Annotated in this window: 52 protein-coding genes (2 of these 52 only partly in view); 34 read left to right on the top strand and 18 right to left on the bottom strand. The window is 67.5% G+C overall.

Annotated elements, in window-relative coordinates; translation table 11 throughout:
• A protein-coding gene (hrpB, locus tag AC5RUK_RS14945; RefSeq protein ID WP_494107858.1) for an ATP-dependent helicase HrpB crosses the window boundary here: on the bottom strand, positions 1–1,733 show its 5' portion. Its footprint begins 892 nt before the window's first position; the window shows 1,733 of its 2,625 coding nt (coding positions 1–1,733); its start codon is at positions 1,731–1,733; its stop codon lies off the left edge, out of view.
• Positions 1,734–1,977: 244 nt separating this feature from the next.
• On the opposite strand from hrpB, the gene AC5RUK_RS14940 reads away from it, so the two are divergent.
• The 9 genes from AC5RUK_RS14940 (at position 1,978) to AC5RUK_RS14900 (ending at position 11,130) form a co-directional block, all read left to right on the top strand.
• Positions 1,978–2,394, top strand: coding sequence for a ChaB family protein (locus AC5RUK_RS14940; protein WP_493989729.1), 417 nt, complete (start codon positions 1,978–1,980; stop codon positions 2,392–2,394).
• 77 nt (positions 2,395–2,471) lie between these two features.
• Positions 2,472–3,047 (top strand): NADPH-dependent F420 reductase, encoded by a 576-nt coding sequence (locus AC5RUK_RS14935; protein ID WP_493989730.1) that lies wholly within the window; start codon positions 2,472–2,474, stop codon positions 3,045–3,047.
• Positions 3,048–3,175: 128 nt separating this feature from the next.
• Entirely contained in the window at positions 3,176–4,111 is a 936-nt protein-coding gene (locus tag AC5RUK_RS14930) for a transposase (protein WP_494107400.1), read from the top strand.
• A gap of 105 nt (positions 4,112–4,216) precedes the next feature.
• The gene (locus AC5RUK_RS14925) at positions 4,217–4,822 is read left to right on the top strand and encodes an isochorismatase family protein (RefSeq protein WP_494107399.1); all 606 of its coding nucleotides are present in this window, start codon (positions 4,217–4,219) and stop codon (positions 4,820–4,822) included.
• Between the two features lie 231 nt (positions 4,823–5,053).
• On the top strand, positions 5,054–6,169 hold the full coding sequence (locus AC5RUK_RS14920) for an NAD(P)-dependent alcohol dehydrogenase (protein ID WP_494152651.1): 1,116 nt from the start codon (positions 5,054–5,056) through the stop codon (positions 6,167–6,169).
• Positions 6,170–6,238: 69 nt separating this feature from the next.
• On the top strand, positions 6,239–7,696 hold the full coding sequence (locus AC5RUK_RS14915) for a benzaldehyde dehydrogenase (protein WP_494152650.1): 1,458 nt from the start codon (positions 6,239–6,241) through the stop codon (positions 7,694–7,696).
• 284 nt (positions 7,697–7,980) lie between these two features.
• Positions 7,981–8,922 carry a S1C family serine protease gene (locus AC5RUK_RS14910; RefSeq protein ID WP_494152667.1) on the top strand — a complete coding sequence of 314 codons (942 nt, stop codon included), beginning with the start codon at positions 7,981–7,983 and terminating at the stop codon, positions 8,920–8,922.
• A 192-nt stretch (positions 8,923–9,114) separates the two neighbouring features.
• Entirely contained in the window at positions 9,115–10,368 is a 1,254-nt protein-coding gene (locus AC5RUK_RS14905) for a M20 family metallopeptidase (protein WP_493989735.1), read from the top strand.
• Between the two features lie 162 nt (positions 10,369–10,530).
• On the top strand, positions 10,531–11,130 hold the full coding sequence (locus AC5RUK_RS14900; RefSeq protein WP_493989736.1) for a protoglobin domain-containing protein: 600 nt from the start codon (positions 10,531–10,533) through the stop codon (positions 11,128–11,130).
• 18 nt (positions 11,131–11,148) lie between these two features.
• Here the strand turns inward: AC5RUK_RS14900 and AC5RUK_RS14895 are convergent, their stop codons facing one another.
• From AC5RUK_RS14895 to AC5RUK_RS14885, 3 genes are all read right to left on the bottom strand, one after another.
• Positions 11,149–11,619, bottom strand: coding sequence for a hypothetical protein (locus AC5RUK_RS14895; RefSeq protein ID WP_494152649.1), 471 nt, complete (start codon positions 11,617–11,619; stop codon positions 11,149–11,151).
• A gap of 168 nt (positions 11,620–11,787) precedes the next feature.
• Positions 11,788–13,182 (bottom strand): MFS transporter, encoded by a 1,395-nt coding sequence (locus AC5RUK_RS14890; protein WP_494152648.1) that lies wholly within the window; start codon positions 13,180–13,182, stop codon positions 11,788–11,790.
• 28 nt (positions 13,183–13,210) lie between these two features.
• Positions 13,211–13,825, bottom strand: coding sequence for a flavodoxin family protein (locus tag AC5RUK_RS14885; protein ID WP_493989739.1), 615 nt, complete (start codon positions 13,823–13,825; stop codon positions 13,211–13,213).
• 289 nt (positions 13,826–14,114) lie between these two features.
• Here AC5RUK_RS14885 and hpaH point away from each other — a divergent pair, with 289 nt between their 5' ends.
• From hpaH to AC5RUK_RS14860, 5 genes are all read left to right on the top strand, one after another.
• Positions 14,115–14,900: a 2-oxo-hept-4-ene-1,7-dioate hydratase gene (gene hpaH / locus AC5RUK_RS14880; RefSeq protein WP_494107391.1), complete on the top strand. Its 786-nt coding sequence runs from the start codon at positions 14,115–14,117 to the stop codon at positions 14,898–14,900.
• Positions 14,885–15,703 (top strand): HpcH/HpaI aldolase family protein, encoded by an 819-nt coding sequence (locus AC5RUK_RS14875; RefSeq protein ID WP_494152647.1) that lies wholly within the window; start codon positions 14,885–14,887, stop codon positions 15,701–15,703. Before hpaH ends, AC5RUK_RS14875 begins: the two co-directional genes overlap by 16 nt.
• Positions 15,704–15,831: 128 nt before the next feature.
• A complete protein-coding gene (locus AC5RUK_RS14870; protein WP_494107389.1) occupies positions 15,832–16,044 on the top strand; it encodes a hypervirulence associated TUDOR domain-containing protein in 213 nt (70 codons plus the stop codon).
• A gap of 83 nt (positions 16,045–16,127) precedes the next feature.
• Entirely contained in the window at positions 16,128–17,192 is a 1,065-nt protein-coding gene (locus AC5RUK_RS14865) for a zinc-dependent alcohol dehydrogenase (RefSeq protein WP_493989742.1), read from the top strand.
• A 45-nt stretch (positions 17,193–17,237) separates the two neighbouring features.
• Positions 17,238–17,990, top strand: coding sequence for an ArsR/SmtB family transcription factor (locus AC5RUK_RS14860; RefSeq protein WP_493989743.1), 753 nt, complete (start codon positions 17,238–17,240; stop codon positions 17,988–17,990).
• Between the two features lie 136 nt (positions 17,991–18,126).
• Here AC5RUK_RS14860 and gap read toward each other — a convergent pair whose 3' ends face one another.
• A complete protein-coding gene (gap, locus tag AC5RUK_RS14855; RefSeq protein WP_494152646.1) occupies positions 18,127–19,146 on the bottom strand; it encodes a type I glyceraldehyde-3-phosphate dehydrogenase in 1,020 nt (339 codons plus the stop codon).
• Between the two features lie 82 nt (positions 19,147–19,228).
• On the opposite strand from gap, the gene AC5RUK_RS14850 reads away from it, so the two are divergent.
• A complete protein-coding gene (locus AC5RUK_RS14850) occupies positions 19,229–20,440 on the top strand; it encodes an ROK family protein (protein WP_494152645.1) in 1,212 nt (403 codons plus the stop codon).
• A 65-nt stretch (positions 20,441–20,505) separates the two neighbouring features.
• Here AC5RUK_RS14850 and AC5RUK_RS14845 read toward each other — a convergent pair whose 3' ends face one another.
• A complete protein-coding gene (locus tag AC5RUK_RS14845; RefSeq protein WP_494152644.1) occupies positions 20,506–21,453 on the bottom strand; it encodes a D-2-hydroxyacid dehydrogenase family protein in 948 nt (315 codons plus the stop codon).
• Between the two features lie 77 nt (positions 21,454–21,530).
• Complete coding sequence (locus AC5RUK_RS14840) at positions 21,531–22,148, bottom strand: maleylpyruvate isomerase family mycothiol-dependent enzyme (protein WP_494152643.1); 618 nt, start codon at positions 22,146–22,148, stop codon at positions 21,531–21,533.
• Between the two features lie 152 nt (positions 22,149–22,300).
• On the opposite strand from AC5RUK_RS14840, the gene AC5RUK_RS14835 reads away from it, so the two are divergent.
• Positions 22,301–22,957: a maleylpyruvate isomerase family mycothiol-dependent enzyme gene (locus tag AC5RUK_RS14835; protein ID WP_494152642.1), complete on the top strand. Its 657-nt coding sequence runs from the start codon at positions 22,301–22,303 to the stop codon at positions 22,955–22,957.
• Between the two features lie 53 nt (positions 22,958–23,010).
• On the opposite strand, the gene AC5RUK_RS14830 is transcribed toward AC5RUK_RS14835, so the two are convergent.
• Positions 23,011–23,553, bottom strand: coding sequence for a YceI family protein (locus tag AC5RUK_RS14830; protein WP_493989749.1), 543 nt, complete (start codon positions 23,551–23,553; stop codon positions 23,011–23,013).
• 261 nt (positions 23,554–23,814) lie between these two features.
• On the opposite strand from AC5RUK_RS14830, the gene AC5RUK_RS14825 reads away from it, so the two are divergent.
• The 3 genes from AC5RUK_RS14825 to AC5RUK_RS14815 all read left to right on the top strand — a co-directional run bounded on the left by AC5RUK_RS14825 (position 23,815) and on the right by AC5RUK_RS14815 (position 26,974).
• On the top strand, positions 23,815–25,386 hold the full coding sequence (locus tag AC5RUK_RS14825) for a molybdopterin-dependent oxidoreductase (protein WP_494152641.1): 1,572 nt from the start codon (positions 23,815–23,817) through the stop codon (positions 25,384–25,386).
• Between the two features lie 213 nt (positions 25,387–25,599).
• Entirely contained in the window at positions 25,600–26,235 is a 636-nt protein-coding gene (locus AC5RUK_RS14820; protein WP_493989751.1) for a uracil-DNA glycosylase family protein, read from the top strand.
• 169 nt (positions 26,236–26,404) lie between these two features.
• Positions 26,405–26,974, top strand: coding sequence for a hypothetical protein (locus tag AC5RUK_RS14815; RefSeq protein ID WP_494152640.1), 570 nt, complete (start codon positions 26,405–26,407; stop codon positions 26,972–26,974).
• Here AC5RUK_RS14815 and AC5RUK_RS14810 read toward each other — a convergent pair.
• From AC5RUK_RS14810 to AC5RUK_RS14790, 5 genes are all read right to left on the bottom strand, one after another.
• Positions 26,879–28,456, bottom strand: coding sequence for a dynamin family protein (locus AC5RUK_RS14810; protein WP_494152639.1), 1,578 nt, complete (start codon positions 28,454–28,456; stop codon positions 26,879–26,881). The two genes, AC5RUK_RS14815 and AC5RUK_RS14810, sit on opposite strands and share 96 nt — an antisense overlap.
• Complete coding sequence (locus AC5RUK_RS14805; RefSeq protein ID WP_494152638.1) at positions 28,453–30,282, bottom strand: dynamin family protein; 1,830 nt, start codon at positions 30,280–30,282, stop codon at positions 28,453–28,455. The genes AC5RUK_RS14810 and AC5RUK_RS14805 overlap by 4 nt, the downstream gene beginning before the upstream one ends.
• A 111-nt stretch (positions 30,283–30,393) precedes the next feature.
• Entirely contained in the window at positions 30,394–31,521 is a 1,128-nt protein-coding gene (locus tag AC5RUK_RS14800; protein WP_494152637.1) for an IniB N-terminal domain-containing protein, read from the bottom strand.
• A 209-nt stretch (positions 31,522–31,730) separates the two neighbouring features.
• Positions 31,731–34,319 carry a LuxR C-terminal-related transcriptional regulator gene (locus tag AC5RUK_RS14795; RefSeq protein ID WP_494152636.1) on the bottom strand — a complete coding sequence of 863 codons (2,589 nt, stop codon included), beginning with the start codon at positions 34,317–34,319 and terminating at the stop codon, positions 31,731–31,733.
• Positions 34,316–36,184: an Hsp70 family protein gene (locus AC5RUK_RS14790; RefSeq protein ID WP_494152635.1), complete on the bottom strand. Its 1,869-nt coding sequence runs from the start codon at positions 36,182–36,184 to the stop codon at positions 34,316–34,318. Before AC5RUK_RS14790 ends, AC5RUK_RS14795 begins: the two co-directional genes overlap by 4 nt.
• 577 nt (positions 36,185–36,761) lie before the next feature.
• Here AC5RUK_RS14790 and AC5RUK_RS14785 point away from each other — a divergent pair.
• The 5 genes from AC5RUK_RS14785 to AC5RUK_RS14765 all read left to right on the top strand — a co-directional run bounded on the left by AC5RUK_RS14785 (position 36,762) and on the right by AC5RUK_RS14765 (position 40,858).
• The gene (locus AC5RUK_RS14785) at positions 36,762–37,340 is read left to right on the top strand and encodes a DUF1697 domain-containing protein (protein ID WP_494152634.1); all 579 of its coding nucleotides are present in this window, start codon (positions 36,762–36,764) and stop codon (positions 37,338–37,340) included.
• A gap of 153 nt (positions 37,341–37,493) precedes the next feature.
• Positions 37,494–37,757, top strand: a complete 264-nt coding sequence (locus tag AC5RUK_RS14780) for a PLD nuclease N-terminal domain-containing protein (RefSeq protein ID WP_493989759.1) — start codon at positions 37,494–37,496, stop codon at positions 37,755–37,757.
• Positions 37,758–37,876: 119 nt separating this feature from the next.
• Positions 37,877–38,863 (top strand): 2-hydroxyacid dehydrogenase, encoded by a 987-nt coding sequence (locus AC5RUK_RS14775; protein WP_494152633.1) that lies wholly within the window; start codon positions 37,877–37,879, stop codon positions 38,861–38,863.
• Between the two features lie 80 nt (positions 38,864–38,943).
• Positions 38,944–40,077, top strand: coding sequence for an L-talarate/galactarate dehydratase (locus AC5RUK_RS14770; RefSeq protein ID WP_494152632.1), 1,134 nt, complete (start codon positions 38,944–38,946; stop codon positions 40,075–40,077).
• An 85-nt stretch (positions 40,078–40,162) separates the two neighbouring features.
• A complete protein-coding gene (locus AC5RUK_RS14765) occupies positions 40,163–40,858 on the top strand; it encodes a FadR/GntR family transcriptional regulator (protein WP_493989762.1) in 696 nt (231 codons plus the stop codon).
• Positions 40,859–41,020: 162 nt separating this feature from the next.
• Here AC5RUK_RS14765 and AC5RUK_RS14760 read toward each other — a convergent pair whose 3' ends face one another.
• The 4 genes from AC5RUK_RS14760 to AC5RUK_RS14745 all read right to left on the bottom strand — a co-directional run bounded on the left by AC5RUK_RS14760 (position 41,021) and on the right by AC5RUK_RS14745 (position 44,646).
• Positions 41,021–41,416: a universal stress protein gene (locus tag AC5RUK_RS14760; protein WP_493989763.1), complete on the bottom strand. Its 396-nt coding sequence runs from the start codon at positions 41,414–41,416 to the stop codon at positions 41,021–41,023.
• Positions 41,413–42,939: a tripartite tricarboxylate transporter permease gene (locus AC5RUK_RS14755; RefSeq protein ID WP_494107372.1), complete on the bottom strand. Its 1,527-nt coding sequence runs from the start codon at positions 42,937–42,939 to the stop codon at positions 41,413–41,415. The genes AC5RUK_RS14760 and AC5RUK_RS14755 overlap by 4 nt, the downstream gene beginning before the upstream one ends.
• Positions 42,940–43,041: 102 nt before the next feature.
• Positions 43,042–43,593 (bottom strand): tripartite tricarboxylate transporter TctB family protein, encoded by a 552-nt coding sequence (locus tag AC5RUK_RS14750; protein WP_493989765.1) that lies wholly within the window; start codon positions 43,591–43,593, stop codon positions 43,042–43,044.
• A 51-nt stretch (positions 43,594–43,644) separates the two neighbouring features.
• Positions 43,645–44,646: a tripartite tricarboxylate transporter substrate binding protein gene (locus tag AC5RUK_RS14745; protein WP_494107371.1), complete on the bottom strand. Its 1,002-nt coding sequence runs from the start codon at positions 44,644–44,646 to the stop codon at positions 43,645–43,647.
• Positions 44,647–44,804: 158 nt separating this feature from the next.
• Between AC5RUK_RS14745 and AC5RUK_RS14740 the strand changes: the two genes are divergently transcribed.
• The 10 genes from AC5RUK_RS14740 (at position 44,805) to AC5RUK_RS14695 (ending at position 55,687) form a co-directional block, all read left to right on the top strand.
• Complete coding sequence (locus AC5RUK_RS14740; RefSeq protein WP_493989767.1) at positions 44,805–45,689, top strand: LysR family transcriptional regulator; 885 nt, start codon at positions 44,805–44,807, stop codon at positions 45,687–45,689.
• Between the two features lie 183 nt (positions 45,690–45,872).
• On the top strand, positions 45,873–46,817 hold the full coding sequence (kdgD, locus tag AC5RUK_RS14735) for a 5-dehydro-4-deoxyglucarate dehydratase (RefSeq protein WP_494152631.1): 945 nt from the start codon (positions 45,873–45,875) through the stop codon (positions 46,815–46,817).
• Positions 46,818–46,909: 92 nt separating this feature from the next.
• Positions 46,910–48,511, top strand: coding sequence for an aldehyde dehydrogenase (NADP(+)) (locus tag AC5RUK_RS14730; protein WP_494107369.1), 1,602 nt, complete (start codon positions 46,910–46,912; stop codon positions 48,509–48,511).
• 3 nt (positions 48,512–48,514) lie between these two features.
• Positions 48,515–49,843: an enolase C-terminal domain-like protein gene (locus tag AC5RUK_RS14725; protein WP_494107368.1), complete on the top strand. Its 1,329-nt coding sequence runs from the start codon at positions 48,515–48,517 to the stop codon at positions 49,841–49,843.
• Positions 49,844–49,943: 100 nt separating this feature from the next.
• Positions 49,944–50,930, top strand: a complete 987-nt coding sequence (locus AC5RUK_RS14720; protein WP_494152630.1) for an AEC family transporter — start codon at positions 49,944–49,946, stop codon at positions 50,928–50,930.
• 167 nt (positions 50,931–51,097) lie between these two features.
• On the top strand, positions 51,098–51,730 hold the full coding sequence (locus tag AC5RUK_RS14715) for a trimeric intracellular cation channel family protein (RefSeq protein WP_494152666.1): 633 nt from the start codon (positions 51,098–51,100) through the stop codon (positions 51,728–51,730).
• The gene (locus AC5RUK_RS14710) at positions 51,730–52,698 is read left to right on the top strand and encodes an Lrp/AsnC family transcriptional regulator (protein WP_494152629.1); all 969 of its coding nucleotides are present in this window, start codon (positions 51,730–51,732) and stop codon (positions 52,696–52,698) included. Before AC5RUK_RS14715 ends, AC5RUK_RS14710 begins: the two co-directional genes overlap by 1 nt.
• Before the next feature lie 172 nt (positions 52,699–52,870).
• Positions 52,871–53,635: a DUF5058 family protein gene (locus AC5RUK_RS14705; protein ID WP_494152628.1), complete on the top strand. Its 765-nt coding sequence runs from the start codon at positions 52,871–52,873 to the stop codon at positions 53,633–53,635.
• A 27-nt stretch (positions 53,636–53,662) separates the two neighbouring features.
• Positions 53,663–54,391 (top strand): hypothetical protein, encoded by a 729-nt coding sequence (locus AC5RUK_RS14700; protein ID WP_494152627.1) that lies wholly within the window; start codon positions 53,663–53,665, stop codon positions 54,389–54,391.
• Between the two features lie 117 nt (positions 54,392–54,508).
• Positions 54,509–55,687, top strand: a complete 1,179-nt coding sequence (locus tag AC5RUK_RS14695; RefSeq protein ID WP_494152665.1) for an amidohydrolase — start codon at positions 54,509–54,511, stop codon at positions 55,685–55,687.
• A gap of 54 nt (positions 55,688–55,741) precedes the next feature.
• Here the strand turns inward: AC5RUK_RS14695 and AC5RUK_RS14690 are convergent, their stop codons facing one another.
• A protein-coding gene (locus AC5RUK_RS14690; protein WP_494152626.1) for a Gfo/Idh/MocA family protein crosses the window boundary here: on the bottom strand, positions 55,742–56,550 show its 3' portion. 256 nt of this gene lie beyond the right edge of the window; the window shows 809 of its 1,065 coding nt (coding positions 257–1,065); its start codon lies beyond the right edge, outside the window; the stop codon is at positions 55,742–55,744.

The following is a 56,550-nucleotide window of genomic DNA, read 5'->3' as shown; positions in this document are numbered from 1 at the left end:
GTTCCGGACGCCAGCAGGTAGGTCTGCCCGGGACCGGGCACGCGGCGGGCGACCCGTTCGGGGAAGGCCAGCGCCACCACGAAGCCGGCACGTTCCGAACCGCCCATATCGCCGGTGGAAGGGACGACGGCGGTGCCCTCCTGCCGTGCGATGCCCTCCAGCCGATGCGCCTCCTCCCGCCAGCGCCGGGCGGCGGGGTCGCCGCGGCCTGCCGAACGCAGTCGGGACAGCAGCACCGTGAGGTCGGCACCGGGTGCCCGCTCCTCGCCGGAGACCATGGCGACTACTTCGGCGGCAACCTGCCGGCCCACTGCCGCCGCGCCATCTAGCAGCGCCCGGCCCAGCCGGGGGTCGGCCGGGACCCGGGAGAGGACACGCCCCAAATCGGTGGCACGGCCGCCGTCGTCAGTAGCGCCCAGCTCATGCAAAGTGCGCACGGCGTCCGCCATGGCCGTCGCCGGCGGCGCGTCCGGAAGTTGCAGCCCCTCGCCGCCCGGGGCACCCCAGCAGGCCAGCACCAAGGCGGCACTGGTGAGGTCGGCGACGGCGATCTCCGGGGTGGGATGGGCGGGCGCGGCGCCAAAGGTTTTCGGCTCGTAGCAGCGCACCACGGTGCCCGGACCCTGGCGGGCGGCGCGGCCGGCGCGCTGGTCGGCGGAAGCGCGGGAGGCTGACACCGTCACCAGCCCGGACATGCCGCGGGCCGCGTCCCGGCGGGGTTCGCGCGACAGCCCGGAGTCGACGACCAACCGCACGCCCGGCACGGTGAGCGAGGACTCGGCCAGAGAGGTGGAGACGATGATGCGCGGGGCACCGCCGGGCTCCCGGCCGGAAACGGCGCGGTCCTGCGTGGCCGTGTCGGCCTGGCCGTGCAGTTCCAGTACATCGGTGCCGGTGCCGCCGCGGACCCTGTCCCGGATCAGCGCGGCCACCTGCTGCACTTCCCAGGCTCCCGGCACGAAGACCAGGGCGTCCACCGAGGGGTCGTCCGCGAGCGCCGCGGCATGCGCGGCCGCGGCGGTGGAGGCAACGTGGTCCAAAAAACCGCGGGCAACTCCCCTCCCGTCCAGCCGTGGCACGGAGGCAGGAGCCCACCTCACCTCCAAGGGATGCAGCGCCGAAGGGCAGTCGACCACCGGGGCCGGCCCGGCGCCGTCGTCCCCGCCGATCAAGGCGGCGAAGCGCGGCGCGTCCAGGGTGGCCGACATCGCCACCAACGTGAGATCCCCGCGCAACTGGCGGACCTCGCCGAGCATGCCGACCAGCAGGTCGGTCTCCAGGCCGCGCTCATGCACTTCGTCCAGGATCACCGCGTCCGTCCCGTCCAGGCCGGGATCGGTGAGCAGCCGGCGCAGCAGGATTCCCGGCGTGACGAATTCGATCAGGGTCTGCGGACCCGCCCGGCGTTCGCCGCGCACCGTATAACCGACGCGGCCGCCAAGCTGGCTGCCATCCAGGGCTGCCAGGCGCCTGGCGGCTGAACGGGCCGCGACCCTGCGGGGCTGGGTGACCACGATGCGCGGCCGGCGGCCCGGTGCACTACCGGCCACCAGGTTGGCGACCAGCGGCGGGACCAGGGTCGTCTTGCCCGTGCCCGGCGGAGCCTGCACGACGGCGGTGCCGGCCCGGGTTCCGGTGGTTGCGGGCCCGCCGGCACCCGCCCCAACCGGGCTGCCCGTCAGGGCAGCGGCCAAGTCATCCAGGGAATCGGCGAAGACCAGCCCCGCACCCATCGCGGCCAGGTCGAAAAGGACGTGGCGGTGCGCGGGTTCCTGCGGGGCTGACTGGCTCACCCTTCCATTGTGCCGCTGCCCGTTGCGTCCTCCGGCATCGCGAAGGTGCGCCGACGGCAGGCGGCTGCTCCGCCGTGGTTGTTCCGATTTCCACAGGCGCCGCATCTCCCTTGGCAGGGCCGGCGAACTGTGCCACGTTGGAGGAGGAATGGCGAACAATCCTTTCTGAAGGGACGTGGTCCAGATGCCGAAGACGACGAAGAGCGGCAAGCCGAAGCAGAGCGAATTGCCCAGCACACTGCGGCGGTCGGGCCAGAAGGCCCAGGAAACTTTCGCGGAAGCCCACGATTCCGCCGCCGAAACGTACGGCGACGAGGAACGTGCCCACCGCGTGGCCTACAGCGCGCTCAAGCACACGCACGAGAAGGTGGGCGACCACTGGGAGCCGAAGGAAAAGAAGGGCCCCTCCGACCCGCAAGCCGAGGGCGGCGCCGGCACCTCGCGGGAAACCAAGGGCGGGGTGGACGCAAACGCCTCCAAGCAGCACCTCTACGATCTGGCCAAGAAGCTTGATGTCCCCGGCCGGTCGAAGATGGACAAGTCGGAGCTGGTGGATGCGCTGCGCAAGGCCAACGACAGGGAGACCAGGAAGTCCCGGTAGCCGTTGACTGCCCCTGCTTCTGCCGCTAGCGTCTTGGCTGCGTCTTCCAGTATCCATCCGTGATCGAGGAGCATTCCATGGCACACGTCAGCGTTATCGGTACCGGAAAGATGGGCCAGGCCATTTCCGGGGTCGTCACCAAGGGCGGCAACACCGTCGAGATGCTCGGCCACTCCGACGAGGACAAGCCGGTCACCGGTGACATCGTCGTCTTGGCCGTGCCCTATCCCGCCCTGGCCGACATCCTCGGTAAGCGCTCCGGGCAGCTGTCCGGCAAGGTGGTCGTGGACATCACCAACCCGCTGAACTTCGAGACCTTCGACTCCCTCACCGTGGCGGCGGACAGCTCCGCGGCCGCGGAACTAGCCGCCGCGCTGCCGGACTCGGCGGTGCTCAAGGCCTTTAACACCACCTTGGCCGCCACGCTGGTTGCCGGGACGGTCGGCGGGCTCACCACCACCGTGCTGGTGGCCGGCGACGACGCAGAGGCCAAAACCATGCTGGCCGAGGTGGTCGCCGCCGCCGGACTCCGGGTTATCGACGCCGGTGCCCTCTCCCGGGCACGGGAACTGGAAGCCATGGGCTTCCTGCAGATCACCTTGGCCGCCAGCGAGAAGATTGGCTGGAGCGGCGGCTTCGGCGTCGTGCCCTGACCTCAGCTGAATCCATTGCTGCGGGTGGCCAGCGGGACAGCTGCCGCCCGCACGGGCCCGGGACTGGCACTGCCTGCCAGCCGTGGCCCAAACAACCGCAGACGGCCGCTCCTATTAGGCTGGGGCACATGGACCTGGAGAGCGCGGCACGGGAGCTGTACGCGCTGTTGCCCGGTGAATTCACCGCGGCTCGCAACGCGAGGGCCAAGGAGGCAGCCCAGGACGGCCACAAGGAACTGGCCCGGCAGATCAAAGCGCTGGCGAAACCGTCGGCCGCGGCTTGGCTGGTCAATCTCCTGAGCCGGCACCGGAGCGCGGACATCGCCGGGATCGTGGAACTGGGCCACGCCATGAGCGAAGCCCAGGAGCAGCTCGATCCGCAACAGCTGCGCCGACTGGGCGACCAGCGCCGGGAACTGTTGGCCGCCGTGGCGGCAGAGGGCCGGAAGCTGGCCGATGAGCTCGGGCAAAGGGTGAGTGCCGCGGCCGTCGCGGAGGCGGAGCAGACACTGCATGCGGCGATGGCAGATGCCGCTGCCGCGGCGGCCGTAACCAGCGGCCTGCTGACCGAGTCGCTGTCGTCGAACGGGATTGACCCGGTGGACCTGGACGGCCGGGTGGCGCTGCCCGGGGCTGGCGCTCCCCCGGATGCGGGTGCCGAGCCGGCGCCACCGCGCCAGCCGAAGCGATCCTCGCGGGACGAACTCGCCGAGCGCCGGGCCGCGAAGGCCGAACGGGCCGCCAAGCAGGAAGCCGAAGAGGCCGAACGGCGGCGCCGACAGGCGCAGGCGGCGCTGGACAAGGCGGAGCAGCGCAAGGAAGACGCCGAAGCATCGGAACAGAAGGTGCTGGACAAGCTGGACCAACTGCAGAACCGGCGGGACGAACTGGTGGGCGAGCTCGCCGAACTGAAGAGGCGCATCGAGGACCTGGAACGTGAGGTCGCCTCGACGGACCGCAAGATGGAAGCTGCCGAGGAAGACCTGGTTTCCGCGGCCAAGACCGCCGATCGGACGCGCAAGGCTGCCGCCGCCGCCCGCCGCGAACTCGACGACCAAGACTAGCCGCCCGGTGGTCACCGTGGGGCCGGCATTGGCGTGAACATGTAGCCTAGGTCTCAGGGCCGGCGGGCAGAATGCCCGGACCGGCCGAGCCGACAGGGGGCCAACATGTGGCGCATTGATGCGGCCAGGACCGCATTGCTGATGATCGACATGCAGAACGATTTCGTGCTGGAAGGCGCGCCGATGGAAGTGCCGATGGCTCGCCACCGGCTGCCGGAAATGGTGACCGCCGCCGCGGCTTGTCGGCAGGCAGGCATCCCGGTCATCTACACCCGTCACGTCCTGCTGGATTCGTTCGACGTTTCGCCGTTGGAGACCACCTACAACCAGCGGCTGCGGACGGCCGGCATGCGCCGCGGAACCAGCGGAGTTGAGATCGTCGAGGAACTCAAGCCCGAAGCCGACGACTACGTGCTGGATAAGCACCGCTACGACGCCTTCCACAACACGCAACTGAAGAGCGTCCTGGCGACCATCCGCGGCCTGAACACCGTTGACACCGTGATCATCGCCGGCACGTTGACCGAGGTGTGCTGTGAATCGACCGCGCGCAGTGCCTACATGAACGACTACAAGGTGGCGTTCCTGTCGGACGCCACCGGCGGCCGGTCGGAGAAGGCCCAATCCGCCACCCTGGACGCCATCGGCACCTTCTTCGGCCGGGTGATGAGCACGGTCGAGATGGAACGGGAGATCGGCACCACGGCGTAGTCGGCGACCGTCGGAGGGGGATCTGGCATCCGGCTCTTTCCCCGTCGGCTACCGGCACAAGCCGCCATGGACCGCACCGCCCGCGCTGCGATAGACCGGTAGGGCGTCCGTTCCACAGCGGCGGTCCAGGCGGAACCGCTCCAAGTGCCTCCCAGGGACTTTTCCTCCGCAGTGAAACGTTGAACAAGTGAGACATCAACATAGCCGGGCGAAACTGTAAGGAGCATGGCAATGAAGATCAATGCATGGGTGGTCGAGAAAAAGGACGCCCCGTTCGTCCCCGAGCAGCTGGATCTGGACGAGCCAGGGCCAGGCGAAGTGCTGGTTAAGGTGGCCGCCGTCGGGCTCTGCCACACCGACCTGATCACCCAGGCCGGCGACATGCCCCTGCCGCTGCCCGGCGTGCTGGGCCATGAAGGCTCCGGCGTGGTGGAGGCCGTCGGGGACGGCGTGACGAATGTTGCCGTGGGCGACCACGTGATCATGGGCTGGGCGTACTGCGGCGAGTGCAAGAACTGCCTGCGCGGCGAGCACCGCTACTGCCTGCGGCTGGGCGAGGCGCTGGTGAGCGGCGCCCGATTCAAGGGGCCGGACGCGGGCAAGTCCGCCTACACCCGGGCCGACGGAGGCAAGGTCTCCGGCCACTTCTTCGGCCAGTCATCCTTCGCCGACTACTCGCTGGCACTGGCGTCGTCGCTGGTGAAGGTGGACAAGGACATCCCGCTGGAACTGCTCGGGCCGCTCGCCTGCGGCATTACGACGGGTGCCGGCGCGGTATTCAACACCGCCAAGCCCGAACCCGGCCAGTCGCTGGTGGTATACGGAGCCGGCGCCGTGGGCCTGGCCGCGATCATGGCCGCGAAGAACACGCCAGCGGCCACCATCATTGCCATCGACCTGCATGATTCGCGGCTGGAACTGGCGCGCGAACTGGGAGCCACCCACACGATCAACTCCGGCAACACCAACGCCCTCGAGGAGATCCAGCGCATCTGCGGCGGCCCGGCCGACTACGTGCTGGAATGCACCGGCAACATCAAGGTGGTTGAAGAAGCTGCGGACGCCGTGGGCATGCTGGGCACGCTGGTGCTGATCGGCGGGGCTCCGGCTCAGGCGCGGTTCTCGGTGGACCACCTGCGCACGCTCTGGGGCAAGCGGATCATCGGCACCCTCGGCGGTTCCAGCACCTCCGCCCAACTGATCCCCGGGCTAATCGCCCTGTACAAGGCCGGACGGTTCCCCTTCGACAAGCTGGTGAAGTACTACGGGTTCGACCAGATCGACACGGCCATCGCCGATTCCGCCGCCGGCGGGACCATCAAGGCCGTCTTGAAAACCGCCGGCTGAAACCCTGCTCCGCACGGCCGCACCCGCTACGGCCGGCACAACCATGCAACCAACCTGAAAGGACGGGATATGTCCCTGCTTGAAGCCTCCCTGTGGGAGGGCAAGATTTATGTCAACGGCTGGCGCGACGGCGGTGCCGGTACCGCCGCTTCGGTGGAGCCGGCCACCGGCGAGTCCCTGGGCCGCTACGGCCTGGCCTCGGTCGAGGACGTGCACGAGGCGGCAACCGTTGCCGCCGCCGCGCAGAAAGAATGGGCCGCCCGCAAGCCGGAAGAACGCGCCGCCGTGCTGCGCCGCGCCGGCGCGCTCTGGGAAGAACACGCCGAGGAAATCCAGTCCTGGATCGTCCGCGAATCCGGCGGCATCGGCCCCAAGGCCGGCCTGGAAACCCACATCGCCGCCAACGAATGCTACGAAGCCGCAGCGCTGCCCTCGCTGCCGGCCGGCGACGTGCTCACCTCCAACGAGGACCGCTGGTCCTTCGCCCGGCGCCGCCCGGTCGGCGTGGTCTCGGTCATCGCGCCGTTCAACTTCCCGCTGATCCTCTCCATCCGCTCCGTCGCCCCCGCCCTCGCGCTGGGCAACGCGGTGCTGCTCAAACCGGACCCGCGCACCGCGGTGTGCGGCGGCGTGACCCTGATGCGCGTCTTCGAAGAAGCAGGCCTGCCCGCCGGGCTGCTGTCCCTGCTGCCCGGCGGCGCGGACATCGGCGCCGCCGTGGTCGAAGCCCCCGAGGTCCGCGTCATCTCCTTCACCGGCTCCACCGCCGCCGGCCGCAAGATCGGCGAATCCGCCGCCCGAAACCTCAAGCGCGCGCACCTGGAACTCGGCGGCAACAACGCCATGATCGTGCTGCCCGGCGCGGACCTGGCCAAGGCCGCGTCCGCCGCAGCGTTCGGCTCGTTCATGCACCAGGGCCAGATCTGCATGACCACCGGCCGGCACATCGTCCACGAGGACATCTACGAGGACTACGTCGCCGCGCTGGCCGAAAAGGCCAGGAACCTGCCGGTCGGCGACCCCAAGACCGGCACCGTCGCGCTCGGCCCGATCATCGACGAGAACCAGCTCAAGCGCATCGACTCAATCGTGCAGGACGCCGTCGCCGCCGGCGCCCGGCTCGCCGCCGGCGGCACCAACGACGGCCCGTTCTACTCCCCCACCGTGCTGGCCGACCTCGACCCGGCCAACACCGCGTGGAAGGACGAGATCTTCGGCCCGGTCGCCCCGGTGATGAAGTTCTCCACCATCGACCAGGCCGTGGAACTGGCCAACGCCAACGAGTACGGACTCTCGCTGTCCATCCTGGGCGAGGTCGGCCTGGCCATGCAGATCGCGGACCGCGTCGATTCGGGCAAGGTCCACATCAACGAACAAACCGTCTCCGACGAAGCCAACTCCCCGTTCGGCGGCACCAAGAACTCCGGCAACGGCTCCCGCATCGGCGGCCACCAAGCCAACATGGACTCCTTCACCGAGACCCAGTGGCTCACCGTCCGCCCGGACATCGCACAGTACCCGTTCTAAACCCCGCGGGTACCACGCGACGGCGAGCGGCTGGCAGCCAGCCAGCCGCTCGCCGTCGCGTGGATGCAACTCCCGGACCAGGCTGCAATGTGCCGCCCGTCGGCGTAGGGAAGGCGCCGCGGTCATCCGGCGGAGAACCGCCCGTATCGGGTTCACTGAAGGCGTAGCGGCAGCAGGATTAAACCTGCCGTTTCTGCGGTTCCATGGAGAGCAAGCAAAGCTCCCGGAGGTGGGCCGTGAACACAATCCCGGAACCGCATGCCGAACCACAGGCCGCGGACACCATGCAGGACCCGCTGGACTCGTATTCGGCGTCCGTGGTGCGCGTAGCTGAGACCGTCACGCCGCACGTGGCGGGCATCCAGATGGAAGTACGACGCCGGGACAGGACCTTCCCGTCCGGCGGCGGCTCCGCCGTGGTCTTCACCGAAGACGGCTACCTGCTCACCAACGCGCATGTGGTGGCCAACTCCGACGGCGGCCGTGCGGCCTTCGCGGACGGGTCACGCACGGACGTTGACGTGGTCGGCGCAGATCCACTCTCCGACCTGGCCGTGCTGCGCGGCCGGCTCACGGTGCCGCGCCCGGTCGAGCTGGGCGATGCTTCCAAGCTGCGCGTGGGCCAGTTGGTCGTCGCCGTGGGCAGCCCGCTGGGCCTGTCCGGCTCGGTGACGGCGGGGGTGGTCAGCGCCTTGGGGCGCTCCATCCCGGTCGCCGCGGGCAGGAACCGGAGGGTGATTGAGGACGTCATCCAGACGGACGCCGCGCTGAACCCGGGCAATTCCGGCGGCGCCCTGGCCGACGCCTCCGGACGGGTTATTGGGATCAATACGGCCGTCGCCGGGATCGGGCTTGGCCTGGCCGTGCCGATCAACGCCACGACCCGCCGGATCATCTCCGCGTTGCTGGCCGACGGGCGCGTGCGGCGCGCCTACCTTGGCCTGGTGAGTACGCCGGTGCCGTTGTCCCCGCGGGACATCATGCGCACCGGCGAGCGAAACGCGCTGCGGGTGGTCGAAGTGCTGCCCGGTTCCCCCGCCGAGCAGGCCGGCCTGCGACCGGCCGACCTGGTCATCCGGGCCGCCGGCCAGCCGGTGGCAAACGCGCAAAGCCTGCAGCGGCTGCTCTTCGCAGACGCCATCGGCGTGGAGTTCCCACTGGCCGTGCTGCGCAGCGGGTCCGTGCTGGAGCTGATCGCCTGGCCGGTGGAAATGTCAGCCGGTTAGATTCGGGGCACCGCCGGCTCTTGCCCTGCCTGCTCTTGCCCGCTGGCACCGGCACCGATGCCTTGGTGAGGGATCACCCAGGCCCGAGGCGCCGCCGTCGTTGTGTCTGCATGGGCCAAGTCCTACGGTTGGAGAAACCGCGACCGAACCAGCCGGCCCTCACGTCGGGCCGGCGGATTAGGAGGGGCAAACATGGCGATCACGGACGACCTCGCCGGCTCACCGGAGCAAGAGCTGGTCTGGCAACGGGACCTGTACAAGGACCTGCACCGGAACCCCGAGCTCAGCATGGAAGAACACAACACCGCCGATCGGATCGCAACAGAGCTGACCGGCTTCGGCTACGAGGTCCAGCGGATCGGCGGGACGGGCGTCGTCGGGGTCCTGGCCAACGGTTCCGGCAGCACCGTGCTGGCACGGGCGGACACCGACGCACTGCCGGTCGCCGAGGCCACCGGCCTGGACTACGCCGCGGAGACCACCATGAAGCTTCCCGGCGGCGGGACCACCGGCGTCATGCACGCCTGCGGCCATGACATGCACGTTGTGTCCTTGCTTGGCGCGGCGAAGCTGATGGCCGCGCAGCGGGACGGCTGGGCAGGCACCTACGTGGCGCTCTTCCAGCCGGGAGAGGAGACTGCCGCCGGAGCCCAGGCAATGGTCGACGACGGCCTGACCACCAGGATTCCCAAACCCGACGTCGCCTTCGCCCAGCATGTGATGCCCACCGAGGCCGGAAAGATCGGCACCACGGCCGGCCCCATCCTCTCTGCCGGCGACTCCCTGAAGATTACGGTCTACGGGCGCGGCGCCCACGGCTCCATGCCGCACAACGCCGTGGATCCGGTGGTGCTGGCCGCGTCGATCGTGCTGCGGCTGCAGACCATCGTGTCCCGCGAGACCAAGCCGGGCGAATTCGCGGTGGTGACCGTCGGCGCCTCCAACGCGGGCACCAAGTCGAACATCATCCCGGACCGTGCGGAACTGCTGCTGAACCTGCGCACGTACGATGTGGTGCTGCGGGAACGGATCATGGCCTCGATCGAACGGATAGTCCGCGGCGAGTGTGCGGCCACCGGATCGCCCCGCGACCCGGAGTTCGAGTACTACGACCAGTTCCCGTTGACCAACAACGACGCCGAAACCACCGAGCGCATCACGGCCGCCTTCATCCGTCACTTCGGGGACGATCAGGTCTACCACGCCGAACCCGCCACGGCCTCCGAGGACTTCAGCCGGATTCCGGATGCCTTTGGGGTGCCCTACACCTATTGGACGGTCGGCTCCGTCCCGGCCGACGTCTACCGGAAAGCCGTGGAAAACGGCACTGTCGCCGAAGACATTCCGGCCAACCACTCACCGTTCTTCGCTCCCGCCATCGACCCGACACTCTCGGTCGCCACCCAGGCGCACGTCGTTGCGGCGCTGGAGTACCTGGCAAAGTAAGCGGTCGGTGCCGTCCGGAGCCAGGATGAGGAGGAGGCCAGGCCGGACGAAGTCGCGCCGCCGGCCTTCGGGAACTAAAAGCGTCGTTGACCGCAGCGGCGACCCGGAGTATAAATGGCCGTTCAGGTCGCCGTTCGCCAATCCTTCAGTGGAGGCACTGCCATGTCGGTCCATGCATCCAGCGGTTCAAGCATTCCAGGCTACGAGTACGGCACGGTGGCCCACTCACCGGTTACTCTGGCCGAGCTCGAGGAGCTCAAAGCAAGCGCCATGTTCGGCGAGGAGGACGCCGCCGTGCTACGCCGTGCCGGCGAGGTGCTCGACGGCCAGGTGGAGGACGTGCTCGACGTCTGGTACGGCTTCATAGCCGGGCAGCCACATCTCGTGGCCCACTTTTCCCGGCCTGACGGCCCGCCGATCGAGGACTATCTGGCGGCAGTCCGCCTGCGGTTCGGCCAGTGGATCCGGGACACCTGCACCAAGCCCTACGACCAGGAGTGGCTGGACTATCAGAATGAGATTGCCCTGCGCCACACTCCCGAGCACAAGAACGACACGGACCATGTCGGGTCGACACAGGTTGTCCCGCTGCGGCATCTCATCGCGCTGATCGGGCCCGTAGTCACCACGATGCGGCCGTTCCTGGCCCGCGGCGGAGCTCCGGCCGAGGACGTGGACGCCATGATGCAGTCCTGGCTGAAGGCCGTGGTCCTGCAGATTGCGTTGTGGTCCCGGCCCTACACGCTCCCTGGCGAGTGGTAACGGAACCAGGCAGAAGGCTCAGCGCCGGGGCCGCTCCGCTACGGCGTCAGCCGCTGGCAGCCAGCGCCGTGCCGCGGCGATCAGTATCAGGACCAGCAGGATGAGCAGGACACCGTCGGCCGCGATGTAGAGATAATGCAGCGCGGAACCCCCGTCGTCGGTGCCGGCCAGCACCATGTCGGTCCGGCGGTTGAGCAGCGGCCGGACCACTATCACCTTGGCCAGCAGCACGACGACGGCGCCGCCGACCAGCGCCCAAAACCGACGGTCTACGCGCTGCCCCACCAGCGACAGCACCAGCAGCGCGGCCAAGACGAGTTCCACGATGTTCATCGCGGTGAACACCAGCCTGCCGATGCCCAGCCCCAGCGGAAGGGTGATGCCGGGCGCCTGGAACTTCAGCGGCGCCTCGATCAGCGAAATGCCGACAATCAGGCCCAACCAGAGGGCCGGCAGCACCAGCCGTGCGGCAATGCGCAGGCGAACCATGATGTACCTCCCAGTCCACCCTTCATCCTACGTTTCCGCCGGAGCGTCACGGGCGCCCGCCCACGTTCCTTGAGGTTGAACCGGGCCGCGCGCAGCGGCCTGCACGCAGTCCTAAAGTCGGCACCCTGGGCTCCCGGCTTGCATCGGCCCGGCGGAGGCGGCCGCTATCTATTTCGCCAACCCTGTACCCTCGGTGCCGGCTGACGGAGTCTTCGTCGGCACCGCGCCGTCCACGCGGTAAAGCGGTTTCCTGCGCCGGCCACCGGCCCCGGGCGGGTCCTCGATGTTCCTGGGCCCGTTGATCATGACGGCGCCGACCAGCATCACCACGATGCAGGCGCCCAGCATGGCGAAGGAAGCGGTCCAGGACCCGGTGGCTTCGTGCACCACACCGAACAACAGCGGGGCGATGCCGGCGCCGGCGTAGCCGATGCCCTGGCTGAAGCCGGACAGCACTGCCGAGCCGTGCGTGGTGCGCGAGCGCAGGTTCACCATCAGCAGCGCGGTGGCGAAGGTGCCCTGGCCCAGCCCGGAGAGGGTCATCCACCACCATGTGCCGCTCTCCGGCGAGAGCAGCAGGCCCAGATGCCCGCCGATCCAGCAGGCGGTGAACACCAGGATGGCGGCGATGGGATGCTTCAGCCGGGGCACGATCAGTGGCACAAACAGGCTGGCGGGCAGGCCGAGGATGGCGAAGTACGCCAGGGCCGAACCCGCCGTCGCGGCGTCGATGCCGTGTTCGGTCAGGTAAGGCGGCAACCAGGAGAAGTACACATACGTCTGCGCGGAGTTGCCAGCCAGGAAGATTGCCAGGCCCCAGGCGACCGGTGAGCGCCACGGGTTCAGCTTCGCCGGCGCCGCCGGAGGCTCCGGAGCGCGAACGGCAGGCCCCTTGCGGCGGATCGGCTCGAGGGCGTCCTCGTCCGCAGGTTTGGGCGGGGTAGCCGCCGGAGCAGGCCCACCGGCGTCGTCCGTCCGGCCCTTGCGGCGGTTCCGTACCGCCTGGACCGCCCACGGGATCAGCACCACGGCGCTGACCGAGGCCCAGAGCGCGATCGAGGTCCGCCAGCCCGCGGCGTCCGCCACCGGGACGGCCAGTTGCGGGCTCATCGCCGTGCTGACCGCGAGCAGGGTCACATAGCCTGCGGTCACCACGCCCATCCGGTCCGGAAAGTATTTCCGGACCAGCGGCGGCAGCACGACGTTGCCGATTCCGTACCCGGCCATCACCACCGCGCTGAGGGTAAGGAACGGCCACACGCCGTCGGCGGCGGCGCGGCCCAACTGGCCGACGACCGCCAGCAGCACGGCGGCCACCAGCACCTTTTCCAGCCCGAGCCAGCGGACCAGCGCCGGGGTGCCCAGGCCTGCGGCGGCGAACACCAACGGCGGCAGCATCGCCAACACTCCGATGGTGGTGGCGTCGAAGCCAAGTTCGGGGCCTAGCTCGCCCAGCAACGGCCCGACGGCGGAGACCGCGGCGCGCAGGCTCAGCGCCATCAGCAGGATGCCCAGGAGCGCGCCGATCCGCCCGGTCCACGGCCTGCGGAGGAAGTAGTTCACCCGCCTACCCTAGCGGCGGCCGGCCCGCTTACCCGGCCGGATACGGTTCGCGGCGCAGCAGCCGGGCCAGATGAACGGCGTTGCGCGCCGCGGTCGCCGTCGTCGTCACCGTCACTTCCGGGGTTTCCGGCAGGTCCTGGAAGTCGGTACCGTGCATCGCCTCGCCCACCCAATAAGTGGACCCCTGTGCTGGCAGGCTGAAACCGACGTCCCCCAGGCCCTGATACAGCTCGGCCGTGACGTGGTGGGCGCCGTCCTCATTGCCGACGACGGCCACCAGCGCGACTTTGTCGTACATGCTGGGCCGCCCCTGCTCGTCGGTTTCGGATAGCTCGGCGTCCAGGCGTTCCAGCACGAGTTGCGCCAGGCTCGCGGGGTGGCCCAGCCAGATCGGTGTCGCAAGCACCAGGATGTCTGCGGCCAGGATCTTGGTGCGAATGGATGGCCAGGCGTCGCCGTCGCCCATGTCGGTCTGCACGCCGGGTTTGACGTCGTGGTCCACTACCCGCATGAGGTCACACGTGACGCCGTGTGCCGATAATTGCGTAATCACCTGCCGGGCCAGCAACTCGCTGCTGGACGGTTTGGGCGACGGCGTCAGGGTGCAGACCAGTGCCAGTGCGTTGAGTTTCGTCTCCTCCATAGCGCCATTCTGCGGCTTCGCCATTCCGTCGGGAAGGGGGAGGCGATGAGTGGCCGAGCTGTGACTACCGAATCTGGTGTTCGGGGAAGGCGGTGTTCCGCACCTCGAGCAATGATGCTCCGGAAAGAAACACCGCCGTCGTTGTTCCCTTCCGTCGTAACCGACTTCCGGGCGGTGACGCGTGCCACCGTAAGATGGTGCTGGCGCCCTTCCCGTGCGGCGCCGCGACCGCACAACCGCCCGGCAGGGGCGGCTGCGGCCCGCGAAGAACTAGGAAGTGGTGCCAAGGATGCTTGACCCGTCAACGATCGAGTCCATCGCCGACGAGCTGGTGGAAGCCGGACGGACCCGGACGCCGGTGAAACGGCTGACCGCCCGCTACCCGGAGATGACCATTGAGGACTCCTACAAGGTGCAGAACCTGTGGCGCGAGCGCAGCGAGGCCGCCGGACGCACGCTGGCCGGCCGGAAGATCGGCCTGACGTCCAAGGCGATGCAATACGCCACCGGCATCAGCGAACCGGACTACGGGATCATCTTTGACGACATGATCTTGGAGAACGGCTGCACGGTGAAGTGGGACCAGTACACCCACCCGCGCATCGAAGTCGAACTCGCCTTCGTGCTCAACCGCGACGTCAAGGGACCCAACGCCACCATTTTCGACGTCCTGAATGCCACCGAGTACGTGGTTCCCGCGCTCGAGATCCTGGACTCGCGGATCGAGATGGAGGGCCGCACTATCGTGGACACCATCTCCGACAACGCCGCCATGGGCGCCATGGTGATCGGCGGCAACCCGGTCCGCCCGCAGGACGTGGACCTGCGCTGGATTTCCGCCATCCTGTACAAGAACCAGACCGTGGAGGAAACCGGCGTCGCCGCCGGCGTGCTTAACCACCCGGCCGCCGGCGTGTACTGGCTGGCCAACAAGATCGCCCCGCACGGCGACCACCTCAAGGCCGGCGAAACCATCCTCGCCGGCTCCTTCACGCGCCCCATGTGGGTCCACGAGGGAGACACCGTCTTCGCCGACTACGGGCAGCTGGGAACCATCACATGCCGTTTCGAGTAAAGCCCGATCCGTCCTTAAAGGACGCCCTGTCCTCCGCCGACCGCCCCTTGGCCGGCATCTGGGTCTGCTCCGGCTCGCCGCTGGTGGCCGAGCTGTGCGCCGGGGCCGGCTTCGATTGGATTTTCATCGACGCCGAGCACTCCCCCAACGGGCTGGAGTCGGTGCTGGCCCAACTGCAGGCCGTGCGCGGCTACCCGGGCATCCCGGTGGTCCGCCCGCCGGTTAACGACACCGTGCTGATCAAGCAGTACCTGGACCTGGGCGCGCAGTCACTGATCATCCCGATGGTGCACACCGCCGAGCAGGCCCGCGCCGCCGTCGCGGCCACCCGCTACCCGCCGGCCGGCGTGCGGGGGGTCGGTTCCGCGCTCGCCCGGTCGGCCCGCTGGAACCGCATCCCGGACTACCTCACCCGCGCGGAGGAGACGCTCACGCTCATGGTCCAAATCGAGTCCGCCGAGGCCGTGGAGAACGCCGCGGAGATTGCCGCGGTGGACGGCGTGGACGGCGTGTTCATCGGCCCGTCCGACCTGGCCGCCTCGATGGGCGTGATTGGCCAGCAGGAGCACCCGGATGTGGTCGCCGGCGTGGAGACGGCGCTGAAGGCGGCCAAGGCGGCCGGCAAGTTCGTGGGGGTCAACGCCTTCGCCGAAGCCTCCGCCCGCCGCTACATGGAGTGGGGCGCCGATTTCGTTGGCGTCGGCGCCGACGTGGCGCTGCTGGCCCGCGGCTCCGAAACCCTGGCGGCAAAGTACATCCCCTCGGACGGGGACGGCGAGGCCGGAACTCCCGCCAGCTACTGATCCGCGGCTGACGACGGCGGCGCTTGGGTGGGTTTCGCAGCCCACCCGAAGCGCCGCCGTCATACGCGGCGAGGTGCAGCGACTGTGGGTTGGAAGCGTCCTTCGGCTAAAAATGCTAAGACTTGACCATGGCTGATTCCTTCAAGGTTGGCGATAGAGTGTGCTGGAACTCAGAGGCCGGCGAAATTCACGGCAGAGTCACAAGGGTCCACACCAAGGATTTCGAATTCCGGGGCCGCACGAGGCGCTGCTCCGAGGATGAGCCCCAGTACGAAGTCCAGAGCGACAAGACGGGCCACCTGGCTGTCCACAAGGGCTCGGCGCTGCGCAAAACGGACTAACACCGGCGACGCCGCCGAAGGCTCTCGGGCCTGGGACTCCACCGACGTTTGAGGCTCCGCACCGGTTCCAGGAGGTTGAGAACGTGGCAGCTGCAGCTAACCGGACTACCGGCCCGCTGCACCGGGCTCCCGCCCTGGCCCGCGTCACCCAAGAACCGGGCGGCGTCGGGTTGATCGAGCACACGCTCCGCGCTCCGGGTGCGGACGAGCTGGAGCTGCAGATCGGCCTGTGCGGGCTGTCCGGCTCGGACGTGCTCGTCTACCGTGCGGATCCGGCAGCGGCTTCGGTACCCGCAGGCATGGTGCTGGGACACGAATCGGTCGGGACCGTGACCTCCGCCGGGCTGCTGGCCCCGGAGGGCCTCTCCCCCGGCACAAGGGTGGTACCGATGTCCACCGTTGGCTGCGGCCACTGCGACGCCTGCCGGGCGGACCAGCCGCACCTGTGCCGCCGGCGCTCGATCCTGGGCCTGACCCAACATGGCCAGGCGGCCGCCAGCGCCCTTGTTCCGTGGCGCAATGTGGTTCCCGTACCGGATGCCGTTCCGGATTCGACGGCGGTGCTCACCGAGCCGGCGTCGGTCGCCTGGCGTGCCGTGACCACCGTCGGGAAGATCAAACCCGGCGAACGGGTGGGGATATCCACCACCCGCAGCATCGGCCTGCTCGCCGGCCTGATCGCGCAAGGCGCAGGTGCCGAGGTCACCATGATCGGGCGCGAGGGGCCGGGGCATGCCGCCCGGGTCCGGCTGGCCGACAGCCTCGGGCTGCCCAGCTCCACCGGGGAGCGTCCCGACGGCTACGACGTATGGATCGAAGCCACAGGCGCGGGCACTCACCTGGCACGGGCCGTGCAGGAGCTGCGTCCGGGCGGTCGGCTGGTCATGGTGGCCATGTACGCCACCGGTTCCGCCGCTCCGGCGGTCCGGACGCGCAAGAACCTGGCTGTCCTGGACAGCTTCATCTCCACCCGCCCGGACTTCGAGCAGGCCCTCGAATTCCTCGCCGGCTTCCCCGATCTGGGCCAGCGGCTCATCACGACCTATCCCATGGACCAGGCCGTCGAAGCGCTGCGGCTGACAGCCGAAGCCAGCACTGACGCCGCCGGGCGGCCGCTGGTCAAAGCCGTCCTGGACCCCAACGGCTGAGCGGAACCCTCGACATGTGACTAAACAGTCACCTATTATGGGGGCATGGATGCCGTGTTCAAGGCCTTGGCGGATCCCACCCGGCGCGGGCTGCTGGATGAACTGTTCCGCGAGGACGGGCAGACCCTCACCGCACTCGAAGCGCGGTTCGGCATCACGCGCTTCGGCGTCATGAAGCACCTGAAGCAACTGGAAGAGGCCGGCCTGGTGGTCACCCGCCGCCGTGGCCGCGAAAAACTCCACTTCCTGAATCCGGTGCCCATTCGGCTCATCCACGACCGCTGGGTGAGCAAGTATGCACAACCATGGGCCGCTGCCCTCAGCGACCTCAAATCCCGATTGGAAAGTCCCATGGAGAAAATCTTCGAGATCTACATCCGCACCACTCCGGAACAGCTCTGGGAAGCCATCACGGACAGCGAGATCAGAAGCAAGTACCAGTTCGGCAACCGGATCGAGACCGACTGGACGCCGGGTTCCGGGTACGCGGTGACCAACCCAAGGGCCGATGCGCCGCTGAGCGAAGGCGAGAACCTGGAAGTCGATCCACCGCGCAGGCTGGTCCAGACCATGCGCGCGCTGTGGGGCGAGGATGTCGTGGCCGAAGGCACGTCCCGGGTGACGTGGGAGATCGAGCAGGTGGAGGAATCCTGCCGCCTCACCGTCACGCACGACCAGTTGCGTGAGGGGGCCAACGAGCAGGTTTACGGCGGTTGGCCGATGGTCCTTTCCGGCCTCAAGACGTGGCTGGAGACCGGGGAAATACTCACCACACCCGGCTCGCTGATGTACACCTGATACCGGGCCGGCGGAACCCTGGTGCTTCGTGCTGTCGCAGCCGCGCGGAGCCCAACCGCCTGGGAAACAGAACAGCAGGTGCCCTCGTGAGGGCACCTGCTGGCTTAGGTGGACGGCGGGCCCGAACCCTGCGGAATCAGGACAGCTTGGACGCCACCAGGGAGGTCAGATCCACCAGGCGGTTGGAGTAGCCCCATTCGTTGTCGTACCAGCCCACGACCTTGACCTGGTTGCCCATGACCTTGGTGAGCCCGGAGTCGAAGATGGCCGAGGCAGGGTCGGTGACGATATCCGAGGAGACGATGGGATCCTCGGTGTAGGTCAGGATGCCGGCCAGGCGGGGATCCGCGGCGGCCGCCTTGAACGCGTCGTTGACTTCCTCGACCGTCACGTCGCGGCCGACCGTGACCGTCAGGTCCGTGGCCGAACCGGTGGGCACCGGCACACGGATGGCGAAGCCGTCCAGCCGGCCCTTGAGCTCCGGCAGCACCTGCCCGATCGCCTTGGCGGCCCCGGTCGATGTGGGAACCATGTTGATCGCAGCTGCCCGGGCCCGGCGGAGGTCGCGGTGCGGTCCGTCCTGGAGATTCTGGTCCGCGGTGTAGGCGTGGATGGTGGTCATCAGGCCGTGCTCGATCCCGAAGTTCTCGTGCAGCACCTTCGCCAGCGGGGCCAGGCAGTTGGTGGTGCAGGAGGCGTTGGATATGAGGTGGTGAGTGCCGTCGTCGTACTCGCCGTCGTTGACGCCCATCACCACGCTGAGCACATCGCCCTTGGCGGGAGCGGAAATGAGGACCTTGCGGGCGCCGGCGACCAGATGCTTTTCGGCATCCGCCGAGCTGGTGAAGCGCCCGGTGGATTCGATCACGATGTCGACGCCGAGCTCGCGCCAGGGGAGGTTTCCGGGATCGCGTTCGGCAAGCACCTTGATGGTGCGGCCGTCGACCACCAGATTGCCGTCGACGACCGTGACGTCCGCGCCCAGCCGGCCGACGACGGAGTCGTACTTGAGCAGGTGCGCCAGGGTTTCCGGCGAGCCGAGGTCGTTGATGGCCACGATCTCGAGGTCTGAGCCGATCTTTCCCTGCGCCATGGCCGCCCGGAAGTAGTTGCGGCCGATGCGCCCGAAACCGTTGATGCCAATCCGTACTGCCATGGGAACTCCTTTTATTTAGCCTCTAAATTTATGTTCCATTATTATTATCCTGATACTGCCGGACAAGGTCAAGGGGATCCATGTGAGCACCACAGCCACCACTCCGCAGGTCCTGCGGCTGACCAACCTGAAAGCCGTGCTTTCAGTGATGCGGGGCAACGGCGCGGTGACCGGGAGCGACCTGATCGGGGCGACCGGGCTGACCCGTGCCACGGTCATTGCGGTCTGCGACGACCTGGTGGCCCGGGGCTGGGCCCGCGAGGTGGCCGGCGAACGCGTTGTCGGCACGGCGAAGGGCAGGCCGGCCCGGCGGTTCGAATTCAATCCCGGCGCGGGCTGCGTGCTGGGACTGGACGTCGGCATGGCCACCGCCACCGTGCTGGTGGCGGACTTGAACGGCCTGGTGCTGGCCCGCATCTCCGAGCGGTTCGAGAAGCCACCGGCCACGGCGGAGTCGCGCCGCTCCACCATCAAACAAGCAGTCGCCTCCGCCCTGGCCGAGGCCGGACTCCAGCCGGCATCCGTACTGGCCACGGCCATCGGCGTGTCCACGGTCGTGGACCGCCACGGCAACGTGGCACCCGGACACGAACTCTCCGAGCACTTCGACATCGGCCTGCAGACCGAGGTCTTCGCCCGCTACGGCTGGCCGGTACTGCTGGAGAACGATGCGAACCTGGCGGCCCTGGCGGAGCGCTGGAGCGGCGCCGGCAAGGGCGTTGACGACTTGGCGGTCATGCTGGCCGGCGAGCGGCTGGGCACCGGCCTGATTGAATCGGGCCGGCTGCTGCACGGCTGCAACGGCGGCGCCGGCGAAGTGGGCACCCTGGAACTGGTGGACGGGGTGGGCAGCCAAGACGGCATCGCACGGCTGGCCCGCTACTGGGGCAACGAGGCCCTGGCGTCCGGCCGGCCCACCTTGATCCGGGAGCTGGTGGGACCAGGCACCACGCGCGTGTCCGCCCGCTTCGTCTTCGAAGCAGCCGCCCGAGGCGACGCGGTGGCGCAGAAAATCCTGGAGCGCATTGGCCGGCGAATGGCCCGCGTGATAGCGATACTGGGCACCTTCCTCAACCCGGAGCTCGTGGTGATCGGCGGTGCGGTGGCTGCCTCGGCGTCGGCCCTGCTGCCCACCATCACCCGGGAACTTCCCCTGCTCACCGCGACGCCTCCGCGGGTGGCGGTTTCCGGGTTCGGCGACGCGATAGTGGCCACGGGGGCCGTCCGGTTGGCGCTGGACTACGTGGAGGAGCATGCCATGGAACTTGTCCCGGCCGGGATGCCGGGGAGGTAGGCGGGGTCCCGTCGGGCACTTCCCCGTTCGGCAGAAACGACGACGACGGGGCGCGCCGCTGCCGGTCAGGTAAGGGTGTTGATCGGCGACCCGTCGAGGTAGGCCAGGATGTCCTCGAGCATCTGCGTGTACCCCAGCCTGTGGGCCTCCTCGGTGACGAAGCCGACGTGCGGGCTGAGGATCAGGTTAGGCACGCTGCGCAGCGGGCTGTCCTGCGGCAGCGGCTCCACGTCGTAGACGTCGAGCGCTGCGCCGGCGATCCGCCGCCCGGCGAGCGCTGCCACCAGGGCGGCCTCATCCACCAGCGGTCCGCGCGAGGTGTTGACCAGCCGGCCGCCGGGACCGAGGAGGTCCAGCTCGGCGGCTCCGACGATCCCGCGGGTGGACTCCGCCAGCCTCAGATGGACGCTGACGATGTCCGAGCGCCGGAACAGGTCCTCCTTGGACACCAGCTCCGCCCCGTGGCCGGCGGCGCGCTCCCGGGTCAGGTGCGGACTCCACGCCAGCACGTCCATCCCGAACGCGTTCGCGTACCGGGCCATCAACTGCCCCAGCCGGCCAAGTCCGAGCAGTCCGAGGGTGGAACCGGCCAGGTCGACCCCCATTCGGGCCTGCCAGGTTCCGGCGCGCACATCACGGTCGTTCTGCGGGATCTCCCGGGCCACGGCCATCACCAGTGCCCAGGCAAGCTCGGCCGGAGCCTGCGTGGTTTTCCGGGTTCCGCAGACGGTCACCCCGCGGGCGCGCGCGGCGTCCAGATCGATCGAGGCGTTGTGCATGCCGGTGGTGGTCACAAGCTCCAGTCCTGGCAGCAGGTCCATCAGCTCGGCGGAGATGGGAGTCCGCTCGCGCATGGTGACCACCACCTGCGCCCCGTTCAAGCGCTCGGCGAGTGCGCCGACGTCGTCAACATGGTCCGTGAAACGCTCGACGGCGATGCCCGCCGGCAACTGCTCCCACGGGGCGCTGGACAGTGCTACGTCCTGGTAGTCATCGAGGATGGCGATCTTCACGTTGCCAGCGTATCCGTCTGGAACACGGGAAAGCCCCGGCCCGGCGGCGCGCTGCCGCCGGAAACGATGGCCTGTCGCTACCTGTACAGGGTGGCAGCGCCGGGGCCCGACAGCTCCTGCTTGCCTACGGGCCGCCCGGACACCGACAGCAGCAGGGCGATGGCGGTTCCACGCACTTCGTCGCCGGTCCCGAAGCTGAGGTCAGCGTCTGACGCCACGAGCCGCAGCCCCCGCGCCCGTTCTTTGCCGCCGCCGAACTTTACGCTGGTGGCCAGTTGGTGGCGTAGCGCGGTAACTACATGAGTGGCCGGATAGCCGTGGCGGATACCCAGCGGGCGCCGGATGTCCTCCCCGTGTACGAAGGCCTCCACGAGCCGGGTAGGCAGCGGTGCCGGGGCACTGCCTGTGCGCCCGCTCACCTCGCGGAACCGCTGCAGAGTACGTTCAGGTTCCGTTGCCCGCTCCGCTGCGACCCCCCGGGCGTTGAGACGGTCGAAATCGAATCCGGCAACCAGGAAGTCTCGAAAGAACGTCAGCCGGGTGGTCTTCGCGTCATTGATCAGGTGGGCCAGCACGTCGTGCACGTCCCAGCCGCGGCACAGTGACGGCGTGGACCACTGCTCCCCTGACAGCGTCTCCAGGTGCCGAATCAGCATGGCACGCTCGGCGTGGACCACGGGCCAGATTTCAGTCATCGGACTCCTCGCTCACCTGGGCGGCGTCTGGCTTGCCCTCTGCGCGATCCTTGATGCTGAAGCGTATTCAACCCCGTCCGCCGAGTCGATCGTAGCGGACAGGAAGCGGCAATTAAGGGCTTTACAGGCCCGCTGTCTGTTTGAATGGGGGCATGCAGCCAAAGAGCGCGAACGACCTGTGGAGGGTTATCCATGCCGAACGCGCGGCCCTGGCTGACGACCTGACCGGGCTGAAGGACGACCAATGGGCCAAGCAGTCCTTGTGCGGACGGTGGATTGTCGAAGAGGTCCTCGCGCATCTGACAGCGGGCGCGAATATTGCTCGGGTTCGCTGGCTCGGCAGCGTACTGGGGGCACGCCTCGACTTTGATCTCCACAACCAGCGCCGATTGAACGAACATCGAGGTGCTACCCCGGCCGAAACGCTCACCCGATTCCGGGCCGTGATCGGGAGCACGAAGGCACCGTCGAAGCACACCGCGGCATGGCTCGGAGAAATTATCGTCCACGGCCAGGACATCCGCCGCCCGCTCGGGCTGCAGCGCACCCCGGCTGTCGACGTCGTGACCACGGTCGCAGAGTTCTTTTCCGGTCGGGACTTTACCGTGCCCAGCAGAAGCACCGCCAAGGGCCTGCGCTTCCAGGCGGTCGACGGCCCCTTCCAGTTCGGCTCCGGACCCCTGGTCAGCGGGACCACGCTGGCACTGACCATGGCGATGGCCGGACGGGCAACGTACTGCGATGACCTGGCGGGAGAGGGAGTCTCCACGCTGAGGTCCCGCTGCGCAGCTGGCGAAAACCGGCGTTAACGCAGCAGGCAGGGCCCGGAGAGAGATCCGGGCCCTGCCTGTGTGGCGCGTGGTTAGTTGGCCGGCAGCACGAAGGCCGAGTCAACCGTGATGGTGACCTTGTCGCCCACCAGCACGCCGCCGGCTTCCAGGGCGGCATTCCAGGTGATGCCGAATTCCTTGCGGGAGATCTGCGTTGTGGCGGAGAAGCCGGCGCGGGTGGCGCCGAACGGGTCAACAGCCATGCCGCCGAACTCGACGTCGAAGACCACCGGCTTGGTGGTGTCCTTGATGGTCAACTCGCCGGCCAGCTGGAACTCTTCCGGAGTGCCTTCGACGCTGGTGGCCTTGAAGGTCATCTCCGGGTACTGCTCCACGTTGAAGAAGTCTTCGCCCTTCACGTGGGCGTCGCGGTTGTCATCGTTGGAGTCGAACGAGGCGGTCTTCACGACGGCCTCGACGGAGGAAGTGGCCAGGCTGTCGCCGACCACGAGGGTGGCATCGGCTTCGGTGAACTGACCGCGCACCTTGCTGATGCCGGCGTGGCGGACGACGAAGCCGACCTCGGTGTGCGACTGGTCGAGATTCCAAGTTCCTGGGGTGAGCTGAACGGCCATTAAGTGCCTCCTGATTGAAGTTAGGATGTGAAGCTCGGGTGAACTCCATGCTTATGCATTTATCGTAACATGCTGATAGTTGAAGAGTCAACTAATAGCCGGTGAACGACCGGGCAACAACTGTCCGCCCCGCGCGCGGGACCGATCGGCAAACAGCCAGGTGGTTGTCCTGCGGCCTGCTTCAGGTAGATCATCGGATCAGGGCACAGTGCCACCCTCCGGAGCCACACAGCCCGTCATCAAGCGAAGGACAAGGTCGGCATGGCAGCACCGCCAGCCATGAAAGCCGCGTTGACCGGGTCGACGCCGGCCATGCTGGCGGGCGTCGTGTCGGCGGCCGCCCTCTTTGCCACAGCGGAGCTGGCGGCCGCGTTTTTCGGCCCGGCCGCCTCCCCCTTCGGCTCGGTGGGTGCCGCCGTCGTCGAGCTCTCCCCGATTTGGCTGACCGAATTCGCCATTTCCACATTCGGGACAGCGGACAAACTGGTGCTGTTCATCGCTATGGGGATTGTTGCGGCGCTGATCGCCGCCGCGGCCGGCCTGCTCGCCGCCCGGCGCTGGACCGCCGGCGCGCTTCTGGTGGTGCTGCTCGCGGCGGGCATGGCGGCCTGCGTGCTCACCCGGGCCGGGGCGGTGCCGGCCGATGCCATTCCGACCGCGTTGGGAACCGCGGCAGGCCTGCTCGGCCTGCGCCGGCTGATCAGGATCCTGCCCCGAGCCGCGACCTTGTCCGTTGGCGGCGTGGCCGCCTTGCCGGAGGATCCGGACCGCCGCCGCTTCCTGGCGAACGCCGCGGCAATGGCGGGTGTCGCCGTCGTCATGGGGATCGCCGCCGGCGCCGTTTCTGCCGCGCGGAACACGGCACGGCAGGTGCGCCAGGCACTGGGGCTGCCTGCCCCCGCGCGGCCGACCGGGCCGTTGCCGGAGGACGTGCAGGCACCGGTGGACGGAGTGGTTCCCTTCGTGACCCCTAACGAGGAGTTCTATCGCATCGACACCGCGCTGATCGTCCCGTCGGTGGATCCGGGGCAATGGCAGCTGCGCGTTCACGGACTGGTTGAGGAAGAATTCAGCATCGACTTCCAGGAGTTGCTGGAGGCCGAACTTGTGGAGAGCTACACCACGCTGACCTGCGTTTCGAATCAAGTGGGCGGGGAACTGGCCGGCAACGCCCGCTGGCTGGGCTATCCGCTGCGGGATTTGCTGGCGCGTGCACGGCCGCTTCCGGAGGCGGACATGGTCCTGTCCACCAGCGTCGACGGCTTCACTGCTTCGACCCCTTTGGAGGTGCTCACCGACGGAAGGGACGCGCTGCTCGCGATCGGGATGAACGGGGAGCCCCTGCCGCTGCAGCACGGTTTCCCCGTTCGGATGGTGGTGCCGGGACTGTACGGATACGTGTCCGCGACCAAGTGGGTGGTTGACCTGGAGCTCACGCGGTTTGCGGACAAGGCTGCCTACTGGACTACCCGCGGCTGGTCGGACCGCGGCCCGATTAAGACGGCCTCGAGAATCGAGGTGCCTCGACCCGGAGCCCGCCTGCCGGCCGGGCGCATGGCCTTTGGGGGAACGGCATGGGCCCAGCACCGGGGCCTGTCAAGAGTCCAGGTGCAGTTGGACGACGGCGACTGGGTGGACGCCCAGCTGGCGTCGGAGGCTTCCGTAGATACCTGGCGCCAGTGGTACTCGGTGCAGGACGATGTTCCGGCCGGGCAGCACCGGCTCCGGGTGCGGGCCTGGGAGGCGGACGGCACCCTGCAGACCGAGGCCGCCGCGCCGCCTGCTCCGGATGGCGCCACCGGCTGGCACAGCATTGAATTCACCGTTGATTAACCGCCGGGTCATCTTCGTCACAGGGTCTGGGCATCAAGCCCGGGATTCCGCCACCGGTCTGCAGGGGGCGCCCAGCTTCGGTTGCTATGCTCAATACCCCGCCTCCAGCAGCCGCAGGCGACTGTCCGTCCCCAAGGCGGCACCGCCGTCGTTCCCGGCGGCCCGATTTCCCTACCGTTCACCTTCCCTTCCCTCCAGGAGACCCGCACCCCGATGACCAGCCCGGCAGTATCCGATCAGCACAAGGACCTCATGGACCGCAGGTACGATTCCGGCGTCGCCGACATTAACCGTCTCTGCGACGAACTGCGGGACCTGAAGCCGGGTACCGAGGTCCCTTACGTGGATCCGATCCACGACGCCGATGAATGCCGGATCGTCTCGCTCTACTCCAACATCGGGCAGGCATCGGACACCGGTTTCATCTGGCCCGGGGACCAAGAGGCAGCGACGCGGATGCTCGGACTGCAGTGGCAGCTCGGCCTGCGGCCCCAATATGTCATGCCCTGGAATGTGCACCCGTGGTTTACGCCGGGCGAGGCCAACGGCAAGCTCACCCCGGACCAGATCAGTGCCGGCCTCAAGCCGCTGCTGAAGATGTTGACACTGGTCCCGCGGGCCTCGGTGCTCGTGGCCCACGGAACCGAAGCCCAGCGGCTGGCCGGATTGCTGCTGAAGACCGAGAACCCGCTGCTGTGGCGGCGCGGTTTCAAGACGTACAAGGTCAGGGCGCTCAGCGGACGGGCGTTCGCAGGTTCGCCGGCCCGCCAGCAGGAATGGCTGGACGCCATGCACGATGCCTACGCGGACGCGATGGCCCGCACCGGGTTGGGCCGGCCCGCCAAGTAGCCCTTCGGCACCCAGGCATCACCGACGCCCGGGGGCGGCATCCTCGCCGGTAGCCGGCGGCCCGCTACGCCTGCGGGCGAGCATTGCGGTGCCGCCGGGGCGCGGCTACATTACTTGCATGTCTCATGAACCAGGGATGGGGGCGCCTGGAGCTCAGGGAACCGGGGGGATGTCCGGCGAACCGGAACGTCCTGCGCCGCCGCGTCCGCAGATGTCCGACCATACGCCGCCGCCCATCACAGGGATTTTGGTGCCGCCGCCTGCAGTCAAGTGGGTCCGCTTCTTGTGGATCCTCAGTTTCGTTTCAGGGCTGATTGCAGGGATATTCGCGTACTTCGCCCAGGACGAGATCCTCAAGCACCTGCGCGGGCTCATCAACGGCTTGGAGCAGGGCGCCGACGAGGAGACCGTGGAAGCCCTCGCGGTGGTGGTTTTCTGGGGAACCTTGGGCGCGCTGGCGCTCGTCATTCTGATCGAGGCCGTGCTGCTGCGGGCCCTCATGCGCCGCCACGGCAAGGCGCGCTTCGTGCTGCTGGCCTTGCTGTTCGTCCACGGGGCGGTGACCCTGTTGGCCGACGAATTCCTGGCCGCCCCCGGCGATCAGGAATTGGGCATCAGGATCATGCTGGTTCTGCAGCTGGTGCTAGCCGGCGCGGCGGTAATCGCCAGCGTCCTGCGCGGGGCCAACCACTGGTTCCGGACCGAGCACCAGGGGCGACGAGGCCGGCCGACCGCCTGAAGCGAGCTGCATGCCTGCCAGCAGTTCCTCGCAGCTGCGAATGACGGTCTGGCAGCTTTCGGCAACGGCCCGGCCGCGCAGCGGATCGCCCGCTACGGCGTGCCAACGTCGCAGGCACGCCAGGGCGTGCTCCCGCAGGACCTCGTCGGGAGTGTCACGGGGCAGTCCCAGGCGTTCGGGTGCCGAGACACCTTCGCCGCCAATCATCCGTTCAGCTTCGGCGGCCAGCTCCGGTTCCAGCGGCAGCCCGGTGGTGCGCGCAGCCGCCAGCAGGCGCAATTCGCGGAAGGCGTGAGCGCTGGCGAGCAGCCGTTCCAAGCCGGCCGCGACTCCGGCGGTGCCCGGGCGGGGATGGTCTTTCAGCAGCTTTTCGATACCGACCAGGGCCGTGCGGGCTTTGAGCTGTCCGGCCCGGGCTTGGAACTGCCCGGTCATCACGGCCAGCAATTCGTCCAGCCCGCTGCGGCGGGCCAGTTCGTGGGCCAGCTCGGTCGGCTCGGAGATTCCTCCACGGAGCAGCGCCGCTGCCAGCCGGAGCCCGAAGAGCCCGAACCGGTCCAGCAACCTCGCCCTCGCTTCCGGCGTGGCGGACAGCGGCCCCCCTGGGCGGACGAAGCGGTCGGCGGACAGCAAGAGCCGCTCCCGTTCCCGCCTGTCCAAGGAAGCGAGCTCGGAGAGAACGGAGTATTCCCCCTGCCGCAGGCTGCGCGCCGACTGGGCCAGCAGGCCGGCGATCGGCACTACCCCGAGGGCCAGTGAACGCAACGCGCCGTCACGGCGGTAGCGCGCCGCGATTTCCCGGGCGGAGAGCATGGCGTCGATCCGGCCGGACCCGACTTCGTCCGCGCGGGACAGCACCGCCAGCGCGTTCACGGTACCGCTCTGGCCGGCCGCGGTATCACGGAAGGACTCCAGGAAGCCCAGGTCGGACGCGTGCAGGTGCCGCAGCAGGTAGATGATTGCGTCGGCCTCCGAAGGTGCGTCTACTGGCGTCAGGAAATCGGTGGAGCGGGCCGACACGTCCCGGGAGAGCGAGGCAATGCCCGGCGTGTCGATCAACGTCAGGTCGCGCAAGGTTCGGGACGGCCAGTCCACCACGAGCCTGTCGACTTCCTCTGCCTTGATCCCGCCGAACTCGAAGACCAACCGGCCGTCGGTGCGCTTGGTCGGAAGGTCCCGGGGCGCTCCGGAGCGCGGATACAGGGTGATGCGCGGGGTGTCGCCGTAGCGGTACCAGGTAACCATCCGGGTGCACTCTCCCGTGTCAGTCGGGGCAATCTCCTCGCCGATGATGGCGTTGAGCAGTGTCGACTTGCCGGCTTTGATCATGCCCGCAATGGCTACCCGCAGCGGCTCGTCGAGCCGGCGCGCATACTCCTCCAACACCCGACGCACCGCAGGGTCGTCGCGGTAGGCCTCGAGCGCTTCCCGGACCAGCCCGCGCGCCGCTTCGACGTCCGCTCCGGCTGCCGCGGGGTTCATGCCTGTCCCGCCGGTTGCGGTGCAGCATCCAGCGCCAGTGCCTGCTTGCGCAGCGACTCAGCGAGCGCGAGGGACGCCTTGAGCTCCTTGATCCGCAGGTCGCGTTCCTGGTGGAAGCTGCTTGCGGCCTTCTGTGCCGCCAGCACAGAATCCGCCAGCGAACGATGGTGCTCCTCGGCCAGTTCGGTGAAATGGTCGCGCGTGGCCCGCTGCACGATCCGGAGCCGGTCCTTGAGCTGCTTGCCCACTTGGAACACGACCTCGTCAACTTGTTTCCGGACCAGGGCCTTGGCTTCCGACTGGCGGCGCTTCAACCGGGCTTCCTTGTCTTCGCGGTAAGCCTTGCCGCCGAGCAACAGGCCGGCTCCGACGGAGATCGGGTTGATCAGCGCCATGCCCACGATCCCGGTAAGGAGGCCGAACATCAACACACCGCCGTACGAGCCACGCATGCCGATCAGTATCTTCTGGACCGGTCCCAGGCGGCCCGCATCCAGGCCCGGGATCTCCTCGACCGGGTCGAGCACGTTCTCCGTGGAATCGACCTGCAGCAGCGGCAAGGTCACGTCGTCCTGGTTGAAATGCTCGGCGACCTTTTCCGCCAGCCACAGCGACCGTTCGTTCGTCCACACGAAGGTGTCGGACACGGCAGCGGCCACCCGCTGTTCAAGCCAGTGCACAAACTGCTCCCACTGCGGACCGGGATCCCCGGCATCGATGGACTGTTCGGCTTCCCGCAAAATGCTGCGCAGCCGGTCGCGCAAGTCGTGTTCCATGTCGGAGATGAGATCGCTCATGCCGTCATTGAGCGTGACCTGCCAACGGGAAGAACGACGGCGGAGCTCGTCGGCGCGTTCCTTGGCCGCCTCCAGCTCGGCCAGCATCTCGGGTGTGCCGTCCGGATTCTCCAGCGCCCTCAGTTCCGACTTCAGCGACAGCCGTAAATGGTCCACGGCCGAAATCAGGTCCTGCGCCACGGAGCGCCGCTGGAGCCGCTCGGTCTGGCCCAGGATCTTTTGCCGGAGATATGCGACCAGCTCCGGAAATCCTGATTCGGCGTTCAGCTCGCTGTCACGCATTTCGGCCGCCCGCAGGCGAAGTTCCGAGGAGATCGGAATCAGCGGCATGTCTGCCCCGATCCGCTTCAAATGGCTTCTGTCGAGTTCGGCCACCTGCCGCCACTGCGGGTACAGATCCGTCTTGGACAGCACGCCGGCCACATTGGGGCAGATTCGTTGGGCCTGCCGCAGGAACCGGATCTCCGGTTCGGTGAATTCCTGGGATGCGTCCGAGACCAACAGCATGGCGTCCGCCGTCGGCAACGCCGTCAGCGTGGTGAGAGTATGCGCCGAGTCCAGCCCCCCGACCCCCGGCGAGTCCACCAACGCTAGTCCGCCTTGCAGGACCTTCCGGGGCAGGGAGACTTCCGCGGCTGCGAGCCGGCGCTCGTTACCCGGATTTCCACGTTCCGAAACGTGCTCGGCGAGTTCGTCCAAGGCGATCGGGCGACGCTCCAGTTCAACGTCCCCGTCGTTGGATTCGGTACCTTCCTTCGGCACCAGGATCACGGCTGAGGCAGGCTCTCCGTGCTTCACCACCGTCGGCACCGAGGTGGCGACGTCGTCGTCAATGGGACAAACCGGCGCATTCACCAGCGCATTGATGAGCTGGCTCTTGCCCTGCTTGAATTCACCGACGACGATCACCCGGGTAGTCGGGTCCTGCAATCGCTTGCGGGTCTGCTCCAGGCGCCGCTGCAAGTCTGCGCGCTCACCCTTCTTGGCCAATTCCAGGCCCTGATCCACCAGCTTGACGAGCTCGACCACCGTACCCCCTTCTGAGTCCGGCCAGGCGGCCGGACCGTGACACTGTCCAGCAGGAGGTCCCCCGGCCTCCTGCTGGACAGCTGATCTGTCGTAATTCAGTTATCAGATCGGTTAGAGGTTGACCTCTTCGGCAACAACGCTGTCTTCGATTTCCACTTCGTTCTCCGCGATGATCACGGAGTCGTTCACCGAGTTGTCCGTGAATTCGGCATCGATGTCGGCGTCCACCTGCACGTCCGTGTTCGTGGAGTTGTCGTTGAACGAATCCTCGACCTCGACCTCCTTGTTGAAGGAATCCTCCACGCTGATGTCGGTGGTGGAGTTGTCCTCGTTGAACGAATCCTCGACCTCGATCTCGGTGGTATTGCCGTTGTAGGAGTCCTCGATTTCCACGTTGGTCGAATTATCCGTCGAGTGGTCGGAGTTGTCGTTGAAGGAGTCTTCCACCTCGACGTCCAGTTCGACATCCGTGTTGTAGGAGTCCTCGTTATAGGAGTCCTCATTGTAGGAATCCTCATTGTAGGAATCCTCAACGTTGAAGGAGTCCTCCACGGAGATGTCGGTGGTATTCCCGACGGCCACATCGCCCTCAACATCGCCGGTCGTCACGGTGGTGGAGTTGTCGGTCGAGTAATCCTTGGAGTTGTCCGTCGAGTTATCCAGGGTGGCGTCGTCGCCGGCTGCAACAGAGTCGTCGCCCGAGGCAATCACGGCGTCATTGTCGAACCACTGGTTGACGTCGCCGTCCGCCCAGATGTTCTGGTTGACGGACTGGTCCGTGATGGTGTCCCGATCGTCGATCGTCGAGGTGTACGAGTAGTTGTTCACGATGTGCGTCAGCTGCTGGACAGCATGGGCATGGTCATCATGATCGTTGCCCCTGCCGCCGCCGTGACCTTGGTCATCGTCGTCATGACCACCCCAGTGGCCCCCGCCGTGGCCGTGGCCGCCGCCCCAGCCACCGCCATTGTTGCCGGAGTTGTCGCTGGACCAGTCGCCGGTGTCGCCGCCGGAGTGGTTGCCTCCGGTGTTGTACTCCCGGTCGAAGGACGAGCTGGCATCCACGGGAGCGTAGTCGAGGATGACCGGCATGATCGCGTCCACATCATCGGAGCACACGTCGCCCAGGCCGGCCTCGGCGAGGGCGGCCTCCGGGTCCGCCTGGAATTCCGCGGCGGCGCGCGGATCACGGAGCAGATTCATGATGAATTCGAGAAGAGAGCTTGCGAGCGTAGGCATTATATGAATCCCCATTCTTGTTCCTACTGGATCTGGCCAAATTATGGATGGTGGCCCGCCGAGCTGAGCTGCTTGGCTTGATTCAAAGCTACGGTCGGGGTGCTGCCGCCCGCATCGGGGCTTCCTCCCCCGCTACCCGGCCCCTGCAGGGGGATCGCGGTTTCCGGGGACTAGGTAGGCAGGGGTTCCAAGCCCGGAAGTCCGCGGAATTACTGCCCTTGGGAGCTGTCTTCGCCGAGCGCAAGCCGCAACTGGGTCAGCAGTTCGGAGCGGTTGGAAGCCCCGAGCCGGCGGCGGATACGCGCGATGTGGTGCTCGGCAGTACGCGGCGAAATAAAAATCGCGGCACCGATCTCCCGGTACGTCTTGCCCTCCAAAACCAACCGGGCAACTTCGCGCTCCCGCTCGCTCAAGACAGCCCCCTCCTGTCCCTGTGCTGCCCCGGCGGGGACTGGTGCCTGCCCTTCGTGCTCCACGGCAGCTGTCTCGGCCGTCGCGTCCATGGTCCCGCGCGTCCCGGGATGAAGGTCTCTGGCGCAGGCCAGGAGGCGGCTCATGTCCTTGCGCTCGTCCGCGTGCGCTGCCGCGTGCCCGGCGAGCCGTGCCCCGTCCCATGTGAGGCCGACGGATGCGAGCGCGCGGGCGGATTCCTCCACCAGCCGCGGATCAATCCGGCCGGCCAGCACCGTCACCCACGCCCGGCCGGCCGCAGCAAGCACGCCCGCCAGGCGGTACGTCCCCGAGGCGCGCACTAGCGCCGAGGCGTGCGGGGCGAGCTCGTTGGGGCTGTCCGCCAAAAGGGCTGCCTGGACCGCATACCAATGCAGCGACGTAGACCAGAGCGCCGGTTCGCCCAATCTCCCCAACAGCGCCCACGCCTCCGTCAAGTGCGGCTGCAGCCTCGCGGAATCGCGCAGGCGGGCAGCGGCTACTGCCAGTTCGCCCAGCGGCAGAAGGCTGTAGAGATCGATGGCGACGTGCAGCAGCCGGCCCCGCGCCCGGTCCCAGGCGCGCACCAAGCCGGCCGTGTCATCGGTTCGGCGCGCCAGCCCGACCCGTAGTGCGTCCAGCAACAATTCGTCGCGTGGTGTGGGAGGGATTCCGCTGGCGGTCGCCTCTGCAATGGCTGCTCCGGCGCTGTCCGGGTGGTCCTGCAGCATCGAGACCCAGGCCCGCAGGAGCAGCAGCCTCAACCGGGTCGCCGGACCTCCCTGCCCTCCGCGCAGTGCATCGTCAAGGATGGATTCCGCTACGGAAAGCTCACCGCTGTGCAGGGCCACCAAGGCCGCGAGGGCCGCCGGGCTGTCCGGCAGCGGAACCGCGGCGCCCGAGGCCGTGAGCATGTCGGAAGCTTGTACCAGGGCCGGCAGCGCCTGCTCGGCGTGCTCGCCGATGGACTCGGCAATGCCTTGTCCCATCAGCGAGACGGCTACGTTCGTCAGTGTTGGCGAGTTGTCGGTGCGGTTGCCGGCAAGCAGGCTTCGGGCCGCGTCGGGCTCGCCCGTACCGATCATGACGACGGCGGCCAGCGCCCTGGACGCCTCAGTGGCGGGAGATCCGAGCCACCGGTAGACCTGTGCGCTGCGCGTCAGCATGCCCCGCTGCGCCCACAGCGACGCCGCCACGTCCGCTCCGCGGAGCCTGTCGGGCGCGTCCGGTTGAGCCAGCACCCGGTCAAGGATGCGGCCGGCTGTTTCGAGGTCGCCGGAGGCCAGGGCCGCCTGGGCCCGACGTGCCGCTGTTGCCACCCCGTCGGCTCCGGCTGCCGCCGCTTCGTCGTAGAGTGTCGCGGCCACCAGCGGCTCGGAAGCCAAAGCGCCGTCGCCTGCATCTTCGAGGACGCGGGCGACCCGTGGATCTAGGAACCCGTCCCGAACCAGGCCGCGGGCCACATCCAGGGGCGCCGGTGTGCTGTTGTTGTTCGTTAAGCAGTCCGCCAGGGCCCGCTGGGTGGCCCGGACGTGGTGCTGCGGAGTGACGTGAAGCAGGACGCTGCGCATGAGGGGAGCAAGGTTTCCCTCGGGCAGGATCAACCCTGCGGCCGCTGCCTGCGACATCAGCGGCCCGATTCCGCCAGGCAGCTCCCGCAGTCCGGAAGGCAACGGCCCGGTTGGATCGAACCCGACCGCAAGTGCCAGCAGCAGCTCCCGAAGGTTTGGCTCCAGCCGTTCGAGTTCGTAGCCCACATGGTTGACCAACCCACCGAACTTGCCCGGATCTGATAATATTTTGCGGGCGTCATCGGTCGCTTCCAACACATGCTGGACCAGCCAGGGCAGGCCCCCGGTTAGCCGGAAAACCTGATCAATGACAGGAGCAGGAAGCCGGTCCGAGCGGGCAGCCGCTGCATGGCGGGCGATATCGTTACGGGTCCAGGGCCCCAACAAGACCGGCCGCCGGTGCGCCTCCAACACCGCCGTCAGCCGCTGCAGCGCCGGCAACTGCGGCCACGTCCGATACGCGACCACAAGATTCACGTTCTGCTCGTCGGCCAATCGATGGACGCGCTCCAGCTCGGCGTCGTCCAATTGGTGGGCATCGTCGATCAGGACCGCGGTGCCTTCGTCCACGGGGTCTTGCCCCAGTGCTTGCCTGCCCGAGCTGACGGGGACTCCTGCTTCGTCATAGGCTGCCGCCAAGTTCTCCAGCAGAAGGCTCTTGCCCGACCCTCCCGGACCGGACACCGTAGCCCGTAAACGCGACGTGGGTTCCGTCGCGGCTTCCGTCAGCAGTTGCGCGGCATCCCGGTTCACCAGACGACGTGCCGCCGCCGGCTGGGCCGGTATCGCACCTGTCATGCCGGCCCCGGAGCAGGCGCATCGGTGGGGTCACCCGAAGGAGCCGGCGGCTGCGTCGGATCCATCAGGGCCGGCGCAGTCGGCGGAGGATCGACAACCACCGTCTCTGTCGGTGCCGATGAAGGCTCCGGCGCGGGCTCCGGGTCAGGTTCCGGCGCCGGGGACGGAGGCGTCTGCACCGGATCCGGTTCCGGTGCCGTTGTCGGTGCAGTTGGAACACTCGGTTCCGGCTCGGGGACGGGAGGTTGGGGAGTCGTGCCTGGCTGTGGTGTCGCGGGCGGCACGGGGGCTCCGGTGGTTCCCGGAGCAGGGGTGTTGGTGCCGTTGTCCGGGTTCGATCCCGACCCCTGCCCGGAATCGCCAGCCGGTGTAGACGCGCCAGCTGGGCCGGTCGACGGGTTGCCGTTCGGCGCCGTTCCCGTCGCCTGTTCCTGCGCGAAGTCCACGGCGCCGCCAAACCCTGGTGAGTCTTCCGGGCTGGGAGTCACGCCGCCGGGGGACGTCGCAGCTGGGTTCTCCCAGAAAACCACAGGACTCATGCCAGGCTGCGACGGTTCAGCCGCCATCACGGAATTGGCCGGTCCCGCCCCTTGACTTCCCTGCGGAGCTCCCCCCGGTACGTAGCCGTTCCGTTCCGCTGTGTTGCCTTGGGCAACTCCCGGCTGGGAGCCGAAAAGGCCGAATTCGTGGGGGCTTTGCGCGGCGGTCGCCGTTAAGGCCGTGAGGGCCGCGACCGCCACCGTTACGGCAGCGGCGCGCATGGCCAGCACGGGTTTCCGCGCGCCGCCGACGCCGTCCACCGCGGACGCGGCGTGGGCGTGGAAGTGGGGTGGCGGAAATGCGCGACCTTCGGCGGCGACGGCTTCTGGCTTCGGCTCCACAGCATGTTCCGGTGCCAGGGCGAGCCGGTTTCGCGCCGCGAAGTACGCGGCGCCCAAGCTGATCGAGGCCTTCGGGTCCGCATCCACGGCGAGGGGACGGTTCAGTTCGGCGGATAGCAATTGGGCAACCAGAGGGATGCGGGAGGAGCCGCCAGTCAAGAGGACCGCGGTGAGGTCCTCGGCAGCTACTTCCGCTGTTTCGAGGGACCGGCGCAGGGAGTGGATCGTATCGCGCACCAACTCGTCAATCATGCCCTCAAACTCGGACCGCACCAGGCGGACGCTTGTCTGCAGATCCGGCAGCAACACAGGGATCGTTGCCTCGGAATCGGCTGAGAGAGCTTCTTTGGCTTCAACGCACTCCCGCCGGATACGGTTTAGGGCCACGCGTGTTTGCGTCGAGTCGGGGTCCACGGCGCTGAGCCCGCCGTCCAAGCTGGCGACGACGTGGGCGAAGACAATGTCGTCGACATCCGCTCCGCCCAACCGCTCCAAACCTTCCGGTTTGCCCAGCAGGGTGAACGAGGACGTGTCGTTCTTGTGCAGAACTGCCGCGTCGAAGGTACCGCCGCCAAAGTCATAGACCGCGACCAGGCTGCCCGTGCTGACGCGGGTCTGGGAGGCGTAATGGAGCGCGGCTGCTTCCGGCTCGCTCAACAGAATGACGTCGGCTAGCCCGACGCCGGCCATGGCATCACGGATCAGGCCGGTCTTGTAGTCACCCCAGCTGGCCGGATGCGACACGACTATGCCTTCCGGAGCTTCGCCTTCACGTTCGTGGGCGCGGTCTACGACCCACCTCACCACCGTGGCGAAAATATCTTCAGGCGTGACGAACAGGTCTCCGACCATCATCGGCACAGAGTCGCCGATCCGCCGTTTGAATTCACGAACCACCCGGTCAGGGGAAGTCGTGCCCCGGCGTTCGGCTGCCTCGCCGACCAGGACTGCGCCGTCGTCGCCTATATAGATCACCGACGGCACGGCCGCCGCACGCGACCCCAGGTGGACAGCCTGCGGCTGCTGAGGCTTTAGGTCCCCGCTCCGATATCGCGCTATCGCTGCTGCCGTAAAACTTGTGCCGACATCGACACTCAGTACATAAGCCATGAATCCCCTCAGGTACGCCCAGCAAGGAACGTCCCCCACCGCTTCTTTATACTGTCTCCAGAGTCATGCTCTGCTTCCCCGCTAGGCGGGCGGTTTCCATCCGCCCGTGTCCCCATGAAGCCGCTGCGAAAAGACGCCCTCAGCCGCCGCCGGCCGCAGTTCCCCATACATGGATCCGGCGTCCTTCAGAAGCCGCTCCGTTACATTCAGCCTAGGAGGGGATAAGGGGTTAGACAAGGGAACGCTTCCCCCGGATTCGAGGCACGCACGCCACAAAACTTGGTTAATGGTTTACTTCAGGAAGCGCCTTCGCCCTTGATTTTCCTGCCCTCGCGTAATACATATGCAAAGCCGCGCATCTTCTTTTGCCTAGCGCTTGAATGGGTGGGACCACCAAGCGATTACGGGCGGTGCATACAATGATTTCTCGCCAATCTGACCCGGGAGCTCAATGAAAAATAAATGCGGCGAACCCGATTCCTTGCGGTCTTACGCAGTCTTTTTGCGCGGCATCAACGTCGGGGGCATCCGGATTGCCATGAAGGACTTGCAGCGGGTCCTCACCGAAGCCGGCTTCAGCCAGGTGGAAACGGTCCTCGCCTCGGGCAACGTCGTGCTGTGCGCGGAGACCGATGACCCGGGTGCGGTCAAGGAAAGAGTCGAAGCGAGCTTAAGGACGGCTTTCGGCTATGACGCGTGGGTCATCGTCAAGACGCCGAAGGAGCTGTCGGCCATCGTCGACGGCTACCCGTACATCCCGGCCGACGACGGTGTCCCCCGGCACGCTTACGCGGTGCTCACCACGGGTGCGGCTGTTGTGGAACGACTGCTCGGGGATTGCCCGGGACTTTCGCCCGAAGAACGCGCGGCCCCAATTGGCGACGTCTTGTACTGGGAAGTGCCCAAAGGCAGCACGCTGGAGTCGAAGCTGGCCAAGCAAATGGCCAAAACCATGTACAAGCCGGTGACCACCACCAGGAACCTCAACACGCTGCATAAGGTACTGGCCAAGTTCCATACGGAGGACTGAGGTCCCGGGGTCCCTGCTACCAAGGGAGGATCGGAACCGCGCCCAACTCATCCTCCCGGGGGATAGCCGCAGCACCGCTGCGATTCTAGACTCGTCATTGTTGCGGCTTTTGTGGCTGCCGGCGGCCGGGCACGGCCAAGGAGGGGGGATCCTATGCTGTTCGACTCGGTCACGTGGATATCAGCTCTCGTCTGTGCCGGACCGTTTGCCCTTTTCCTGGCGGTCGGAGCGCTGGTCAGCATCGGGCGGAGCAAACGGCAGCGCCAGGCGAAAGCAGGCTGGTCGCTGGTGGTGCTCGCGTTGCCCATCCTTGGCCCCCTGGCGTGGTTCCGGACCGCGTCGCGCCGGGCCGCCGCCGGTGTGCCCCAGCGCGATCCCGGTCAGGCGACGCAGGCGGCGGGACCCTCTCTTCGATGAGCCTGCGCCCGAAAAGGCGCAAGCCGTCCTGGGAAAGTGATGGCCCATGTCCCGCCGGGTATCGGTCCATGCAATATCCGTGTTGGACGCGCTTTGGTCAATGTCCTTACCCTTCTGGCATGACCACCCGCACAGCCGCGCCCGGCGAGACCGCCGCAGCCATCAACGGCAAGCAGATCCTTCAGGTTGGACCGGTGAACCCCGCTGTCGCAGCCGCCTTGGCCGACGAGTTCGGCGCCCTGTTGCTTCCGGACGGCCCGGAACGCGGGGAATTCCTGCAGCGGTACGCCCACGGTATCCGCGTGGCGGTGTGTTCCGGCCGCCACGGGGTGGACTCCCACCTGATGCGCCGACTGCCGAGCCTCGAAGCCATCGTGAACTTTGGCGTCGGCTACGACGCCACGGACGTCGCCCAGGCAAACGAACGCGGTATCCAGATCAGCAACACCCCGGATGTGCTCACCGATTGCGTGGCCGACACCGCACTGGCCCTCTACCTGGATGTACTGCGTCAAACCAGCGCGGCCGACCGGTTCGTCCGCCGCGGCGCCTGGGAATCAGCCCCGTCCTACCCCCTGACCACGCGCGCCTCGGGCAAACGGGTCGGCATCCTCGGCCTCGGCCGTATCGGCCAGGCGATCGCCAAGCGGTTGGAAGCCTTCGACTGCGAGATCCACTACCACAGCCGCCGCCCCCTCAACGGCTCGGGCTACACGTTCCACTCCTCCCCCGCGGAACTGGCCGAAGCCGTCGAGGTGCTGGTCATCGCCGCCGCCGGAGGCCCGGAGACGGTCAACCTGGTCGATGCGGGGGTGCTGGCCAAGCTCGGCCCTGGCGGCTATCTGGTCAACATCGCCCGCGGAACCATTGTGGACGAACACGCATTGGTCTCCGCCTTGGCCGAGGGTTGCCTGGCGGGCGCAGGGCTGGACGTGTTTGCCTCCGAACCGCATGTTCCTGCCGGACTGATGGAACTGGAGAACGTCGTGCTGTTGCCCCATGTGGGCAGCGGAACCCGCGAGACGCGGGCCGGCATGGCCGCTTTGACGTTGGAGAACCTTCGCGGCTTCCTGCGCGACGCCTCGCTGGTGACCCCGGTCTGCTAAGCCTGCAGGGCACTCTACTTGTATAACAAGTAGTCGACTTGTACGATCAGCGCACCAGCACCTCCCGCGTTAGGACCGCCATGCCCTACACCCCCGATACCATCCGGCACGTCAAACTCTCCACAGCCACGCTGCCGCTGGCCACCCCCATTTCCGACGCGAAGGTTTTCACCGGCCGCCAGAAGCCGATGACGGAAGTGGTCTTCCTGTTTGCCGAAATTGCCACCGCACAGGGACACGAGGGCTTGGGCTTCAGCTATTCGAAGCGGGCCGGCGGCCCGGCGCAATACGCCCATGCCAAGGAAGTCGCCCAGACGATGCTCGGCGAGGACCCCAACGACATCGCCAAGCTGTACAACAAGCTGCTGTGGGCGGGCGCGTCGGTGGGCCGCTCCGGCGTCGCCACCCAGGCCCTGGCCGCACTGGACATAGCGCTCTACGACCTCAAGGCCAAGCGGGCCGTGCTCCCGCTGGCCAAGTTCCTGGGCGCCCGCCGCGATTCCGTCCGCACCTACAACACCTCCGGCGGCTTCCTCAACGCCTCCATCGACGAGGTCAAGGACCGTGCCAGCCGATCCCTTGCCGAAGGGATTGGCGGCATCAAGATCAAGGTCGGCCTGCCGGACTCGGCCGAGGACCTGCGCCGTGTCGCCGCCGTCCGCGAGCACATTGGCGACGGCGTGCCGCTCATGGTGGACGCGAACCAGCAATGGGACCGCGCCACCGCACTCCGGATGGGCCGCCGCCTGGAGCAGTTCGACCTGGTCTGGATCGAGGAACCGCTGGATGCCTACGACGCCGAAGGCCACGCCGCCCTGGCCGCCGCGCTGGACACCCCGATTGCCACGGGCGAAATGCTGGCCTCGGTGGCCGAGCACGAACGCCTGATCGCCGCCCGCGCGTGCGACATCATCCAGCCCGACGCTCCCCGGGTCGGCGGCATCACCCAGTTCCTGCGCCTCGCCACGCTGGCGGACCAGGCCGGACTGGATCTGGCACCGCACTTCGCGATGGAGATCCACCTGCACCTGGCCGCGGCCTACCCGCGTGAGCCGTGGGTAGAGCATTTCGACTGGCTGGATCCGCTGTTCAACGAGCGCCTCGAGACCCGCGACGGCCGCATGATTGTGCCTGACCGCCCGGGCCTTGGCTTCACCTTCAGTGACCAGGCCCGCGCCTGGACGACGGACAGCGTCGAGTTCGGCCTCGCCTAGCCGCGCCGCGCCTTGGTCCCATGACGACGGCGGTGCCACACTGCCGTCGTTCCCCCTTCCACCTGCCCCAGAGAAAACGGGAGCGATGAAACCGAACCTGACGGCCACCCTGGTTGACGACCTGCGCCGGCGCATTGTCGACGGCGATATCGCTCCCGGCGACAAGCTGCCCAGCGAGAACACGCTGATCGCAGAGCACGGCGTGAGCCGCACAGTGGTGCGCGAGGCCATCACCCGGCTGCAGGCCGAGGGACTTGTGCATACCCGGCGCGGCAGCGGGAGCTTTGCCCTGACGCCGCCGGCGGAAGCGGGGGGACCCCGGGGCCTCCGGCCCGTGCGGACGCTCGAGGACCGGAGGGCGCTGGTGGAATTCCGCACCGGCGTCGAAAGCGAAGCCGCAGGCCTGGCCGCCGCGCGCCGAACAGGCCGGCAGCTAATCGCCCTGCGTACTGCACTCGATGACTTCTCCCGCTCCGACGCCAACCCTGCCGCGGCACTGGCCCACGACTTCGAGTTCCACCGCACCATCGCCGAAGCCAGCGGCAACCCCTTCCTGCTGGATGCGATTGCGGCACTCGGCCCGGCCATGATCGCCATGCCGCGCTACCGGTTGGAGGCCAGCGGGTCCGAAGCCGAAACCTCCCGCCTCTCGGCCGTGGCCGCCGAACATGCGGCGGTGCTGGCCGCAGTGGAAACCGGCGATGCCATGGCCGCGGCCGCTGCCATGCGCACCCACCTGGTCAATTCGCGGCACCGGCTGGATCGCGAATCCGGCCACTGATCCGGGGCACCGCCCGCCGAAACCCGGGCATCACCCTCATTCGTCGCTGAAAGGCCGCCATGGCAGCATCCACCGATGGTCCCGTTGAACATGGAAGCGGCAGCAGACCGGGTCTGCTGCCGCTTCCGTTCAGGTGCGGTGGATCCGATGTGGTCGGGGGCTCTACTCCGTTGCCTTGACGGCCAGCACCGGCCGGTCGGCCTGCAGCAGGATGCGCTGGGCGTGGGAGCCCATGATGAACTTGCCCACCTGGGTGCGCTGGCGAAGGCCGATGACAATCATCGAGACCTCGCGTTCGCTGGCGAGTTCAAGAATCTCGTCGGCCAGGTCGTCGCGGTGCGTCGGCCGCAGCACCTCCGCGGTCACGCCTGCCGCATCGGCCGCCGACTTCAGGCGCAGGAGGTCACCCTCGGACGCCACGGTCTTGTCCACCAGCGCCCCTTCGCGGGTGGAGTTGACGATCAGCAGGTCTTCACCGCGGAGCTTGGCCTCCGCGATGGCGGCGGACACGGCCGCTTCTCCCACGGGGGTGGGTACATAGCCGACGAGGATGCTCATGCGTTCTCCTTGGTTTCGGTAAGGGCTTCGGTACGGGAGTTTTTCCGGCGATCCATCCCCGACTTGACCATCGGCCAGACAGCGACGACCACGAAGATCACCAGCAACGTGGCGGAGATCGGTCGGGTCATGAATCCCGCGACGTCTCCTTGGAGCACCAGCAGCGAGCGGCGCAGACTTGATTCAAGCAGTGAACCCAGCACGAAGGCCAGCACCAGCGGTCCCGGCTCGAACCCGAACTTCTTCATCAAGTAGCCGACCGCGCCGAAGAGAACCACCAGCAGCACATCGAACATCGAGTTGCGGATGGTGTACGCGCCCAACAAGGTAATCAGCGCGGTGATGGGAGCCAGGATGGCGGCGCGCACCCGCAGGATGCGGACGAACAGGCCCACCAGCGGGATCGACATGATCAACAGCAGGATGTTGCCGATGTACATGGAGTTGACCACGCCCCAGAACAGCTCGGGGTTTTCGGTCATCAGCTGAGGCCCCGGGGTCACGCCCTGGATGAGCAAGGCGCCGAAGATGATGGCCATGGTGGCGTTGGCGGGAATGCCCAGGGTCAGCAGCGGGATGAAGGAACTGGTGGCAGCCGCGTTGTTGGCTGTCTCCGGACCGGCGACGCCTTCAATGGCGCCCCTGCCGAAGCGCTCCGGGTTCTTCGCACGCTTCTTCTCGACGGCGTAGGCGGCCAGCGAGGAAATGGTGGCGCCGCCTCCGGGCAAAATGCCGAGGAAGAAGCCGAGCACGGAGCCGCGTCCGATGGCACCGGACGACTGCTTAAGGTCCTTCTTGGACGGCCACACATTGGCCACGGCTGCCGGCGCTTGGGCCGCGCGGTGGCGTTCTTCCAGGTTGTAGAGGATCTCGCCGACACCGAACAGCCCCATGGCCACCGGGACAAAGTCAATGCCGTCAGCCAGGCTCAGGTTGCCAAAGGTAAAGCGTTCAGCACCGGTGAAGATGTCGCGGCCCACGGTCGCGAGCAGCAGGCCGAACGCGGCTGCGATCAGGGCCTTGATCTTGGCACCGTTGCTGATGGTGGCCACCAGCAGGATTCCGACCAGGGCCAGCGCCGTGTACTCCGGCGGGCCAAAGTCGAGGGCGAACCCGGCCACGAGCGGCGCCAGGAAGGTCAGCCCGACGATGGCGACGGTGCCGCCAATGAATGAACCGATGGCCGCAATGCCCAAGGCGGTCCCGGCCTTGCCCTGCCTGGCGAGCTGGTAGCCGTCGAAGACGGTGACCACGGAACTGGCCTCGCCCGGCAGCCGAAGCAGCACCGAGGTGATGGTGCCGCCGTACTGTGCACCGTAGAAGATGCCGGCCAGCATGATGATCGCTGTGACGGGCTCGATCCCATAGGTCAGCGGCAGCAGGATGGCGATGGTGGCTGCCGGGCCGAGGCCAGGCAGGACACCGATGAGCATGCCGATGACGACGCCCAGCAGGCAGTAGAGCAAGTTGGAAGGGTCAAGGACAACGCCGAAGCCGTTGATGACCGGTTGCAGGAAATCCATGCGGGAACCTTTGGATCAGTGGGCAAGGGTGGGGCGCGAGGCTCCCACGCGGCGGCGAAGCCGACACTATGGGAGCGCACGACCTGCTGGAACAGGTGGCTGCTAGAGCAGGTGGGGAATCGAGGTTCCCAAGGCCAGGATGAAGATGCCATAGAAGGCGGCAACAATCAGCAACGAGTAGAGAATGGCGCCGCGCCAGGATTCACCGCCGAGGAACTTCATCCAGACCAGGCACAGGAGCAGCGCGGGAACCTCAAAGCCGATCATCGGCATCAGCCACACCATGACCAGCAGCGTCGCGAAACCGCTGGCGGCCAACAAGGAAAGTTTGGAGAACTTCTCGCCATCCTTGCCCCCGCGCCGCCCAACAACAAGCTGGGCGAGCGCGAGGACAGCGATGATCAAGCTGACCAGGAACGGCCACATTCCGGGCCGGGGCTGAGAGGGTGTACCCAGCCCCAGCCCGATCGAGAGGACGAGTCCGGTCACGCCCAGCACGAGCACCACGATGGATGATGCGAGGTTCGCTACGGGTCCGGCCGGTGGCGGAGCCTCGGCCTCCCATTGGGCGGCCAATTGCTCCGGCGTCAGGTCGTCTTCGACGATGTCGACTGCCTCGGGGCCCTCGGCGGGCGTGTCGCGGTGGGGCGTCATGGATTTACTCGATTCGCTGTGACGGCCGAACGGGGCCGTGCGGGGGTGTTGCTACTCGCCGGCCAGGGAGATGTCGTACTTCTCGGTGAGTTCCTTGTACTTGGCGGCCAAGTCGTTCCACTGCTGGACGACTTCCTCACCGGAGATCTCCTTGGGGGTCAGCATGTTCTTCTCGTTGAAAGCCTTGTAGCTGTCGGCCGACTGGGCTGCCTCGACGGACGCCACGAGCTTGGCCTTCACGTCCTCCGGCAGGCCCTTCGGAGCGGCCAGGGCACGGTACTGGGAGACCGGAACCTCGTACCCTTCTTCGATGGCGGTGGGAACGTCCGGCAGGTAGGTGTTGCGCTCGTCGGAGAAGACGACGATCGGCTTGACGGTGCCCGCGTCGATCTGCGGCTTAGCCTCACCCAGCTGGATGGTGGCGAGCTGCACCTGGTTGCCCATGACCGCGGTCAGCGCCGGCGAACCCGAGTCGAAGGGAACCTCGGTGCCCTTGATGTCGGCCTGGGCGAACAAGATGGCCTGGGCCAGCTGCGAGCCGGTGCCCACGCCGGTGGTGCCGAAGGTCAGCTTTTTGGAACTGTCCTTGACGTCGTCCAGCGTTTCGATGCCGGAGTCGGCGCTGGCCACCAGGACGTAATCGTCCTGGGACAGGCCCTTGATGACGTCCAAGTCGTCCAGCGTGACGGCTTCGCCCTCGGAGACGGCGAGCGGAGTAATGGTGATCAGCGAGGCGTTCAGCAGGATGAGGTTCTGGCCATCGGGCTCCATGGCCGCGACTTCCTGGGTAGCCAGGGCACCGTTGGCGCCCGGCTTGTTCACCACGGGAACAGCTACGCCGAGCTCGTCCGCCATGCCTTCGGCAGTGGTGCGTGCGATCAGGTCGGTAGAGCCGCCGGCGGCCTGCCCGACAGTCAGGGTGATGGGGCCGGCGGGGAAGGCCTCCCCTTCGGACGCGGTGCTGCCGACGTTGCCGCCGCAGGCGGTCAGCGCCAGGGCGGCGGAGGCGGCGGTCATACCGATGATGGTCCGGCGGACGGGGAATGCTTTCACTTCGGGCTCCTTGCTCGATGAACAGCGGTGTTCGAACGGGTGGGCCGTGACCGGGTTCATATGAAGCAGGTCACCTACGGCTCGGTCCTTGAGCTTAGAAACAGACTATGATGCATGTCCAAGCCCATTACTGCATTGAATGATACTTGGAAGGCATCATGTTCACTTTGGACCAGGCCCGCAGTTTCATCGCTGTTGCCGAGGAACTTCACTTCGGCCGCGCCGCGGAGCGGTTGAGCATGACCCAGCCGCCGCTAAGCCGGCAGATCCAGAAACTGGAGCGCAGCATCGGCGTCGAACTCTTGGAGCGTGACAACCGCAAGGTGTCGCTGACGGCCGCAGGAAATGCTTTCCTCGCCGAGGCGCGCAAGCTGGTGGTCTCGGCGGACCGGGCGCCCCGGACGGCGCGCCGCATCGCCGCGGGCCGGGCGGGCGAAATCCGGATCGGATTCACCGCCGCCACGGCCTTCAGCCTGCTGGGTCCTTTGCTCGCCGAAATAGGCCAGGAATTGCCCGATGTCGACGTCGAACTCGAGGAACTCGTGACCGGAGAGCAGGTCCAAGCCATCATGGACGGCGATCTCGACCTGGGCCTGGCCCGTCCGCCCTTCGACACCGACCTGTTCGAATCGCACCTGCTTCTCTCCGAGAACCTGATGCTGGCTGTTCCCAGCGGGCATCCGCTGGACCGGTTGGCGCGGCCGCTGGCCGTGGCCGACCTGAAAGACGTGCCGCTGATCATGCATTCGCCGACCAAGGCGCGCTATTTCTACGATCTGGTGGTACGCCAGATCCCGATCGAGCACCGCAACGTAGTGCACACCGTGAGCCAGATCCTGACCATGGTGGCACTGGTGGCGGCCGGCCGCGGCGTCGCCTTCGTCCCGGAGTCGGCGCAACTGCTGGGTGTTGACGGCGTCAGCTACGTGCACCTGCCGGGGCTGGCCCCGGACTCGGTGGAACTGCACGCCATCTGGAACCGGAACACGCAAAACCCCGCGCTGCGCAGGATGCTCGACAGCATCTGGACCAAAGCCGCGTAACTGCAGGCCGACAATTACGTGCCCGTCAGAGGCCGGCACCTATCTGCCCGTCCCCAGCGCAATACTCTTCGGGCATCAATCCATACAAAAGTGGGCTTGGACAGGCATCATCTGGCCTTTCTAGGGTGGAACCAACGCATTCAACCCCCGCCGCCCGCGGCACCATCGCAAAGGAAGATGCACGTGGCCCAGTACACGCCCCATGAACTCGCAGACAAGCTCAAGGACGGGCTGCTGTCCTTCCCGGTGACGGCGTTCGATGCGGAATTGAACATCGACGAAGCCGCCTACCGCAACCACCTGGACTGGCAGTCCAGCTTCGAGGTCGCCGGCCTGTTCGCCGCCGGCGGCACCGGTGAAGGCTTCAGCCTTACCCCGGCCGAGTCCGCCCGCGTGGTGCGGATGGCCGTCGAGGAAGCGGGCAGCCGGGTTCCGGTGCTTGCTTCGGCCGGCGGCTCCACCGCCCAGGCCATCCAGAACGCCAAGGACGCGGAGGCCGCGGGAGCCGAGGGCCTGCTGCTGCTGCCGCCGTACCTGACCGAATGCGACCAGGCCGGCCTGATGGCGCACGTTTCGGCCGTGTGCGCCGCCACCAACATCGGCGTCATCGTCTATAACCGGGCGAACGCCATTTACGCCGCGGACACCGTGGCGGCACTGGCCGACCGGCACGCGAACTTCATCGGCTTCAAGGACGCCCTGGGCGACATCGAGCACCTCACCAAGGTCTACGCCAAGAACGGCGACCGCCTGTTCTACCTCGGCGGCCTGCCGACCGCGGAAACCTTCGCCCTGCCGCTGCTGCAGCTGGGCATGAGCACCTACTCCTCCGCCATGTACAACTTCGTGCCGGAGTTCGCCCTGGACTTCTACCGCGACGTCCGCAACCAGGACCGCGATGCCGTGACCGAGAAGCTCAACCGCTTCGTCCTCCCCTACCTCGACATCCGCGACCGGGTTAAGGGATACGGTGTTTCCATCGTCAAGGGCGGCCTGAAGGCCGTCGGCCGCGACGCAGGCTTCGTCCGCCCGCCGCTGCAGGACCTGACCGAGAAGGACATCGCCGACCTGTCGGCCCTGATTGACGCCGCCGGCATCCGACCGGCAGACGTCCCGCAGAACGCCTAGGTTCCACGCCCGGAAGCGGCCGCCCTGACAGGGGCGGCCGCTTTCCGCCCATCAGCCACAGCAGACCATCCGCAGTCCAGAAGGAGCATCCGATGCCCAGCACGCAGACAACTCTGACAGGCCACTCGATCATCGCCGGCGAAGCCGTGACAGGCACCGGCGGCACGGTCAACGGTTTCGATCCTGCCACCAACAACGTCCTCGAACCGGCCTACAGCCTCATCGACGCAGCCCAGCTGGCTACCGCCACCGCCGCCGCCGCGGAAGCTTTCGACTCCTTCAGCACGCTGGATCCGGAAACGCACGCTGCCTTTTTGGAGAAGATTGCCGAGAACATCGAAGCGGTCGGTGAAGAGCTGGTGGAACGCGCGATGGCCGAAACCGGCCTGCCCGCCGCTCGGCTGAACGGCGAACGCGGCCGCACCACCGGCCAGCTCCGCCTGTTTGCCGCGGTGGTGCGTCAGGGCGACCACCGCGGCGTCCGCATCGACCCGGCCCAGCCGGACCGCCAGCCGATGCCCCGGGCGGACATCCGCCAGCGCAAGGTTCCGCTGGGTCCGGTCGCCGTGTTCGGCGCCAGCAACTTTCCGCTGGCTTTCTCCACCGCCGGCGGAGACACCGCCTCCGCGCTGGCCGCGGGCTGCCCGGTGGTGTTCAAGGCTCACAACGCCCACCCGGGCACCAGCGAAATCGTCGGGCACGCGATCGCCAGCGCGGTGGCCGAGGCCGGCCTGCACCCCGGCGTGTTCTCGCTGGTCTACGGCCCCGGCGCCAGCATCGGGCAGGCCCTGGTCGCCGATCCGGCCATCAAGGCCGTCGGCTTCACCGGCTCGCGCTCCGGCGGCACCGCCCTGGTGGCCACGGCCGCGGCACGGCCGGAACCCATCCCGGTCTACGCCGAAATGAGCTCCATCAACCCGGTCTTCTTCTTCGACGGCGCGCTCAAGGGCGACCTGGATGCCCTTGCCGCCGCCTACGTCGGCTCGGTCACCGGTTCCAGCGGCCAGCTCTGCACCGCCCCCGGGCTTGCCTTCGTGCCGGCCGGCAACGCCGGGGACGCCTTCGCGGCCGCCGTGAGCCGCGCCCTGGCCCCGGCCGCCGGCCAGACCATGCTGACCCGCGGCATCGCCGACTCCTGGACCGCCGGCGTCGACTCCCTCGGCCGGCAGGACGGCGTGGAACTGGTGGCCCGCGGCCAGGAAGGCAGCACGCAGAACGCCCCTGCCCCGGCGGTCTTCGGCACCGATGTCCGCACCTTCCTGACCAATGACGTGCTGCACGAGGAAATTTTCGGCGCCGCCTCGCTGCTGGTCCGCTACACCTCCACCGAGGACCTGGTCACCGCCGCCAAGCGGCTCGAAGGGCAGCTGACCGCCACCCTGCACATGAGCGACGAGGACCACGCCACCGTGGCCCCGCTGCTGCCCGTCCTGGAGCGCAAGGCAGGCCGCATTCTGGCCAACGGCTGGCCGACCGGCGTCGAGGTCGGGCACGCGATGGTCCACGGCGGCCCCTTCCCGGCCACCTCGGATACCCGCACGACCTCGGTGGGCACACTGGCGATCGAGCGGTTCCTGCGCCCGGTGGCCTACCAGAACATCCCCGACTCCCTGCTGCCGGCACCGCTGCAGCAGGACAACCCCTGGAAGCTGAACCGCCGCATCGACGGCGCGCTGGAACTCGCAGGAGAGTAACGCATGAGCAACCAACCCACCATTGCCGCCGTCGAGGTGGTCCCGGTCGCCGGGCACGACTCGATGCTGCTGAACCTCTCCGGCGCGCACGGGCCGTTCTTCACCCGCAACGTGGTCATTGTGACCGATTCCGACGGCCGCACCGGCCTGGGCGAGGTCCCCGGCGGGGAGAAAATCCGCACCACCATCGAGGACGCCGGCGCCTTGGTTATCGGCCGCCCGGTGGCACGCTTCCGCAGCCTGCTGCGTGAGATCGCCGCCGCGTTCGCCGACCGCGACGCTGGCGGCCGCGGGCTGCAGACCTTCGACCTGCGCACCACCGTGCATGCCGTGACCGCCATCGAGTCGGCGCTGCTGGACCTGCACGGCCAGTTCCTGGGTGTTCCCGTGGCCGAACTCCTGGGCGACGGCCAGCAGCGCGAAGCGGTGCCGATGCTCGGCTACCTGTTCTACGTGGGCAACCCGGACGCCACCGACCTGCCGTACCTGCGCGAACCCAACGGCGCGGACGACTGGGAGCGTGTGCGCCGGGAAGAAGCCATGACGCCGGAGGCCGTGGTCCGCCTGGCCGAAGCCGCGCAGGCCCGCTACGGCTTCCAGGACTTCAAGCTCAAGGGCGGGGTGCAGGCCGGCGACCTGGAAGTCGACGCCGTCACCGCACTCAAACAGCGCTTCCCCAACGCCCGCATCACCCTGGACCCGAACGGCGGCTGGCTGCTGCAGGACGCCATCCGGTTGGGCCAGCGCATGCGGGGCGTGGTCGCGTATGCCGAGGACCCCTGCGGCGCCGAAGGCAAGTTCTCCGGCCGCGAGGTGATGGCCGAGTTCCGCCGCGCCACCGGCCTGCAGACCGCCACGAACATGATCGCCACCGACTGGCGCGAGATGGCGCACGCGGTCCGTAACAACGCCGTCGACATCCCGCTGGCCGATCCGCACTTCTGGACCATGGCCGGGTCAGTCCGCGTGGCGCAGCTGTGCAACGAGTTCGGGCTGACCTGGGGCTCGCACTCGAACAACCACTTCGACATCTCCCTGGCCATGTTCACGCAGGTTGGTGCGGCGGCTCCCGGCGAGATCACCGCCCTGGACACGCACTGGATCTGGCAGGACGGCCAGGGCCTGACCAAGGAACCGCTGCTGATCCGCGACGGCGAGATCAAGGTCCCGCAGGCCCCCGGCCTCGGCGTTGAACTGGACCGCGACCGCCTGGCAGAGGCCAACGCCCTGTACCTGGAACACGGCCTCGGCGCCCGCGATGACGCCGTCTCCATGCAGTACCTGGTGCCCGGCTGGGAATTCGATCCCAAGCGCCCCTGCCTGGTCCGCTAAACCTCCCGCCCGCTCCGCACCCTGCGGGGCGGGCGGTCTTTTCTGTTCCGCCGTTTGACTCTCTGTCCGGTTGGCCGCCCTGGGCCGGCCGGACAGAGCCGTGACTTCTGGAGGTCCCGTGGAAGGTGTGCTGCTCGGCTTCGGCGTGGTGCTGGTAATCGTGGCCGTCGGCTTTGCCGCCGCAGCCATCGTGCCGCAGAAGGCGCCGGAGATGCAGCGCGGACTCACGCCGGTGATCTACTACATCACAAACCCGGCGCTGATGCTGGTGCTGCTGTCCAACACGGATCTCGCGTCCGTCGTCGGCGTCTACACACCGATCGCGTTGATTACCGCCGCCCTCGCGGGTGCGGTTTACGCGCTGTTCAGCCGCTTCGTGCTGCGCCGCCCGGCAGCGCAGACGGCCGGCGGCGCCATGGCCTCCACCTATGTCAACGCGGGAAACATCGGGGTGCCGATCGCCCTCTACGCCGTGGGCAGCGCCGATCCGGTGGTGTCGGTGCTGCTGGCACAGCTGCTGATCATCGCGCCCGTGTACCTGACCGTCTTCGCCTGGTGCCAGCGGAAGGCGGCGGCGGGAACGCCACTCAAGCACGACGACGGTGCTGCCGTGGCTGTCCCGTTGTGGCGCACCGTGGTGAAGTCCATCCTTAATCCGGTCACCGTCGCCACCGCCACCGGCGCGCTCATCTCCGTGACCGGGCTGCACCTGCCGGAGGTGGTCTGGACGCCGGTGGAAATGCTCGGCAACGCGTCCATTCCGCTGCTGCTGATGCTGTTCGGCATGAGCCTGCACGGGCAGAAGCCGCTGACCCAACGCGCCCTGCGGGCCGACGTCGCGCTGGGCTCGGTGGTGAAGCTGGCCCTGATGCCGGCCATCGCCTGGGCGGTGGCGCACTTCGTGTTCAACGTCGGCGGCATCCCGCTGCTGGGCGTGGTGGTCATGGCGGCCTTGCCGACGGCGCAGAACGTCTTCCTGTTCACCAGCCAGTTCCGGATGCAGTCCACGCTGGTGCGGGACATCATCTTCCTGAGCTCCCTGCTCTCGCTGCCCGCCGTCCTGCTGGTCGCCCTGCTGCTGGGCTAGGGTCCGGCCTGCAGACGTGTGGCAGCGAGCCGTGTCAGCGGACGCTGCTTCCGGGGTTTGCCGGCCAGACCTGTGACAGAATCGACTGCTGTTGACGTGGGTGGCTGTGTTGCCGGTGCAGCAGTGCCGTGGCGTGAGCAGGACTCGGCGATGATTGGATGGCAGGCATGACGTTCGCGTTGATACTGGACCTCTTCGGCACGTTCTTTTTCGCCATGTCCGGATGCATCTTGGCGGCCCGGCGGAAGTTCGACATTATCGGCTCGCTGTTCTTGGGTTCGCTCGCGGGCCTGGGCGGTGGAGTCATCCGCGACTTGATCCTGGGTACCGTCCCCAGCGCTTTCAATAATCCGCTGTATATTGTCCCGCCGGTGCTGGCAGCCCTGGTGGTTTTCTTCCTGTTCCGGAGCGTGGAACGATTCCAGCGTCCGCTGCTGATCTTCGACGCCGGCGGGCTGGCACTGTTCTGCATCACCGGTACGGTCAAGGCCCTGAGCCTGGGCATGAACCCGGTTGCCTCGGCGCTGCTGGGCCTGACCACGGCCGTGGGCGGCGGATTGCTGCGCGACGTCGTGGCCAACCGGGTGCCCCAACTGTTCAGCCCGGACGATCTGTATGCCGTGCCTGCCATGTTAGGTTCTGCCTTGGTGGTCGTGCTGTGGTTTGCCGGCGTCTACGGGACGGCGGCCGCCGTGGGCGTGGCCGCCGTGGTGTTCGGACTCCGCGTGGTCTCGCTGCACTTTGGCTGGCACATTCCGCACGCCGCCCCGGTATCGCGCCTGCCGCAGGAGGACGACTGATGGGAAACACGATGGTTGAGTTGAGCTGGCTGGAGAAGCAGATCGTGGCGGCGCTCCAGACGGAGCCGCGGGCTTCCTGGCGCACCATCGCTACCGTACTGCGGGAACCGGAACGGACCGTGGCCAGGCGGGGCAGCGACCTGTTGGCTTCCGGCGTCGTGGCTGTGCGGGGCATCCGGTTGATGCCCAAACCAGTCCTGGTCGAGGTACGCTGCGCTCCGGGCACCTCCCGGATGGCAGTCCAGGCGCTGTCCCAGCGGGCTGATACTTCGTTCGCGTACACCATCACCGGCAGCAGCGACTGTCTGGCGGAGATACTGACCGACCGTGCCCGGCTACACACAGCGCTGTCTGACGAACTGCCCTCCATCGTCGGACTCCAACGCGTGAACACCTATCCCATCCTGCGCTACTTCAAGACCCTCCGTTCGTGGCAGCCGGGCATCCTGACCGGCGAACAGCAGCGCGCGCTCCGCCCGCTCCCGCTGAACGATCCGACGATTTTCGGCGAACACCCTGCCCTGACCGAAACGGACAAGGTGATCGTTACAGCGCTCTGCGAAGACGGCCGGATGTCGTTTGAAGCAATCGCCCGGCGTGCGGGCACCTCGGAAGCAACCGCGCGGCGCAGGACGGAGTGGCTTCTGGAGACCAACTGCGTGAACCTGCGCGCTTTGGTGGAGCCAGCATCGCTGGGACTGCCGGTGGAAGCATTGCTCTGGATTAAAACTGCACCGGACCGGCTGGAGTCTTTGGGCCAGCGGCTGGCCCAGCTGCCGGAATCGCGCTACGTTGCCGCGATCACGGGCGAGTACCAAATTCTGGCCGATGTGACGGTGGCCAGCAATGAGGCGCTCTACGACTTCACCAGCAGCAGCGACTGGACGGTGGACGTGGCAGCGCTGAGTACCTCGATACTGCTGGATGCTCGCAAGCGCGGCGGGCGGCTCAACCCGGTCATGTCCTAGGTCCCGGCTGGACGGCGCTTTTCGCCAAACGCACACCGCCTCAGCTGCCCTGATGGCGGATTGCGACGAAATCATGGCCGTTTCCTTCATCTATTGCGCCTGAATGGCCGAAACACGCAGGGTGGGTCCATCCTGTCCAAGTTTGTGAGACGTGCATCACGCCGGAGGAAATATGCTGACCCATTTTGTACCAACCGCCACCAATGGCGGCAGCTCGACGGATGTGTTGGCTTTGGCCAATATGCCGCTCCTGTGGATCTGTGCCGCCGGCGTCTTTGCCGTCATCGCCGTGCAGTCCATCATCTACATGAAGGCTGCACGGAAGGCTGCGCCTGCGGCAGGCATCACGCCGGAGGAACTGAGGGTCTCGTTCCGCTCCGGCGCCATTGCAGCCATCGGGCCATCACTCGCCGTCGCGCTCGTGGCCGTCGCTCTGCTGGCCGTCTTTGGAACTCCGGCGGTACTGGTGCGGATCGGCTTGATCGGATCGGCAGCCTACGAAACCGGCGCCGCGAGCATCGCAATCGGGACCACGGGAGCCGAACTGGGCGGACCAACCTACACGCAGAACGCCTTCGCCATTGCCTTCTTTGCCATGAGCTTGGGCGGGGCCATGTGGATGCTGGCCACCCTGATCCTGACCCCGCTGTTGAAGCGCGGCGGCAGCAAGCTCGCCAAGGCCAGCCCCGTGGCCATGGCCATTGTTCCCACCGCCGCCCTGCTCGGCGCCTTCGTTTCGCTGAGCATTGCCGAGGTGCCCAAGTCCCTGGTGCACGTGGTCGCACTTCTCACCGCTGCTGCCGTCATGGGGCTGTGCGCCGTGATCGGTCGGTCCCCCAGGCGCGCCTGGCTGCGTGAATGGAGCCTGGGCTTCGCCATCGTGGCCGCCCTTGCGGTCGCCTACGTTGTCCACACCGCCGGCATGCCCGCGGCCTGACCCGACCCGACCCGAGAAGGAACCGATATGTCTTCACCCGTTGTCGCCACAACTCCGGACGCCGCAGCAGACGGGCTGGCCGAATTCGACCGCACCACGTCCCGCTGGGGGCGCCTGACCATGCTCGCCGGCCTGCTGTTCTCGCTCGCGGGGCCGCTCCACCTGGTGTTCTTCGCTGATCTGGACGTGACCGCCGCCCAGCTGTGGACGGCCTTTGGCGCCGTCGCCGCGGTATTCGTGATGATCTGGCTGGTGGAGCCGATCACCTACTTCCCGATCCTGGGTCCGGCTGCAATGTACCAGGCCTTCATGATCGGCAACATCTCCAGCAAGCTGCTCCCCTCGGCGCTGGTGGCCCAGAACCGGATCGGCGCCAGGCCCGGCACGCCGCGCGGTGACTTCGCCGCCGTCGCCGCTATTTGCGGGGCCGCCGCCCTTCATCTGCTCTCGCTGGCCGTTTTCGTAGGCCTGCTGGGTACTTGGCTGATCAGTATCATTCCCGTCGACGTGATCGATGTGGTCCGGCTGTACATCCTGCCCTCCGTATTGGGGGCCGTGGTAGTGCAGGCGATCATCTCCGTCAAGCAGCCGCGCATCACCGCCGTGGCCGTGGCTGTCTCGCTGCTGGTCCAATTCGTCCTGGTGCCCCTGGTGCCCGGCACCGCCTTCCTGGCAACGGGAATCGCGGTCATGGTAACGATCGCGCTCTCTTGGCTGGTACGGGACCGCAAGCCGCTGCCCGCCGTCGAGCGCTGACCCTACAGAAGACCCTCGATCCCCAAAGCGATCCATCGGAGAAACATGACAGACCTACTCGCTCCTCATTCTGCCGCCTCTGCCTCCCTCGCCTTGACCGGCGAGGCTCAGGCGGACATGCACGACTTATATAAGCACCTGCACGCGCACCCGGAGCTCTCGATGCAGGAGCACAACACCGCTGAGCTGATCGAGCAGCGCCTTGCGAAGCTGGGCATTGAACACTTTCGCTGCGGCGGAACGGGCGTTGTGGGGATCCTGCGCAACGGCCCCGGTCCCGTCGTCGGCTTCCGGGCGGACATCGACGGGCTGCCCATCCAGGAAGACACCGGCCTGGACTATGCCAGCACCGCCACCGGCACCTTGCCGGACGGCACGGTCGTACCGGTGATGCACGGGTGCGGGCACGACACCCATCTTGCGGTGCTGCTGACCGTGGCGGGCCTGTTCGCCGAGGCGCCCAGTGCCTGGTCGGGCACGCTGGTCCTGATCTTTCAGCCCGGCGAGGAAACCGGCGCCGGAGCGGCAGCCATGGTGGCAGACGGTTTGTGGGAGCGCGCGCCGCAGCCGGAGATCATTTTCGGCCAGCACGTGATGCCCGGGCCAGCGGGAACAGTGTCACTCTCGGTGGGCAGCGCGATGGCGATGGCGGACTCGCTCAAGGTCACCGTCCTCGGCCGCCAGTCCCATGGGTCGCAGCCGCAGGATTCGATTGACCCGATAGTCCTGGGCGCCCATATGGTAGTCCGGCTACAGACCATTGTCGCCCGCGAGCTCGACCCCCGGAAGTCCGCCGTGGTGACGGTGGGAACGTTTCATTCCGGGCTCAAGGAGAACATCATCCCGGCAACGGCGGAATTCACGCTGAACATCCGCACTTTTGATCACGACGTGCGCGCCAAAGTGCTGGCATCGGTGCGGCGCATCATCGCTGCAGAGGCCGCAGCCTCCGGCGCCCCCGAGCCGCAGGTCGAGGAGCTCTACACCTTTCCGGCCTGCTACAACGAACCGGAGGAAGCTCAGGCACTCGCCGCCGTCTTCGGCGAGCTGCTCGGCGATGAGGCCGTGTCGGTACAACCTGCGCTGATGGGAAGCGAAGATTTCGGACATCTAGGCGCGGCAATTGGTGTCCCGTCGGTGTTCTGGATGTTCGGGGGCCATCCAGCAGCACGGGTGGACGGTCCCGGCCCGGTGCCGATGAACCATTCGCCGTTCTTCGGCCCGGCCATCGAACCAACGTTGTCCACCGGAGTCAACGCGGCGGTCGCCGCGCTGCTCTCGCGGCTCGCAACCTGACGCAGCCCTGCACCGGCAGCGGCCGCCCGTACAGGCCTAAGTGCCCGGTCCGCCCTATCGGCTGAACGGATTCCGTGCCCGGTTCTGCCGGTGGATCTCCTCGATGATGCGGATGGCTGCCACCGCGTCCGCGGGCTCCACGGGAACGGGGGCGCCGTCGTTGATGGCCGCCGCCAACTGCCGGTAGAACTCCGGGTAGGCGCCGGCCAGGGAGGGAACCTTGCGGGCATGGCCCGGCGTGCCGAGGGTCCCCCACCGCTCTTCGGGTTCCTCGCCGTATCCGGCTGCGCCGGGAACCGCACCGGCCCCCAGCGCGGCCTCCTGGCTGTCCGTCCCCCAGGAGGTGAAGGCGGCGGCCGAGCCGAGCACATGGAACCGCGGCGCGGGCAGCGCGGAGATGAGGTTCATCGACAGCCGCGAGCGCACGCCTGATTCGTGCAGCAGGGAGACGAAGGCGTCCTCGTCGGCGGCGGATGCTTCGGGGACGGTGTGGCGGGCGGTCTCGCCGTAGACCGTGGCGGCCGGGCCGAAGAGCGTGAGCGCCTGGTCGATCAGGTGCACGCCGAGGTCGAAGAGGATGCCGCCGCCCCCGGTGGCGCCGGCCGTCGCTTTCCACGCCCGCAGTCCCTCCGGCTTCCAGCGTTCGAAGCGCGACTCGAAGGTGTGCACCCGGCCGAGTTCGCCGTCCTCGATCAGCTTCTGCAGGGTCAGGAAATCCGAATCCCAGCGGCGGTTATGGAAGACGGAGAGCACCACGCCGGCCCGCCCGGCCTTGGCCGTCAAGGCCTCGCCTTGGGCGGAGTCCGGGACGAAGGGCTTGTCCACCACCACGTGCAGGCCGCGGTCAACCGCGGCGTCGGCGA

This window comes from Arthrobacter sp. Y3223065, assembly GCF_059090885.1.
The sequence above is the reverse complement of the archived record's forward strand: the minus strand, read 5'-3'. Positions and strand labels throughout refer to the sequence as shown.

Coding starts and splice junctions, on each gene's coding strand:
- AC5RUK_RS14940 (WP_493989729.1), top strand. CDS start 1,978: ATGCCGAAGACGACGAAGAGCGGCAAGCCGAAGCAGAGCGAATTGCCC.
- AC5RUK_RS14935 (WP_493989730.1), top strand. CDS start 2,472: ATGGCACACGTCAGCGTTATCGGTACCGGAAAGATGGGCCAGGCCATT.
- AC5RUK_RS14930 (WP_494107400.1), top strand. CDS start 3,176: ATGGACCTGGAGAGCGCGGCACGGGAGCTGTACGCGCTGTTGCCCGGT.
- AC5RUK_RS14925 (WP_494107399.1), top strand. CDS start 4,217: ATGTGGCGCATTGATGCGGCCAGGACCGCATTGCTGATGATCGACATG.
- AC5RUK_RS14920 (WP_494152651.1), top strand. CDS start 5,054: ATGAAGATCAATGCATGGGTGGTCGAGAAAAAGGACGCCCCGTTCGTC.
- AC5RUK_RS14915 (WP_494152650.1), top strand. CDS start 6,239: ATGTCCCTGCTTGAAGCCTCCCTGTGGGAGGGCAAGATTTATGTCAAC.
- AC5RUK_RS14910 (WP_494152667.1), top strand. CDS start 7,981: ATGCAGGACCCGCTGGACTCGTATTCGGCGTCCGTGGTGCGCGTAGCT.
- AC5RUK_RS14905 (WP_493989735.1), top strand. CDS start 9,115: ATGGCGATCACGGACGACCTCGCCGGCTCACCGGAGCAAGAGCTGGTC.
- AC5RUK_RS14900 (WP_493989736.1), top strand. CDS start 10,531: ATGTCGGTCCATGCATCCAGCGGTTCAAGCATTCCAGGCTACGAGTAC.
- AC5RUK_RS14895 (WP_494152649.1), bottom strand. CDS start 11,619: ATGGTTCGCCTGCGCATTGCCGCACGGCTGGTGCTGCCGGCCCTCTGG.
- AC5RUK_RS14885 (WP_493989739.1), bottom strand. CDS start 13,825: ATGGAGGAGACGAAACTCAACGCACTGGCACTGGTCTGCACCCTGACG.
- hpaH (WP_494107391.1), top strand. CDS start 14,115: ATGCTTGACCCGTCAACGATCGAGTCCATCGCCGACGAGCTGGTGGAA.
- AC5RUK_RS14875 (WP_494152647.1), top strand. CDS start 14,885: ATGCCGTTTCGAGTAAAGCCCGATCCGTCCTTAAAGGACGCCCTGTCC.
- AC5RUK_RS14870 (WP_494107389.1), top strand. CDS start 15,832: ATGGCTGATTCCTTCAAGGTTGGCGATAGAGTGTGCTGGAACTCAGAG.
- AC5RUK_RS14860 (WP_493989743.1), top strand. CDS start 17,238: ATGGATGCCGTGTTCAAGGCCTTGGCGGATCCCACCCGGCGCGGGCTG.
- gap (WP_494152646.1), bottom strand. CDS start 19,146: ATGGCAGTACGGATTGGCATCAACGGTTTCGGGCGCATCGGCCGCAAC.
- AC5RUK_RS14840 (WP_494152643.1), bottom strand. CDS start 22,148: ATGACTGAAATCTGGCCCGTGGTCCACGCCGAGCGTGCCATGCTGATT.
- AC5RUK_RS14835 (WP_494152642.1), top strand. CDS start 22,301: ATGCAGCCAAAGAGCGCGAACGACCTGTGGAGGGTTATCCATGCCGAA.
- AC5RUK_RS14830 (WP_493989749.1), bottom strand. CDS start 23,553: ATGGCCGTTCAGCTCACCCCAGGAACTTGGAATCTCGACCAGTCGCAC.
- AC5RUK_RS14825 (WP_494152641.1), top strand. CDS start 23,815: ATGGCAGCACCGCCAGCCATGAAAGCCGCGTTGACCGGGTCGACGCCG.
- AC5RUK_RS14820 (WP_493989751.1), top strand. CDS start 25,600: ATGACCAGCCCGGCAGTATCCGATCAGCACAAGGACCTCATGGACCGC.
- AC5RUK_RS14815 (WP_494152640.1), top strand. CDS start 26,405: ATGTCCGGCGAACCGGAACGTCCTGCGCCGCCGCGTCCGCAGATGTCC.
- AC5RUK_RS14810 (WP_494152639.1), bottom strand. CDS start 28,456: ATGAACCCCGCGGCAGCCGGAGCGGACGTCGAAGCGGCGCGCGGGCTG.
- AC5RUK_RS14800 (WP_494152637.1), bottom strand. CDS start 31,521: ATGCCTACGCTCGCAAGCTCTCTTCTCGAATTCATCATGAATCTGCTC.
- AC5RUK_RS14795 (WP_494152636.1), bottom strand. CDS start 34,319: ATGACAGGTGCGATACCGGCCCAGCCGGCGGCGGCACGTCGTCTGGTG.
- AC5RUK_RS14785 (WP_494152634.1), top strand. CDS start 36,762: ATGAAAAATAAATGCGGCGAACCCGATTCCTTGCGGTCTTACGCAGTC.
- AC5RUK_RS14780 (WP_493989759.1), top strand. CDS start 37,494: ATGCTGTTCGACTCGGTCACGTGGATATCAGCTCTCGTCTGTGCCGGA.
- AC5RUK_RS14775 (WP_494152633.1), top strand. CDS start 37,877: ATGACCACCCGCACAGCCGCGCCCGGCGAGACCGCCGCAGCCATCAAC.
- AC5RUK_RS14770 (WP_494152632.1), top strand. CDS start 38,944: ATGCCCTACACCCCCGATACCATCCGGCACGTCAAACTCTCCACAGCC.
- AC5RUK_RS14765 (WP_493989762.1), top strand. CDS start 40,163: ATGAAACCGAACCTGACGGCCACCCTGGTTGACGACCTGCGCCGGCGC.
- AC5RUK_RS14760 (WP_493989763.1), bottom strand. CDS start 41,416: ATGAGCATCCTCGTCGGCTATGTACCCACCCCCGTGGGAGAAGCGGCC.
- AC5RUK_RS14755 (WP_494107372.1), bottom strand. CDS start 42,939: ATGGATTTCCTGCAACCGGTCATCAACGGCTTCGGCGTTGTCCTTGAC.
- AC5RUK_RS14750 (WP_493989765.1), bottom strand. CDS start 43,593: ATGACGCCCCACCGCGACACGCCCGCCGAGGGCCCCGAGGCAGTCGAC.
- AC5RUK_RS14740 (WP_493989767.1), top strand. CDS start 44,805: ATGTTCACTTTGGACCAGGCCCGCAGTTTCATCGCTGTTGCCGAGGAA.
- AC5RUK_RS14730 (WP_494107369.1), top strand. CDS start 46,910: ATGCCCAGCACGCAGACAACTCTGACAGGCCACTCGATCATCGCCGGC.
- AC5RUK_RS14725 (WP_494107368.1), top strand. CDS start 48,515: ATGAGCAACCAACCCACCATTGCCGCCGTCGAGGTGGTCCCGGTCGCC.
- AC5RUK_RS14715 (WP_494152666.1), top strand. CDS start 51,098: ATGACGTTCGCGTTGATACTGGACCTCTTCGGCACGTTCTTTTTCGCC.
- AC5RUK_RS14710 (WP_494152629.1), top strand. CDS start 51,730: ATGGGAAACACGATGGTTGAGTTGAGCTGGCTGGAGAAGCAGATCGTG.
- AC5RUK_RS14705 (WP_494152628.1), top strand. CDS start 52,871: ATGCTGACCCATTTTGTACCAACCGCCACCAATGGCGGCAGCTCGACG.
- AC5RUK_RS14700 (WP_494152627.1), top strand. CDS start 53,663: ATGTCTTCACCCGTTGTCGCCACAACTCCGGACGCCGCAGCAGACGGG.
- AC5RUK_RS14695 (WP_494152665.1), top strand. CDS start 54,509: ATGCACGACTTATATAAGCACCTGCACGCGCACCCGGAGCTCTCGATG.